This window comes from Paenibacillus sp. R-74696 (genome assembly GCF_055814915.1).
In genome coordinates, this window is the sequence record NZ_JBPULM010000047.1 from 57,672 (window position 1) to 115,342 (window position 57,671).

The 57,671-nt window shown below is 44.7% G+C and carries 42 protein-coding genes and 3 pseudogenes (2 of these 45 cut by a window edge); 15 read left to right on the plus strand and 30 right to left on the minus strand.

The genetic code is table 11. The annotated features are described in order from the left end of the window. The 4 genes from ACSR9A_RS27805 to ACSR9A_RS27820 form a co-directional block, all read right to left on the minus strand. Window positions 1-1,555, minus strand: partial view of a cache domain-containing sensor histidine kinase gene (locus ACSR9A_RS27805; protein WP_473761356.1) — the 5' portion only. It extends 215 nt beyond the left edge of the window; 1,555 of the gene's 1,770 nt are visible here — the first part of the coding sequence; the start codon lies at window positions 1,553-1,555; its stop codon lies off the left edge, out of view. Between the two features lie 29 nt (window positions 1,556-1,584). Next, window positions 1,585-2,454 (minus strand): carbohydrate ABC transporter permease, encoded by an 870-nt coding sequence (locus tag ACSR9A_RS27810; RefSeq protein ID WP_473761358.1) that lies wholly within the window; start codon window positions 2,452-2,454, stop codon window positions 1,585-1,587. 20 nt (window positions 2,455-2,474) lie between these two features. Beyond that, window positions 2,475-3,386, minus strand: a complete 912-nt coding sequence (locus tag ACSR9A_RS27815; protein WP_473761360.1) for an ABC transporter permease — start codon at window positions 3,384-3,386, stop codon at window positions 2,475-2,477. Between the two features lie 85 nt (window positions 3,387-3,471). Continuing rightward, complete coding sequence (locus tag ACSR9A_RS27820) at window positions 3,472-5,118, minus strand: extracellular solute-binding protein (RefSeq protein WP_473761362.1); 1,647 nt, start codon at window positions 5,116-5,118, stop codon at window positions 3,472-3,474. 198 nt (window positions 5,119-5,316) lie between these two features. Here ACSR9A_RS27820 and ACSR9A_RS27825 point away from each other — a divergent pair, with 198 nt between their 5' ends. After that, the gene (locus ACSR9A_RS27825; protein ID WP_473761364.1) at window positions 5,317-7,380 is read left to right on the plus strand and encodes a beta-galactosidase; all 2,064 of its coding nucleotides are present in this window, start codon (window positions 5,317-5,319) and stop codon (window positions 7,378-7,380) included. Then, entirely contained in the window at window positions 7,373-8,797 is a 1,425-nt protein-coding gene (locus ACSR9A_RS27830; protein ID WP_473761366.1) for an alpha-L-fucosidase, read from the plus strand. The genes ACSR9A_RS27825 and ACSR9A_RS27830 overlap by 8 nt, the downstream gene beginning before the upstream one ends. 132 nt (window positions 8,798-8,929) lie before the next feature. Here the strand turns inward: ACSR9A_RS27830 and ACSR9A_RS27835 are convergent, their stop codons facing one another. The 5 genes from ACSR9A_RS27835 to ACSR9A_RS27855 form a co-directional block, all read right to left on the minus strand. Next, on the minus strand, window positions 8,930-9,502 hold the full coding sequence (locus ACSR9A_RS27835) for a hypothetical protein (protein WP_473761368.1): 573 nt from the start codon (window positions 9,500-9,502) through the stop codon (window positions 8,930-8,932). After that, window positions 9,483-9,980, minus strand: coding sequence for an RNA polymerase sigma factor (locus ACSR9A_RS27840; RefSeq protein WP_473761370.1), 498 nt, complete (start codon window positions 9,978-9,980; stop codon window positions 9,483-9,485). Before ACSR9A_RS27840 ends, ACSR9A_RS27835 begins: the two co-directional genes overlap by 20 nt. 255 nt (window positions 9,981-10,235) lie before the next feature. Beyond that, a complete protein-coding gene (locus tag ACSR9A_RS27845; RefSeq protein ID WP_473761372.1) occupies window positions 10,236-10,676 on the minus strand; it encodes a hypothetical protein in 441 nt (146 codons plus the stop codon). Window positions 10,677-10,944: 268 nt separating this feature from the next. After that, window positions 10,945-11,664 (minus strand): SDR family NAD(P)-dependent oxidoreductase, encoded by a 720-nt coding sequence (locus tag ACSR9A_RS27850; RefSeq protein ID WP_341280771.1) that lies wholly within the window; start codon window positions 11,662-11,664, stop codon window positions 10,945-10,947. Between the two features lie 439 nt (window positions 11,665-12,103). Beyond that, complete coding sequence (locus tag ACSR9A_RS27855; RefSeq protein WP_473761374.1) at window positions 12,104-12,298, minus strand: hypothetical protein; 195 nt, start codon at window positions 12,296-12,298, stop codon at window positions 12,104-12,106. A gap of 423 nt (window positions 12,299-12,721) precedes the next feature. Between ACSR9A_RS27855 and ACSR9A_RS27860 the strand changes: the two genes are divergently transcribed. The 3 genes from ACSR9A_RS27860 to ACSR9A_RS27870 all read left to right on the plus strand — a co-directional run bounded on the left by ACSR9A_RS27860 (window position 12,722) and on the right by ACSR9A_RS27870 (window position 14,984). After that, window positions 12,722-13,000, plus strand: a complete 279-nt coding sequence (locus ACSR9A_RS27860) for a DUF2564 family protein (protein ID WP_473761376.1) — start codon at window positions 12,722-12,724, stop codon at window positions 12,998-13,000. Window positions 13,001-13,211: 211 nt separating this feature from the next. After that, window positions 13,212-13,586, plus strand: coding sequence for a BlaI/MecI/CopY family transcriptional regulator (locus tag ACSR9A_RS27865; protein WP_473761378.1), 375 nt, complete (start codon window positions 13,212-13,214; stop codon window positions 13,584-13,586). Window positions 13,587-13,595: 9 nt separating this feature from the next. Further along, window positions 13,596-14,984: a M56 family metallopeptidase gene (locus ACSR9A_RS27870; RefSeq protein WP_473761380.1), complete on the plus strand. Its 1,389-nt coding sequence runs from the start codon at window positions 13,596-13,598 to the stop codon at window positions 14,982-14,984. A gap of 259 nt (window positions 14,985-15,243) precedes the next feature. On the opposite strand, the gene ACSR9A_RS27875 is transcribed toward ACSR9A_RS27870, so the two are convergent. The 3 genes from ACSR9A_RS27875 to ACSR9A_RS27885 all read right to left on the minus strand — a co-directional run bounded on the left by ACSR9A_RS27875 (window position 15,244) and on the right by ACSR9A_RS27885 (window position 18,168). Beyond that, complete coding sequence (locus tag ACSR9A_RS27875; protein ID WP_473761382.1) at window positions 15,244-16,275, minus strand: ABC transporter substrate-binding protein; 1,032 nt, start codon at window positions 16,273-16,275, stop codon at window positions 15,244-15,246. 138 nt (window positions 16,276-16,413) lie between these two features. Next, a complete protein-coding gene (locus ACSR9A_RS27880) occupies window positions 16,414-17,295 on the minus strand; it encodes a helix-turn-helix transcriptional regulator (RefSeq protein ID WP_473761384.1) in 882 nt (293 codons plus the stop codon). 18 nt (window positions 17,296-17,313) lie between these two features. Beyond that, window positions 17,314-18,168 carry an alpha/beta fold hydrolase gene (locus ACSR9A_RS27885; RefSeq protein ID WP_473761386.1) on the minus strand — a complete coding sequence of 285 codons (855 nt, stop codon included), beginning with the start codon at window positions 18,166-18,168 and terminating at the stop codon, window positions 17,314-17,316. A 302-nt stretch (window positions 18,169-18,470) separates the two neighbouring features. Between ACSR9A_RS27885 and ACSR9A_RS27890 the strand changes: the two genes are divergently transcribed. Beyond that, window positions 18,471-20,579 carry a methyl-accepting chemotaxis protein gene (locus ACSR9A_RS27890; protein ID WP_473761388.1) on the plus strand — a complete coding sequence of 703 codons (2,109 nt, stop codon included), beginning with the start codon at window positions 18,471-18,473 and terminating at the stop codon, window positions 20,577-20,579. 142 nt (window positions 20,580-20,721) lie between these two features. Here the strand turns inward: ACSR9A_RS27890 and ACSR9A_RS27895 are convergent, their stop codons facing one another. Further along, window positions 20,722-22,764, minus strand: a complete 2,043-nt coding sequence (locus ACSR9A_RS27895; protein ID WP_473761390.1) for a helix-turn-helix domain-containing protein — start codon at window positions 22,762-22,764, stop codon at window positions 20,722-20,724. A gap of 222 nt (window positions 22,765-22,986) precedes the next feature. Then, complete coding sequence (locus tag ACSR9A_RS27900; RefSeq protein WP_473761392.1) at window positions 22,987-25,698, minus strand: YDG domain-containing protein; 2,712 nt, start codon at window positions 25,696-25,698, stop codon at window positions 22,987-22,989. A 441-nt stretch (window positions 25,699-26,139) separates the two neighbouring features. Here ACSR9A_RS27900 and ACSR9A_RS27905 point away from each other — a divergent pair, with 441 nt between their 5' ends. Together ACSR9A_RS27905 and ACSR9A_RS27910 are read left to right on the plus strand one after the other, a co-directional pair. Next, window positions 26,140-26,379 carry a hypothetical protein gene (locus tag ACSR9A_RS27905; RefSeq protein ID WP_473761394.1) on the plus strand — a complete coding sequence of 80 codons (240 nt, stop codon included), beginning with the start codon at window positions 26,140-26,142 and terminating at the stop codon, window positions 26,377-26,379. A gap of 82 nt (window positions 26,380-26,461) precedes the next feature. Then, entirely contained in the window at window positions 26,462-27,889 is a 1,428-nt protein-coding gene (locus ACSR9A_RS27910) for an MDR family MFS transporter (RefSeq protein WP_473761395.1), read from the plus strand. Between the two features lie 157 nt (window positions 27,890-28,046). On the opposite strand, the gene trpB is transcribed toward ACSR9A_RS27910, so the two are convergent. Next, window positions 28,047-29,207 (minus strand): tryptophan synthase subunit beta, encoded by a 1,161-nt coding sequence (gene trpB, locus ACSR9A_RS27915; protein WP_473761396.1) that lies wholly within the window; start codon window positions 29,205-29,207, stop codon window positions 28,047-28,049. A gap of 215 nt (window positions 29,208-29,422) precedes the next feature. Then, window positions 29,423-29,863 (minus strand): GNAT family N-acetyltransferase, encoded by a 441-nt coding sequence (locus ACSR9A_RS27920; RefSeq protein WP_473761398.1) that lies wholly within the window; start codon window positions 29,861-29,863, stop codon window positions 29,423-29,425. Window positions 29,864-30,679: 816 nt separating this feature from the next. On the opposite strand from ACSR9A_RS27920, the pseudogene ACSR9A_RS27925 reads away from it, so the two are divergent. Next, window positions 30,680-30,817: pseudogene (locus tag ACSR9A_RS27925) on the plus strand (hypothetical protein); the annotation flags it as partial. On the opposite strand, the gene ACSR9A_RS27930 reads toward ACSR9A_RS27925, so the two are convergent. Both ACSR9A_RS27930 and ACSR9A_RS27935 read right to left on the minus strand, forming a co-directional pair. Next, window positions 30,807-32,804: a methyl-accepting chemotaxis protein gene (locus tag ACSR9A_RS27930; RefSeq protein ID WP_473761399.1), complete on the minus strand. Its 1,998-nt coding sequence runs from the start codon at window positions 32,802-32,804 to the stop codon at window positions 30,807-30,809. The pseudogene ACSR9A_RS27925 and the gene ACSR9A_RS27930 sit on opposite strands and share 11 nt — an antisense overlap. 186 nt (window positions 32,805-32,990) lie before the next feature. Further along, on the minus strand, window positions 32,991-34,532 hold the full coding sequence (locus tag ACSR9A_RS27935; protein WP_473761401.1) for a sigma-70 family RNA polymerase sigma factor: 1,542 nt from the start codon (window positions 34,530-34,532) through the stop codon (window positions 32,991-32,993). A 221-nt stretch (window positions 34,533-34,753) separates the two neighbouring features. Between ACSR9A_RS27935 and ACSR9A_RS27940 the strand changes: the two genes are divergently transcribed. From ACSR9A_RS27940 to ACSR9A_RS27955, 4 genes are all read left to right on the plus strand, one after another. Beyond that, window positions 34,754-35,689 (plus strand): LytTR family transcriptional regulator DNA-binding domain-containing protein, encoded by a 936-nt coding sequence (locus ACSR9A_RS27940; protein WP_473761403.1) that lies wholly within the window; start codon window positions 34,754-34,756, stop codon window positions 35,687-35,689. Window positions 35,690-35,826: 137 nt separating this feature from the next. Beyond that, complete coding sequence (locus ACSR9A_RS27945; RefSeq protein ID WP_473761404.1) at window positions 35,827-36,672, plus strand: ABC transporter ATP-binding protein; 846 nt, start codon at window positions 35,827-35,829, stop codon at window positions 36,670-36,672. Next, entirely contained in the window at window positions 36,669-37,385 is a 717-nt protein-coding gene (locus ACSR9A_RS27950; RefSeq protein WP_473761405.1) for an ABC transporter permease, read from the plus strand. The genes ACSR9A_RS27945 and ACSR9A_RS27950 overlap by 4 nt, the downstream gene beginning before the upstream one ends. Window positions 37,386-37,460: 75 nt before the next feature. Continuing rightward, entirely contained in the window at window positions 37,461-39,743 is a 2,283-nt protein-coding gene (locus ACSR9A_RS27955) for a preprotein translocase subunit SecA (RefSeq protein ID WP_473761407.1), read from the plus strand. Window positions 39,744-40,112: 369 nt separating this feature from the next. Here the strand turns inward: ACSR9A_RS27955 and ACSR9A_RS27960 are convergent, their stop codons facing one another. Next, window positions 40,113-41,930 carry a discoidin domain-containing protein gene (locus ACSR9A_RS27960; protein ID WP_473761409.1) on the minus strand — a complete coding sequence of 606 codons (1,818 nt, stop codon included), beginning with the start codon at window positions 41,928-41,930 and terminating at the stop codon, window positions 40,113-40,115. Between the two features lie 895 nt (window positions 41,931-42,825). On the opposite strand from ACSR9A_RS27960, the gene ACSR9A_RS27965 reads away from it, so the two are divergent. Continuing rightward, a complete protein-coding gene (locus tag ACSR9A_RS27965; RefSeq protein WP_473761411.1) occupies window positions 42,826-44,739 on the plus strand; it encodes a serine hydrolase domain-containing protein in 1,914 nt (637 codons plus the stop codon). Window positions 44,740-45,669: 930 nt separating this feature from the next. Here ACSR9A_RS27965 and ACSR9A_RS27970 read toward each other — a convergent pair. After that, a complete protein-coding gene (locus ACSR9A_RS27970) occupies window positions 45,670-46,872 on the minus strand; it encodes a copper amine oxidase N-terminal domain-containing protein (RefSeq protein WP_473761412.1) in 1,203 nt (400 codons plus the stop codon). Window positions 46,873-47,295: 423 nt separating this feature from the next. Continuing rightward, window positions 47,296-49,035 carry an ABC-F family ATP-binding cassette domain-containing protein gene (locus tag ACSR9A_RS27975; RefSeq protein WP_473761414.1) on the minus strand — a complete coding sequence of 580 codons (1,740 nt, stop codon included), beginning with the start codon at window positions 49,033-49,035 and terminating at the stop codon, window positions 47,296-47,298. Between the two features lie 308 nt (window positions 49,036-49,343). Here ACSR9A_RS27975 and ACSR9A_RS27980 point away from each other — a divergent pair, with 308 nt between their 5' ends. After that, a complete protein-coding gene (locus ACSR9A_RS27980) occupies window positions 49,344-49,646 on the plus strand; it encodes a hypothetical protein (protein ID WP_473761416.1) in 303 nt (100 codons plus the stop codon). 316 nt (window positions 49,647-49,962) lie between these two features. Here the strand turns inward: ACSR9A_RS27980 and ACSR9A_RS27985 are convergent. The 9 genes and pseudogenes from ACSR9A_RS27985 to ACSR9A_RS28025 all read right to left on the minus strand — a co-directional run. Further along, a pseudogene (locus ACSR9A_RS27985) lies at window positions 49,963-50,433 on the minus strand (ATP-binding protein). 5 nt (window positions 50,434-50,438) lie between these two features. Next, entirely contained in the window at window positions 50,439-50,696 is a 258-nt protein-coding gene (locus tag ACSR9A_RS27990; RefSeq protein WP_473761418.1) for a hypothetical protein, read from the minus strand. A gap of 46 nt (window positions 50,697-50,742) precedes the next feature. Further along, on the minus strand, window positions 50,743-51,099 hold the full coding sequence (locus ACSR9A_RS27995) for a hypothetical protein (RefSeq protein ID WP_473761420.1): 357 nt from the start codon (window positions 51,097-51,099) through the stop codon (window positions 50,743-50,745). 6 nt (window positions 51,100-51,105) lie between these two features. Further along, complete coding sequence (istA, locus tag ACSR9A_RS28000) at window positions 51,106-52,185, minus strand: IS21 family transposase (protein ID WP_473761422.1); 1,080 nt, start codon at window positions 52,183-52,185, stop codon at window positions 51,106-51,108. A 364-nt stretch (window positions 52,186-52,549) separates the two neighbouring features. Further along, window positions 52,550-53,206, minus strand: coding sequence for an AAA family ATPase (locus tag ACSR9A_RS28005; RefSeq protein ID WP_473761423.1), 657 nt, complete (start codon window positions 53,204-53,206; stop codon window positions 52,550-52,552). A gap of 189 nt (window positions 53,207-53,395) precedes the next feature. Further along, a complete protein-coding gene (locus ACSR9A_RS28010) occupies window positions 53,396-54,280 on the minus strand; it encodes a hypothetical protein (protein ID WP_473761425.1) in 885 nt (294 codons plus the stop codon). A 13-nt stretch (window positions 54,281-54,293) separates the two neighbouring features. Next, entirely contained in the window at window positions 54,294-55,721 is a 1,428-nt protein-coding gene (locus tag ACSR9A_RS28015) for a DUF3696 domain-containing protein (protein ID WP_473761427.1), read from the minus strand. A gap of 1,308 nt (window positions 55,722-57,029) precedes the next feature. Further along, window positions 57,030-57,205 (minus strand): annotated as a pseudogene (locus tag ACSR9A_RS28020) (ATP-binding cassette domain-containing protein); the annotation flags it as partial. 269 nt (window positions 57,206-57,474) lie between these two features. After that, window positions 57,475-57,671 carry part of the coding region annotated (locus ACSR9A_RS28025; protein WP_473761429.1) for an S-layer homology domain-containing protein on the minus strand (this coding region is incomplete at its 5' end). 1,873 nt of the annotated region lie beyond the right edge of the window, so 197 of the 2,070 annotated nt are shown.

Consider the following 57,671-nt stretch of genomic DNA (forward strand, 5'->3'; position numbering starts at 1 on the left):
GCTCGAAGGTCATGGAACCACCATTGTCGTCTACAAGCAATGAATATTCGTTGCCTGTGCATCTACCCGTAATCGTTACAACCCCAACGTCTTCCAAAGCTTCAACCCCGTGGATCAAAGCGTTCTCGACAATGGGCTGCAAAATCAATCTGGGTACGATGAGGGGCATCATGCCGCTCATCACATCGATTCCATAACGAATGCGGCTCATCCTCATTCGATGAATACTAAGGTAATCGGCCGCGTTCTTTAACTCATCCTCCAGCTTAACCAATTGATACTCCACCCGAGTCGTGTAGCGATAATAATCTGACAGGTGATAAGCCATTTCAAGAACCGCGTCTTTCCTATTTAGCTTGGTCATGCTGATGACATAGGTCAAACTGTTATACAAGAAATGCGGATTGATTTGCGATTGCAGCTGCTTGAGCTCTGCTTCGCGCGTATGAAGCTGCTGCTCCAGCACATTCTCGATGAGCTGCTGAATTTGATCGGCCATATCGTTGAATCTGGAAATAATGAGCCTAAATTCGTTATTCACCTGAAGTGGAATTCTTGTTTTGTATTGTCCCATCTTGATCTGCTGTACTCCTTTTACAAGGGCCCGCAAGGGTACTTGTACATTTCGGTACAACAACCAGGATACTGCAATGCCAACGATGAGCAGCAACCCATAGACAAGATAGGCGAATCGATTGGTCATTCGTAATGGAGTTAAAATCTCGGATAAAGGTACTACGTTGACTACATAACCGTCGATCGCTTGTACATCGGAATAAGTAAGCAGATACGAAATTCCGTTTATATTTAAGGTGATATCCCCCTCATCTGCCAGCTGTGTTTGATTTAAAGCGGACACAGCTTCACTAAGAAGATAGGAAGGGAACGAGCTTGTTGCTAAAAATGTATCACTAGACTTATAAAATAAGGCTTCGCCGCTCCCTTGCGACTTAAACTTGTCCAGCATATGAATCACGTTGCTCATGTCAAAGCTGATTTCAATGATGGAATTGGCTTTGGCGATGCCGCCGCCTGCTTCGTAGGGTTCAACGGTCAGGTGGATAACCTTGCCCTGTTTGTCTGTCTGTTCATCGTTCAAAATAAAATTCCAATTTTCCTTACTTAACCTCTGAAGCCGCTCCGGAACAAACGAAGTTCCGTTTACTGTCGATATCGTTTGTCCGGTTTGCGGCGAATAAACGGTTACATCGTTAATCCATTCGGTCGATGCACTTTGCAAATATAGCTTATCCTGAATAATTTTTTTTCGATTAATTTGTTCATAATAGCTGGAAGTCACCAAAGACAAATCTTGAAATTCAATGACGTTCGGATCACGAATCAGGATATTGGTGAATACCTCCAATTGAAGAATAGTATTGTCCAATTGCGTGGCTAAGGTAGAAAGTCTGCTAATGCTTGACTGTTTAATTTGTTCAGTCATCGCATTCTCATTGACTCGATTTGAATATATGGACAAAATTAATACTGGCAGCAAAAATAATATAAGCGAGCCGACTAGTTTGGAAAAAAGACTGCGTTCCTTGTTAATCATTCGCTTCGACTCCCAAGTTTTTGCCCATTCTATTCCTTAACTGCTCCCATCGTCAACCCTTGAACGAAAAACCTTTGCAGAAATGGATAGACTAACAGGATCGGAAGCGCTCCAATCAATATCTGGGCAGATCGCACCGTTCTTTCCGACAGAATCTGCAGCTGCCCGGGATCTATATTCGTATTCCTCATGTCACCGCTTTGTATAATCGTCTGCAGAAATGTCGCAAGCGGATATTGCCGGTAATCGGTCATATAAATCAATCCGTCAAACCATGAATTCCAGTGCCATACCATCGAAAACAACGATAAGGTAGCTAAGGAAGGAAGCGATAAAGGTAGATAGATCGCGGTCAACGATCTCATATAGCCAGCTCCGTCTATTAAAGCCGCTTCTTCAAGCTCTTTCGGAATGGCTCGAAAAAATTGCATCATAAGAATCGTATTAAACACGTTAACGGCTGCCGGAAGGATAAGGGCCCCTAGCGTATTAGTCAAATGCAGTTGCGTAACTACCAAATAGCTCGGAATCAAGCCGCCGTTAAACAGCATCGTAAATACGAAAAACCACGAATAAAATCCTCTGCCGTAAAATGAACGCGATAGCGTATAGGCCGCTGTAACGGTCAATGCCATGGACAACAAGGTGCCGCTGACTGTTCTTTCCGCCGATATGATTAGGGAACGCAAAAATAAAGGATTTGATAGCGTCCTCAAGTAAGCTTCACCCGTAAATCCAACCGGCCAGAAATACACCTGGTTGGCCGTTGCAGCCGAGCTCGAGCTTAAAGATACGGCTGCAACATGAACCAGCGGCAAAATACATAAAACGGATATCACTGTCAGAAGCAATGTATTGAATATAGTAAACCATCGATAAGCGATTGTGTCTCGATACATAGAATCAGCCTGCCTTTACTTTAAAAAATGCGATAATTGCCAAACCGGTAGGCAAGTCGGTACGCAGCAACGATCAGGATGAAGCTCACTACCGATTTGAACAAGCCGACGGCTGTCGCAAAACTGAACGATCCATTCATAAGCCCTACCCTGTAAACAAAGGTATCAATAATATCTCCTTCGCGGTAAACGAGCGGATTGTACAGATTGAAGATTTGGTCGAAGCCCGCGTTAAGGATATTGCCTAGCGCCAACGTTCCTACAACCAGTATAACGGGCACAAGCGCCGGCAAGGTGACATAGAAGGTTTGCTTGAAGCGGCTTGCTCCATCCATTTCAGCCGCTTCGTACAATGACATATTAATGCCGCTCATGGCCGCAAGATAGATAATCGTGGAAAAGCCGAATTCCTTCCACACATCGCTGACCACGACCGTTATCCGAAACCAAGTGCCGTCGCCGAGAAAGAACACAGAACCTGCTCCCAGCAGGGATAATAGCTGATTCACAATCCCTTTATTGCCTAAGATATCCGTCAAGATACCGCCCAATATAACCCAAGACAAGAAATGAGGAAGATAAACGAACGTCTGTACAAACCTTTTGAACATCATGACGCGAACCTCATTCAGAAGCAAGGCGAACACGATAGGCACCACAGTATTAGCTCCAATTTTAAGCGAAGCGATTAATAGCGTGTTATAAATCACTTGTATGCTGTCGGGATACGTAAACATATACTGAAAATGCTCTAAGCCAACCCATGGCGAATTCAGAAGGCCAAGGCGAGGCTTGTAGTCCTGAAAAGCCATCAGTAGCCCAGCCATAGGCGCGTAATTAAATACAAGCAAGCAGATTACAGATGGCAGTATGAGCAAATGAAGAGGAAGCTGGCGAAAAACCTTCATCCTCCTCTTCTTCCATTCCATCATCCAGACAACTCCTTTTTTGCTAATTTAGAAAATAAAACAGGCCTTTCGTCGATATGCCCCGCAAGGCCTGCCGAAGAAAAATCTTCTATTTGTTAACCGCTTGATACCACTCGTTTACTTCTTTGGTAATATCGTCGCCGCCAGAAGACTTCCACTTACTAACAAAAGCATCGAAAGAGTCTGGAGATTCATTTCCATAAATAATCTTCAGGAAGGCTTCATTTTCCATTTTGCGAAGCAATTCGCCTTTTTGAGCCATCGTTGCTGTTGGTGGTCCAGTATACCGATCAAAAATAGCGGCGTCGTCGAGATACGTTTGCAATACTGCAGCAGCTTCCGCCCATTTCTTCGGTCTGGCTGAGAAATACTTCTCATAAGGCGTTTCTGGCGCAATCCCTTGACCTAGCTTGGCCATGACCTCAAGCTCTTTTTTGGGCGTTTGGATATCGTTTCCGTAAATCGAATACTTCTTCACATCGATCCAGCCACCTGGAATTTGATCCTGATCATAAACGGGCTCTCCGTCTTTCAGGACATAATCGTAGCCCTCCGCCCAACCGTTAGCGAATTCCGAATCAGGATCGTAGAAGCCTGGTCCCATAATAGCGTCCAAATAATTGAAAAATGCTTCCATATACTTAAAGTCCTTGTTGAAATAGAATCGGACTGAGGATTGCGGTTCGCTGCCGAACCCCATCTTCCCGTCAATACCTGCTGGTATCGGTACTGGCTTATAATCAAACTTCATATCGGCGTTGAATGGATAAGTCGCCATCCATGTTGGTCCGAACACCATGCCGGATTTGCCCTGTACAAAGCTTTCCGCTGCCTTGGCTTCATCCATAACCCCTGCATCTTTATCTAGATAACCTTTGCTCATCCACTCGCTAAGCTTGGTCAGCCCCTCCTTCACTGTCGGCTGCACGGACCCGTACTGCAGCGTCCCGTCTGCCGCCTCCGTCCAGTAGGTTGGGATAGCTGCTTGTCCAAATAAGAAATCACTGGATACCATATACGTATCCTTCACGGCTGTAACGCCTTTTTTAAGGGAAAGAGACAACCCGATGGTGTCCTTTTGCCCGTTGCCATCAGGATCTTGATTAACGAATGCATCCATGACAGTTTCCATCTCTTCAATGGTTTTTGGCACCTGCAGTCCCAATTTATCCAGCCAATCCTGACGAATCCACATGACGCTGAAGGAACTGACAGCATTGAAGGTAGGAAGACCATAATGTTTGCCATCGTAGCTTACCGTATTCCAGATTTCAGGATATTGAGCGTAAAGCTCCTTGATTCGCGGCGAAGCATATTTATCGAAGGCTTCATCAATGTCCATAACTTTGCCGGAATCGACCACCTGATTCTCAAGCGTCGGATCACTCAATGTGAAGACATCCGGCAGTTTGTCGTTGGAGTTAAGCAGCAGACGGAGTCTTGTGGAATAGGCCTCGCCAGTTCCGACGGTCCAATCCACCTTAAAGTTAATGCCGAACTTCTCTTTAGCCCACTTGGTGTGAACATTGTTTTCTATGCTCTCTCCATTTTTAAATTTGTTATCGGAGCCTACAACACGACCTAATGAAATCGTAGCCTCTTGTTGACCTGCATTCTCTGTTTCCCCTTGTGCATTTTTCTCTGAATTGGATGTTTGGCTGCAGCCAACAGCAGTTAAAAGCGTTAATCCGGCTACAAGCGCAATAGACGCTTGCTTCACAAATCTTTTTCTCATTCTGTGACCTCCTTGTATATGATTGATGTTTAGTATATCGCTGACTTCATGAATGCATAAATAACAATAAAACGATATTTATATAAATATATTGGTCGTTCATTTTGATTTTCATATTCTTATATATTAGCATTCATTTTTTATATTTCTTATTTGGAATACAGCATTTAATATGGTCTGTATATTTAATTATTTTATATGGCGGTGATCAGCTTGTTATTTGCAGGAACGAATTACCATCCTCACGATTGGCCCCGCGAGCGATGGAAGCACGATATTGAAATGATGAAAAAGGCCTCCTTCAATATTGTCCGACTGGGGCACCTATGCTGGGACAGCTATGAGCCGTCTGAGGGGAACTTTACATTTGAGTGGTTCGATGAAGTAATGGATCTTTTTCACGAGGCTGGTATAGAGGTTGTTCTTGATATTGCTACCCGCCCCGCTCCCACATGGCTGCACAAAAAATATCCCGAGATCGACCGCACAGATACAAACGGCAATCGATTAGAAGCGCAAACGCGATATATGGAAGATATCGGCCATCCTGCTTTTCAAGAGTATGCCTACAAATTCGCGGAAAAACTAGTGTGCCGCTACCGAAACCATCCTGCCCTTTACGCCTTTGGTTTGTGCAATGAGCTCGGCTCGGGTGCGCCTTCCTATTCCAGTGCCGCCAGAGACCGCTTTGAAGCTTGGCTTAAGGAGAAATATAAAACCATAGACAACTTGAACCAAGCATGGACGACTCATCGCTGGTCTCGAAAGCTGAATAGCTTTCACGATGTTGTACTGCCGATTTCGGGTCAAATACAAGGTGCTCCGGAACGGGTAATCGACATGTGGCGTTTTTATTCCGATGAAACTTTGGCGTATATGCATGGTTTAAGCCTTCTCGTCAAACGATTGGCCCCACATGCCAGAGAGTCTACCAACCATTGGTCTGAAAATCCCGGATACGGGTTCGATTATTTGAAGCAGTATCAAGATATGATTGACTTGCCAGGAATCGGTTTTTATCCGGGCACTAATCCAGAAGACAGAAAAGCTTTGACAGCCGCTTGCTTCTTTATGGATCATCGTATCGGAGAGCTTGATAAACCCATTTGGTGCCTCGAATTCCAAACCGGTGACTTTGGAGGTTACGGTTCGCCGCGCAATGCAATGAGAATGTACGCCTATCTCTCTTTAGTATATAGAGGTCAAGCGGTCTGTGCGTGGACCTGGCGTACAATGTTAGGGGGAGAGGAGCAGTATGTATTCGGTCTAGTGGACCATGACGGAACTCCAGGCTGGAAGTACGACGAGTTCAAACAAATCGCTGAGGAATTCAACCTTTTGAAGGAACTAGGCCTTCCCAGAAGGACGAAGCCGGAGATCGCCATTGCTTATTCCTACGAAAGCTTGAAGGTGATGGCAGGCAACCGCAGCTATTACAAAATGGAGTATACCGAGCAAGTGCTGCAAGCCTATGAGACACTTATGCTGGCTAATCTTGACTGTAATATTGTAAATTTGCGCCAGCTGCAAAACGATTATAAAATTCTGATCGTGCCGGGACATGCCGTGATGGATAAAGCATCGGCGGCAGCCATTCGCTCCTTCGTAGAAGGCGGTGGAACCGTTGTAATGACGGCATATTCAGCGAAGGTCAATGAGCACAACCGCGTATTCGACACACCGCTTCCGGGAGAGCTTAGTGATGTATTTGGCATTCGCAGCGGAGCATTCTCGAGAACCAGAAGTCATACGCCTATCGAAAATGCTGGCGGACTGGAGAAGACGGAGCTTCGCTTAGAGCGTGAGAAACCGATTATTTCACTCGGAGGGCGTGAGCTGCAGCCTGATATCGACTATTATGAAATCCTTGAGGCTCATACGGCTGAGACAGTAGCAACTTTTACCAATACATGGGATAAGTCGCCCGCAGTGACACGGAACAAATACGGCAAGGGAGAAGCCATTTATGTCGCCATTCCCGCCAATACGAGCTTCCTTACAGCGCTTCTGGACCCCTTGTATTCAGCGCTTGGCATACAGAAAGGGCCGTCTACTCCATCAGGAATTATTGCACGCGAACTGGAAAACGGCTCCGTTATCTATGTGAACACCACCGGCACTGAGCAAACGATAGAGCTCGATAGGCCAGCATCTGGCTTCCTTACTGGCAGTCGCTTCGAGCGCTCACTGACTTTAAGCAGCTATGACGTAGAACTACTGATGTATGAATCGACAATCAAAGGGGAGCGTACCAATGAGTGAACGAATCAGAAATGCTGCACAAATCATACCGTCAGCACGACAGGTGGCCTGGCAGGAGCTGGAGTTCTATTCCTTTATCCACTTCGGCGTTAACACATTTACGGATATGGAATGGGGACTGGGTGACGAGGATCCAGCAATCTTCAACCCGCTAGAATTTAGCGCGAAGCAATGGGTAGAAGTCTGTAAATCGGCTGGAATGAAGGGCTTGATCCTGACTTGCAAGCATCATGACGGATTCTGCCTTTGGCCGAGCGCCTATACGGAGTATTCGGTTAAGAACAGTCCATGGCGCGGCGGGAATGGCGACCTTGTGCAGGAGGTAGCGGATGCTTGCCGTGAAGGAGGGATTGCATTCGGCGTATATTTATCCCCCTGGGATCGTCACGATCAACGGTACGGCTCCTCTTTCTACAACGACTATTTGAAAAATCAGCTGCGCGAGCTGCTGACCAATTATGGCGACATCTTCTGTGTATGGTTTGACGGAGCTTGCGGCGAGGGGCCCAATGGATTAAAACAAGTTTACGATTGGGATGGCTATTACGAGGTGATTCGTGAATTGCAGCCAGGCGCAGTCATATCCGTATGCGGTCCTGATGTTCGTTGGTGCGGCAATGAGGCGGGCCATACTCGCGATTCCGAGTGGAGTGTCGTTCCAGCAGAGCTTCAGGATTGCGAGAAAATTCAAGAAGAGTCGCAGCATGTTGACGATGGCAAGTTTTCCAAGCGAACGAACTCAAGAGACGAGAATTTAGGCAGCAGAGAAGCCATTCAAGGGAAAGATAAGCTCACATGGTATCCGGCTGAAGTAAATACCTCGATTCGGCCAGGTTGGTTCTACCACGCCGGTGAGGATGACAAGGTTAGAAATCTGGAAGAGCTCTTGGATATCTACTATAAATCGGTTGGTGGAAATTCGACCTTTCTTCTGAACCTTCCTCCCGACGGGCGCGGACTCATACATGAAAATGATGCGAGGCAAATGGCTGAGCTCGGACAAATGATCAGGTCCACGTTCCAGCATAATCTTGCCGCGAATGCAAATGCTGCGGCGACGGAAGCATTGGACGAGAACCACGATGCCAATCGGATTTTAGATGGTGACAAAAATACGTATTGGTGTCCCAAAGAAGGCACTGAGCATGCCGTGATCGAAATCGATTTGAATGTCGAACAAGCATTTGACAGAATCGTGCTCAAAGAACATATCCAATCCGGTCAACGGATCGAAAAATTCCGTATGGAGTACCTGCATGACGGTTCTTGGGAGCAATTCTGTGAATGCACGATTGTCGGCTACAAGCGCATACTTAAATTTCCAGCAGTAACGGCAAGACACATCCGCCTAACTATTGAAGAATCGCGCTGGTGTCCTACCATTTCTGCACTGGAGGTTTATCTCAGCCCGCTCTGAGTTTCACCATAATTTCGACAACACATCGACAAACACAAATAGGCCGCAGTCACTCGTAAGAGGGTGACTGTTGGCCTTCTTTGTGCAACGGTAAACTTCAAAACCATCTGCGTTACGCTCCAGGTATCTATCTTATTTCTGCGGAGCCATGTTATTGTAGATGCGTGCTGCATTCACTTTTCCTGTGCTTACATCCTCTGTCGTAAATCCAGATACGATATTGCCGACTTTAAACTCCTTTTGCAGCAGCTCTTCAGACGGCTCGGCTGCCGTTGGCCCTTCGATGCCCATTCCAGTTTCTGAGGTTACGGTTACCCATAAGTCACCAACCTTAAAGCTTTTTCCATCTGTGCTCACTTCCGTAATCTCACCCTCGATATTGACAACCGCTTTGCCACTCGTAGGAGGCTTCGTTGCAACAGCAGCCGACTCCGGTGTTGTATTTGGCACATTTGTTGTATTTGGTGTATCCTGATTCATCGCGAAGATGCCTACCGATAATACTGCACATGCTGCAATACCAACTGTCCAACCTGTTAACGTTCTTTTTTTAGCTTTTTCCATTTTAAACGACTCCTTTTGATTGCTGCTATTTGGTTGTGCTGTCTTTTCCATTTCCGACATCAGCTTCTGATAGGTTGCCTCTTTAAAATTCTCACTTGTTTTCACACGGGACATCGCGGATTTATAAACAGAGTTCTTCATCCTCCAGGCCTCCAATCTTGTCTTTTAAGATAAGACGTCCTCTCGCGAGCCATGTTCCTACCGTTGCCGACTTAGTCTGCATGATATCTGCAATTTCCTTGATGGAATATCCCTCATAGTAGTGCAGATGAATTGGAATTCGATACTTCTTGTCCAAGGCCAGTACAGCCTGCAAAATCCCATTTTCTTCTGGTGGGAGATAGCTAAGATCTTCGGGAACAGGATTTCTGCTTTTGAACCATCCGGTTTTCAGCATATTTTTACTTTTATTAATGGTTAATCGAATCAACCACGCTTTTTCGTGTTCACTGTTTTCAAACACAGGGCGCTTCTGCAAATAGGTGAGAAATACCTCTTGGGTCACTTCTTCTGCATCAGCTATATTTTTCAGGTACGTAAAGGCTATTTTAATCAAGCTGTGTGAATATAGATCCAAGGCCCGCCGTACAGATTCATTGAGCTCATATGAATTGTACACCTCAGCACCCCCTTTCACTTTTAATACAACTGAGAGTTCTAATATTTTTCATTGCGTCTAATTTTTTTTAGCATGTAATGATTTCCACTAAAATATCCGTTTCATTCAAAGGGTGAGAACAAAGCCATGGGCCTCTCATAACTGCCCCCTACATTGCAATATTAAACATGTGCCGATTACAGTAGCTATAAGACGAAATTAAAAAAGGCACCTGCTCGGGCGCCTTTTTGGTTCTATTCCCACTTACATCACCTTCTAGTGCCACCGCTCCCCGCGCTTCTTCACGTAGTTCGTCAACACATACCGCCAAGGAATAATGAAAGGAAAAATCACGACCAACAAACAGGCTGAGGCCGTCTCCCATGTTGACTCATCCATTTGGCCAGCTGTCCATAATGGCAGTGCAACAACGATCAGCCAAATGGACTTCCACCCCAATTCCCACAGCAGCAAGGGCAGCATCTGCAGCGGATAGCGCAGTCCCAGTATGGATAAAACCGAAAAGGAAGTCAGCATGCAGGCAACCACTCCATCCATTAGCTCCCACGACTTCTCCTGATGAATGATCTGATCGATCACTGCTGGCCATTGCACAATACCGAGCCCCACAACAACGAGAAGGTACAGCGCCCTCAACAAGTAAAGACGAAACAAGGATACCTCGTTTATTTCTGTGATTTTTTTGATCGAATTCATTCTTATTCCCCCTCTATTCAATATAAATTGGCTATTCAGTCAGTCAGAATTTTAAATCTATTTCTGATAAAGAAGGTATGAGCTTGCTGATTCTTTTGCCCACAGTTTTTTTGTAATAATTAAAAATGATCTACAACAACTGTTCTATTTAAATAGTACACTAGGACAATAGGACTCGTCAATAAATATAAAAAAAGCAGCCTGCATGTGTCCAGACTGCGCTAAGAGGCTAATTCCCTCTTCATATGTATTTTGTATCGAATCATAATTAGGTGTTCATATCCGTTAAAGCTGGGATATTGATTTCTTTCACACACGATGCCTTGGACAGACTGACTACGCATTTCACTAGAGCAACGATATCCTGAAGTGGAATTCGTGTCCCATTATAGGCGGATAGTGCCCGCTCACTTCCTTCTTCATAAGGAATTTCAGCTGCCAGCTCACCCGGGTTGATACAAGTAACGGCAATACCGTCACTTCTTGTATGCTCTCTGAGAGCTTCTGTAATGCCACGAATGGCAAATTTGGACGCGACAAAAGAGACCTGCGTGCTGTTTGAATTGTTCAGACCGGCGGTTGAACCGATGAGAATAATTTTACCAGCTGTCGATTGCCGGATATGGGGTAATACTGCCTGAATGCATACAATGGCCGAAGTGATATTTACATGAATCAACTGACTTATATCCGCTGGCTCATCTTTATCAAACGTATAATGATCTTCAAAACCTTCCTTTTCCCAAAGCCCCACATTGTAAATGAGAACGTCCACTGTTTCGTTTTGCAGCTTATCCGTGACGAGTGCAGCGGCGTGCAGCTCAGACAAATCAGCCTGTATCCATATCCGCTCTACACCATCATTCAAGTCCAAACTTTCAGGCTTGCTTCGCGAAACGACCCATACTTTATCTCCTTGCTCAGGAACTCCTCTGACGAATGCATCTCCTAATCCTTTGCTGGCACCGAATACAAGATAGGTTTTCATGTTGAATACCCCCTCTTTCCCTATAAAATAAAGAATATCTATTTAAATCATGCTAGTATTCTATGATCCTGTCAATTCTTAAGCAATGATGAAGCTGAATAAATGGGCAAAGGGAGAAAATCTGCTTACCGAATCGACATTCCTACTCAGAGTTCCACAAGATAACCAATATTTGCTTCGTGGCTGACTTTCAGACATCATCTACGTGGTGGCTCTCTACCCAGAAATCTTTGTTTGAACTCACACAAACAGCGCTTAATCCTCCAGTTAAGGACGATCAAGCGCATATATTGGCACCTCTTCAAATTCAAAAAACTAGATCTTAAAGTAAAAGTCTGTTGTTTTTATCTTTTCAATTAGGAGTACACCAAACTGGACCTACCCATGGTTGGTGCACATAGTACCCGTTGTTATTCCAATTACAAATTTCAATTTCCATTTATTCCTCAACAAAATCACACCTGTTTTTTATTTTTATCTCGTAAAGAAAATACCCTATTAACAAAGAGATAACAGCAATTAATATTGCAAATATTTTCTTCACAAATATCATTTCGCCAAAAACATTTCCGAAAGAATCTAACAATAAAAATATAGCTACGATGAAAAGTGTTATTTTAATTGTTTTATTCAAAATTGCTCCCCCTACTACTTTTTTTTGTACTATTGTACAAAGTACCGTAATCCGACTTCCTCCACATGTTTTCTCTTACAAATCACCCTTCTTTTCAACGGGGATAAGTATACAAAAGTAATTTAATTTAAATTTTACCTTTTTTAGAACTCGAAAGAAATAGCTCTATCGAATCAATTCAATTATCAAAATTGTATGCTTTCAATACTTACAGTCAGTTCTACGGTTTTTTCTTAGAGTAAAGAGCGTGCGCTTTTAAACTTGCGTAAATTGTACCTTGAGTCAGCTATTTAGCTACCGGCTTTATTATATTTTCAGCTCATATGTCTGTTCGTTAGCTGCAATCCATGCATATTTTCTTGGATATTTTACAAAACTATAGTGTGGACAACATGACCTAATCGAGAGGGGGAAAAAGTACACTTGGCTAAGCACACAGACACAAGCTGGAAAAATGATCATCCAAGCACTTTGCTCAGTAACTCTGTCCAAAAGGCAAATCATGCGGTGAAGCAAGCGATGTCTTATCCGGGAGAGCAAACAGCTCAGCAAGCATACGATTCAATAGCACATGCAGAAAATGCGCTAGATAATGCAGAGCAACATCACGAACACATGGACACCGTCCAGCAAAATAAAGAGCAGCTAGAGCTTTTGGAGCATCAATTGGACGAACTACAAGAAAATAGGAAAGATCGGTAATCATAAGAATAAAAATAACCTCCTTACGTTGTACATAACGAAGGGAGGTTATTTTTATTGCACACTCTGACCAATAAGCAAGTTAACTTGAGGGCGTCAAACCCATCCGCTAACTTGACAACCTACTACAAATTGTAGTAGGTTTTAGTTACTACATCATGTAGTAACTAAGCTCGTTATGGACGCATAACGAAGTAAAGAGGTGTTCACAGTGAACCAGATCCAAAAGTTGTCGGATACGGAATTAGAGCTAATGGAGGTGATTTGGGAGTGCACCCCGCCAGTCACATCTACTGAGCTTCTAAGCTTGTTTGCTCTAAAAGGAAAGGAATGGAAGGCACAGACCATTTCTACTTTCCTCTCGCGCCTAGTCGAGAAAGGGGCGCTGACTACTACAAGACATGGACGGATCAATAAATACGAGCCGCTTATTTCGGCCGAGAATTACAGGCTAATAGGGACGCAGCACGTCTTGGATGGCTTATATCAAGGCTCCGTAAAGAATATGGTTTCGGCTTTGTACGATGGTGATAAGCTATCCGACGAGGATATCGCGGAACTTAAAAAATGGCTGTCGGAAAAGTAGGTGCTGCATATGAATAACCTTTTTGCATTGATGTCCAGCCTAACCGTAGCTGGAACTGTCGTTGTCACATTTATTTGGTTAACACAGCACCTATCCACCGCGATTTGGCCTACGAAGTGGCGGTACGTCATTAACAAAATGGCGGTAGGCTTGTATTTATTACCCATCGTTCTTATCATTCAGTGGATTTCGCGAATAGTTCCATTCCGTACGCCAAACGATCCCAGCATGAATGAATCTGCTTCGAGCGTACAGCATGCCCAGCCCGGAGCATTATTGAGCTTCAAGCCTGAGCCGCTCTTTCCAGAATGGACAATTTCAACAAATGCGGCTTTTTTTGTAATAGCCATATGGGCAATCGGAGTTTTAGCTTTTGCAGCCTGGCAAACTTATTGTTACCGTAGATTTTTAAAGCAGCTGGCAAATACGAGCACAGCCGTCCCATTAAACAGCGAGGCGGTTAACCAGCTTTACCTGATGAAGCAGGCGCTTGGAATTAAAAGCAACGTCCGGCTTGCTTATAGCTCCTCTATTCAGAGTCCCATTCTTGTTGGCCTTTGGAAGCCTGTCATTTATCTCCCTATGGAGAGTACCGCAAGCGTAGACATGAGCATGATCATCCGTCATGAGCTGATTCATCTGAAACGCAAAGATTTATGGGTTAAAGTGTGTATTCTAGGAGCCAGCGCCCTGCATTGGTTTAACCCTTTTGTTCATTTTCTTCGTAAGGACATTCATACATGGAGCGAGCTATCCTGCGATGAAGAAGTGGTCAAAGGCATGTCCCAGGCCGAGCGAATACGTTACGGGCAAACGATTTTAAACGTAATTTCAGAATCAAGAAATATCCCCGTGCAGCTTGGCGCCTCTTTATCCGGTGATGGAAAACAATTAAAAAGGAGATTATCCCTGATGCTAAATGTTAAGAACCTGAGCAAGAAAACCATTTTTCTATCTGTTTCAACCGTATTTGCGGTAGCTTTAATCAGTACATCCGCTGCGGTATGGGCATCAGGCAATACGCCCCAGGTAGCTGAGGCTAAAGCGGCCAGCGCTCAAAATCAAACGGCCAACTCATCAGCGGAACCCGTTCCCGTGCCTTCCACCGCTCCATCTGAGGCAGCTAGTAATAATCAACCGGGCGTAACGGAAGCCGTTCCCGTGCCTTCCACAGATCTATCTGAGGCAGCTAGTGATATTCAACCGAGCGTAACGGAAGCCGTTCCCGTGCCTTCCACCGATCCGTCTGAGTCGGATAGTGATATTCAACCGAGCGTAACGGAAGCCGTTCCCGTGCCTTCCACCGATCCGTCTGAGTCGGATAGTGATATTCAACCGAGCGTAACGGAAGCCGTTCCCGTGCCTTCCACAGATCCAGCTGAGGCAGAAGTTAAATAGTCATTATTTAGTCGTATGCTTATTGTGAAGGGATCGTCCCAATAGTGATTAATTCTGTGGTGTACATCCCCAATGAGCTAGACAGGAATCGTTTCATGAAGAAAGCGCAGGTCCTTGGGCAGAATTAACCCAAGACCTGCGCTTTTGGCCTCTTAGAAGCTCTCTTAAGTTAATCGTGAACAAGATACAGCCCCTCCTCCCCCTCTAGACTAAGAAAAAGCTTCCCCCAAAGGAGGAAGCCTATTCAATGATTCAGGATTTACTTGTCGAGCGCCTCGACTACCGTGTCAATGCCATAGCTCTGGCCAATCGGGCCGTAGCCCATGCCTAGCGCACCATTGAACCCATACACTTGACCGCTTTCGACAGCTTTCAGCTTCTTCCATACCTCGCTCTTCTCCCACTCGTCTGAGACAGCAGCCATTGAAGGATTATTATAGTTAAAATAACCGAGGAACAGATGGTCCGGATTCAGCTCGGCCAGTCCTTCCAGCGACATCTCTACGCCTTGCTCCATAACGGAGTCATCCGGTGCCTTAAGGTCGAGTCCCTTCTCGTAATATGGCGTCAACGTTTTTGTTCCACCCAAGTAGGCTACCTTATCCCGAATTTGCAGAAATGCCACGTTGCCTTCTACATCGGCCAGCTTTTCCTTGGCGTCCTTGATTTTGTTCTCGAATCCAGCGATGAAATCGGTCGCCACATCCTCTTGACCCAAAATTTCGCCAAACTTCGTGACGAGCGCCGGCCAGTTGGTCCACACGTCGGTCTGAGCCTCGTCGACGACAACCGTCGTCGCAATTTTCTCCAGTTGATCGGTTACTTCAGCGTTAATTGCGTTCCCGGCAATAATGAGATCTGGCGCATACTCCAGCAGACTCTCCATGTTAACCGTCGTGTTCTCGCCTACAACTAATAATTCGTCAATCTTGTCTACATAAGGCTTGTAGTTGTCCGATTCCAGCGAGGAGCTCTCCTTCGTAAACGGCAATGCGAGTCCCACGGTCTTCAGATCGAAGAGCAGAATTGATTCTATGTAGCCCCAGTGAACCACCGCGATGCGCTCTGGCTGCTTCTCAATGACAATGCTTCCGTTGGCGGCCTCGATGGTGCGCGGAAATGCCGCTGACTTTTCCTGCTCGCTGACGGCACTCGGTGATGGGCTTGGTGAAGGGCTTGGCGCCCCTCCATTATTCGATCCCGCATGGCCAGAGCAAGCACTCAAGAACAAAATCAGGCTCAGCAATCCAACGATTACGGGATAACTTGTTTTTCTCGAATTCCAATACATGACTAACATCCTCTTTTCTGTTACCTTTACCGATAACAATTCTCATTCACTATTAAAACAGTACCATCATAAGCACTGGATGAGAATGGAGAGATTCCCGCTCAAGGGATGGACGATTTCCACGGCAGGCATTTCGCGTCAGCGTTCAAGCTCCCTGCTGCTCAGTACAACCTGGCTGGGGGCGATTCCTTTATATTTTTTAAACAATCTGCTGAAATAATACGGGTCTACGTATCCAACGCTGCGAGCAACGGCGGATACTGAGAATTGCTTTGTCTGCAGCCACTCCTGCGCTTTGTTCATCCGGTAGTGAATCAGGTAGTCGATGGGTCCCATCCCCGTATACTTAGTGAATAGATGCGAGAAATACTTGGACTTCAGCTTGTATCGCTCGGCTAGCGCCGCAAGCGTAATGGGCTCCATGAAATGCGCTTGGATATACAGGATAGCATCCTCAATTACCGGATAGCTTTCCTTATTCTGGCCATGCCGCTCCGATTGCAATAGGTTGGCAACGACCTGATAGAAGATCGACTTCTTCTCCAGCAAGTTCATGAAATCGGGGAAGGAATCTGCCTCAATCAGTGCGTCAACGAGCCGAAGAAGATCGGGCGAAAGCGCAGCCTCCAGCACGACAATATCCTGTGGCTGTCTCGCTGGTGCTGCTCCAGCCGGACTCCCATTCAATTCGATAAATTCGTTAGCTTTGACATGGATAGAATCAATGGGTAAATAATGAGCCAAACAATACCGAAATCCTTGTTCACCGGAGAGAATCTCAAGCTGCCTACCCGCGCCGCCGATCAGTACCTTGCCCGGTACTAGCAGATAACGCTCCTTGTCATCGAATATAAACTCCGCTTCCCCATCCAGCGCAATAATGACAGCACACTTTGTCGTCGGCTTGTCCACATGGCCACCGTAGATCCGGTTCGCTTCAAGCCGCGTTCGGTATACACCGTACAGCCTAAGCGGCGTATCAGCAAAATATTGAGCCAACTCCTCGTAAGCGTAACCCACTGTTGGCAACCTCCCAGCTTATTCAATCATCCGTTTTATCTCGTCTACAATTAGACGAGGCTCTGTGTACATAATCATGTGCCCGGAATGCGGAGCCTCAATCAAACGGCCTCTCGCTAATGCAGCGACCGTCTGTCGATGGGCTTCATGAAGCGCAGGCCGAAACTTTTGCTCCATACGAGACATTTGAGTGCCAGAGATGACGGACACCTCTATGGCCTCCAATTTAAGCGGATGCTCCCTAAGCGCTCTTAAGTCCTCAAGGAACGGCGCTCCTTCAGCTAACATCGTTCTAGCTGCCTGCAGAGTGAAGTCCTCCTTGTAGTGTTCCTTATATACATCCTTAGGTAGGAGCCTGCCAGGCCTGCTCCCCATTAGCCGATACAGACCCGTTCTTGCAAGAAGCGGAATCACCTTATTCATTCTTGCGTAATGCTTCACTGTCGATTGTTCAAAATATAGCCCACAATGCTCGTCCGATGGATCGACCAGAACAAGCCCATGTATGTGTGCTGGATTCATCGCAGCTGCCGTGCGAATAATCGGTCCGCCCCAGCTATGCCCGACGAGGATAAATGGGCCTGTTCCCAAATGGTTCAACAAGCAAGCCAGATCTTCCGTTATTCTAGCCAGCGTCCTTGGCGCCCCGTCCGGCTGGCTCCTTCCGGTGCCCGCGCGGTCGTAGACGACGGCTCGCGCATATTTTGCAACTAGCGGCTGTACAAGCCCCCAAGTGGAGCGGGACAAGCCCATGCCTGATTCGAATACGACGGTAAATTCGCCTGCTCCGTTCTCCATATAATGCAGCTGGCGCCCGTCCGTGGTCTGAATATAATGGCTGTCTCCAAACGTGTGAGTTCTCGTGTCCAGCATTGTCTTTTTCCGCCCATCAATTAAGAATGATTATCAATCATATTTTACGCGAAGGGAGAAGAATGAACAAGCACCGTTGCTGATGCTGCCGGCACCCAGACCGCTTTTGCAGGACTTGCATACGTAAGAAACATCAGCTAAATAATTTGGGCCACACTTTTTATCTTTACCTAACACTTCCCCTCTATGATCAAATCAAACCCCATTTTTCGACATAGAATCAACGAAAGGCTTCAGCATTCCCTAATCAATAATGATAAATTGTTAATTTATGTAAAATAAATCATCTTAGGAGTGACGTCATGAGAAGATTACGGAATTTATCCTTGCTGATTAAGCTAGTATCGGTGATAGGGCTCGTGCTGCTCCTTGTGTTCAGCGCGCTAATCACAGTCAATCTAACTCAACTGAAAAAAGTCAGTTCAGCCAAAGGAGAGCTGGAAGCCCAGAATGCCGGCAAAGCGTTCGCTGTTATGCTGGAGAATCAGCTGACATCCGTCCATTCAACACTTGGCGCTTTGTCGGACACCTTGCTTGAGGCAAGAGAAAATAGGAGCATGTCGCGCGCAGATATCGTTTCTCTGTTGACCCGTATGCTGGAGCAGCGTCCGGAGCTTCTTAGCTTCTATACCTTATGGGAACCGAATGCCTTCGACAACAAAGACGCGGAATCTGTTTCATTGACGGACTACGATGACAAGACGGGGCGCTTCTTGCCTTGGATTGTTCGCAGTGGAGGCGCAGTTGTCGCAAAACCGAACGTAGACTACGAAAGTCCGGGGCTAGGCGATTATTATTACATACCTAAACAGACGAAAAAAATGGTCTATATGGAGCCTTACGCCTGGGAAATAGACGGACAGACTGTACAATTAATGTCGATCATCATGCCGATTGTGGATGAGAAGGGCGAATTTCTGGCCATTATCGGAGCCGATATTTCCTTAGATCATTTGCAGACGGAAGCCGCTAGCTATAAACCACTCGGTGGCCATGTTGCGCTCGTAACCGGAAACGGCAACTATGTTGCCAATCCTGATAACCCCGATTCGCTCGGCCAGCCATTCGGCGATAGCAAGCAAAATGAAAGGCTTTGGCAGCAGGTACAGGAAGAAGAAGCATTGAAGGGCTATACTCCGAATTCCCAAGGACTGAATATATTACGTTCATTTGAGCCGATCCAGCTGCCGGGAGGCAATGCTTCATGGTACGCCGTAACATCGGTTAAGGAAGATATTATTTTCTCAACCTATGCCCACAACCGTATGATTTCGATTTTGATGGCCAGCTTTGCGATGCTTATGATCGGTTTGCTTGTGACGCTCCTTCTCCGCTATATTGTGCTGCGCCACATTCGTGCGCTAGTCGGGAAGCTGCAAATAATGGCAGAAGGCGACTTAACGCAAAAGCTGGAAGTGAAATCTGGCGACGAGTTTGGACAATTAGCGCAGCATTTCAATGTAATGACGGACAAGCTGAGAGACATGTTCCAGATGGTTGCCGATTTGACAATGTCTATCGGCGCGACGTCAGAGCAATTGACGGCGAGTGCGGAGCAAACGAGCCAAGCATCGGAAGCCATCGCCGCATCGATGCAAGATACCGCTGAAGGAGCGCAGACCCAAAATACTCATGCTGAACACACCACGACAGTAATGTCGGAAATGGCTCTTGGCGTGCTGAGGATCTCCAAATCATCCGCGCAAGTGTCTGAATCGGCAAGCGGAGTAGCGGAGCAAACGGCCGACGGCAGCAACCGTATCCTCCAAGCTGTCAACCAGATGGGGCAAGCGCAGCTTGCCGTGACTGATACGGAGCGCGCGATTGGGCGGCTTAGCCAGCGGTCAGAAGAGATTGGCAACATAATCGGCATCATCACAAGCATCAGTTCGCAAACGAACCTGCTCGCACTGAATGCCTCCATCGAGGCTGCCCGTGTCGGTGAACAAGGAAAGGGGTTCGCTGTCGTTGCCTCAGAGGTGCGCAAGCTTGCCGAACAGACGCAGTATGCGGCTGAACAGGTCAGAGGACTGATTGAAGGAGTTAGACATGATACTGCAGAGGCCGCCGCAGCAATGGCCAAAGGCAGCTTGGAAGTCGAAGCGGGGGTGAAATCTGTAGCAGAAAGCGGCAAGTTATTCGAAGCAATCACATCAGAAATGACCGACGTCAACAGTCAAATTCAAGAGGTATCCGCTTCGGTCCAGCAAATATCGGCAAGCGCCGAACAGATCACTACGACGACTGCGCAGCTGGCTCACATCGCACAGGAGACATCAGGCAATGCCCATAGCGTCGCCGCTGCCTCTGAAGAACAGCTTGCCTCTATGGAGGAGATCGCCTCTTCCGCCGATGCGCTAAGCCATATGGTTCAAGAATTACTCGACAAAATGGCCCAATTTAAAATATAACCTGAGCGGTCGTTTCAGCAGGCAGAACCATTCACCCGAAGTGAAAGCATTTTTTTCCAGCAGAAAAACCCACCTTTAGGCTGAAGCAGCCCAGGTGGGTTTTATGGCTCCCATGCACCATCGCTTCTTTATCGAATGAGGGCTACTTCTGTGCAATCGGCAGCTCTAACAAGGCATCGACAAAAGTATCTAACGAGACTATTCGGCTTGCATAGTCATAATCATTTAGAGTGTCACCAATTGGATAAAACATAATATTCTTTTCTCGTACTGCCGGAATCGTATTCCATATGCTAACGGAAGAAAGCTTAGCTTCCAGGCCTTCTATAGTTGGATCAAAATTCGAATAGGCGATAATCCCAGCATCGGTCAAGTATTGATCAATAACCTCTAATGAAATGGGCGAATAATAGCCCTCCGATTTCGGATTCCCTCTGTTAAAAAACTCTTTTTCAATGCTTTCAGGCGCATGCATCCCTAGATCCTCGTAGATAATTCCCCTCGTTTTATCACCTTGCAAGCCTGGGGTACCGTCCTCCACTCCTTGCAAAAACGCAATTTTCTTATCATAAAGGCCCGCATCAATAAGACGCTGCTTTGCGGCTTCGACTTTAGCCCTATATTGTGCGATCAGTTCACTGGCCCGCTCGGGCATGCCAAACACTTCACCAAAGAAATTCATCCGCTCTTCCAAAGCAGCCATTTCATTATAGAAAATGGTCGGGGCTATTTTACTTAGTTGCTCGATCGAGGAGGATGACCAGGTTGGAGAACCAATAATAAGATCGGGTTCAAGCGCCATAATGGCTTCCAGATCATCTCCCGGAACCACTTTAACAGCTGAGACAAACTGTCCCCATTGCTGTATCCATTCTTCAGGCCGCTCCGATGGATCGCCGTATTTATCAACGCCAACCACGGTCTTGCCGAAAGGTAAAATATCGCCAACATTATTGCCTACCAAATATACAATCCGCTGGGGATCGGCAGGAACCTCAACGTCTCCATGCTCTGTTTTGACAACTCGTGTTTGTGCCGCTGTCTCTGTCTCCTTCGCTTCTGCACTTGACGTTGCTTGAGCTTGCGACTGTGCCGGTGCCGAGCTTGGAGAACTTGTATTCGTTGGTGCAGCCGATGTACATGCTGATAAGAGCAGCATGAGGCTTATGGCCGCCGCTAAAAAAAGTTCCTTGCTTCTCGTCTGTCCAAACATGGATAACTCCCCGTCTCCTGTAATTTTCGCTAGTCTGTCTAGTTCTCTCTCATTGTAGAGATAGTGAGAATTGTTATCAATATCATTTTTGGTAAAGTTATCAATCATTTTTCTTCTATAATCGCTTGGCGTCATTTGAATATATTTTTTAAACATACGGTTCAAATTCAATTCATCTGTAAAACCGCATCCGTTGGCAACCTCTTGAATCGTTACATTCGGTTTTTGCAAATAACGTTTGGCTGCCTCGAGTCTTTTCTCATTCAAATAGGCCTGTAAGCTTTTCTGTTCGCGTTTCCTAAACAATTTACTTAGAAGGCTCCTGCTAATAGGAAGCATTTCCGCCAGTCGTTCAATAGACACCGGTTCGGTATGATTTTGATCCAAGTATTGCTTAACCAGCTCCACATAATCAGGCTCAAAGTAGTGAATATGCCCTTGTTCCAGCTCCTTGTATATTTCATAGATAAGCTGATAGAGCGTAATCTTCGCATAAAAATGATTTTGTGCAGACTCCCGATTCCAGTGTTCATACATGCTCCGGCACTTCTCCATGAAAAAAACGGGATTTTCCGGCGAGAACCCATACACTTGTATAAACGGATTGATTTGCTCTAGCAAGCGATGAAGCTCTCTTTTATAAAATGGGGCCGTTTCGGATTTATACATGACCATGTACATCTCCAAGCTTGTATCGGTAGGATGAATGGATAGTTCCGTCCCTTTCCCCCCATGGAAAATACCAAATCTCCCCGCTTGATAGAAGATACGATCCAATTTTATGCTAGCCGTTCCCCCCTGGGTATAGACGAGCGTACTAGTCGGCAGCTTATAGTTTAACATCGGCTTGTCTGGATGAATCAGCTTGTAGCGAACATCTATTAATGAAATGGAAGAGCGTGACCATAGACGAACAGCCATATCAATCATCTCTTTTGTAAAATGGTTGGTCGATCCCCTATCCCCTTGCATCTGCCTTCACTCCTTGAGTAAGCGTCCTATTTGTATGGTAGTCCAAATGATTATGGTTATCAATACCAAATTAATGACTGGCAGCTAGAGCGACTTTCTCTCCATGACGATCAAATCATTTAAAAAAGCCTCCACCGTCCCATTCGACGGTGAAGGCCTTAGTTGCTTATGCCCTTCCTTTAGGAAGGCTTTTATAGAGTAAATAGTCTTTGCACAGGAATATTATCGTGCAGCAGTAATTTCACCAGTACTTACTGTTTGGGTTGCTGGGGCCATATAATTGAATGCATCAGCTCCTGTAAGTGTATATTCAATCGTTATTACTTTATTCGTTCCTACAGCTGCGTCATTGTAAGTGGCTACAGCATGTAATTGTACGTCATCCCCCATAATCACATTAGTTAGTGCACCTGGTGTTACGTCTGCAACTGCAGTTCCATCATACACTTTAGAAGCTGTTATTGTTGGTGCCGTAATCGTTAATTGTTTTGCAGTAATTGCACCTGTCACTGTAATGCTGGCTGGAGGCGTATAGTTTCCTACCTCTATCGGTGGCCCCAATAGCATATATGACACGGTTATCGACTTATTTGTTCCTACATTTTCATCATCATAAGCTCCAGAAGCTGCTACCGTTACGTCATCCTCCGGACAAATCCCTTCGCCTACACAGGATCCATCTCTAGAACCTGCTGCTACAGCTGCTGCTGACGTTCCATCATACACTTTGGTAGTGGTTATCAGGTCTATGATAATACCTGTATCTACACTGGATTGTACGTATACCGTGTAGTTAGTATTGCTTACAGGGGCCATATAATTCCCATGATCAGCACCAGCTATTGCATAATCCACAGTTAATGGTCTGGCATGATCTGGAGAAGATGTATCATAAACGGCTTCTGCATTCACGGTCACATTTTCGCCCGCAACAACCCCAACTAAAGAACCTGCTGCAACTACTAATGATGTATCTCCATCTTGCGTTTCTACAAGTGTGAATACCGGATCCCCGATCGTCAACTGCGCGTTTGTAATGACTCCTGTATTTACTGTATAGCTTGCAGGCGCCATATAATTGGCTGCATTTGCTCCGCCCAACGTATAAACCACGGTGATTGTTTTGCCTATACCGATTGCTGCGTCATTGTAAGTGGCTACTGCATTCACGGTTACAGTGTCGTCAGCAGCAACTCCGATTAATGAGCCCGCTGTCACAGCTGCTGATGTCGATCCATCATACATTTTTTCTGTTGTCAGCGCTGAATTCGAGACGGTTAACTGTTTGGTACCAATGACTATATCTGATGAAGCAATAGATATGTTGTTCGCATGATCAACGGCATAAACGACATAAGTACCAAATGATAAACCTACTGTGCTAATCATTGAATCTGCGTTGGCTGTTATCGATTGCTTTTTGCCTAACGAGTCCGCAACAGATTGCTCCAGATCTGTAATGGTTTTCGCTGTTGTTGAAGGAACCAGATACAAATAGCCACCTTCATTGCTTCTACCCGATACGTTATCTCCAGCTGAAATTTGACCACTGGTTACATGGGATAGAGTTGGAGCAGTTGTATCCGCTCCTCCAGTCGAAGGTGAAGTCGACGCAGCTGCACTTCCCACTTTATCCAACAGTCTAATTGTGCTTTCAAAAGTCGTACCGTCCTTAGCAACGGAGCTAAACGTCACTTTTTCAATAGTGCCCGTTCCGAGAATCTTAGCTACAGTATCTAAGATAAGGCTAACTATATTGGCATCAGTGCCAAGGTTAAGCGTCGTATCTGTTGCTGTTAACGCTGTGATAAATTCCTTGATAGTGCCCTCAGGGATATCAACCTGAATTTTACTGCCTTTGACCGTTAAGGAATCAAATGTTCCTTTTAAAGTCACCTTCGAACCTGCGGATAATAACTCAGATAAAATAACCTTGCTGAAGCCAGTCCCCGTGGTACCCGATTCTTGAAGCGTGGCGGGGGAAAGAATCGCAGCTTCTCCCACTGTTGTGGAACCCTCCACGACAATACGAACAGGTCCTTTTTTCTTATCAACGATAAGAGAAGTTACGAATGTATGGTTTAGATAGATGGAATTCACGCCGCCACCCTCTACCCGGGTCACACCCCTTATCGTTACATTATTAAGGCGTGCATCGCCTTCTTCAACGCCTTCACTAAATAATAGATTCCCGGTAATGATAATGTTCTGCAAAGTAACGCCCGTCACGCTAATGACTACATCACCTTCAATTGTCTCCGTTCCAGTTGCAGGGCCATAGGTTCCTGCTGAGCTGTAAACGGTTGCTTTGGCATTCACTGCACGGTCTAGGGTAACGACTGCCTCAGCACGAGTAATAGGTTTACTAGGCTTGAAGCTATTGTCCTTCGCATAGCCCTGCAGGATACCTTTAGCTACTGTGGCATCAACCGCTGCTTTCGCCCATGAAGCTATGGAGCCTGAATCGGTAAAGCTTGCTTCCGTACTTGATATATTCGATAGAGCTAGAAGATGATTTACAACAACTGCAACTTCTTGCCTGCTAATAGGTTTATTTACACCGATTGTTCCGTCCACATATCCCTTTATGTAGCCAGCTTTCACAGCTTTGGAAACCTCAGCATATGCCCAACTAGATGATGTTACATCACTAAAGGAAATCGGTGCTGTTTCGGTAAATCCAAATGAACGGTTAATCAAAGCGAAAAACTCTGCTCTTGATATGGTATTGTTCGGTTTAAAGCTGCCATCTTCATAACCCTTAATAAAGCCTTTGTCGATCCAAGCCGTAATTTGTCCTTCTGCCCAGGTTCCCTTGATGTCAGATTCCAAAGACTCTGTTGCACCATAAACGACATTAAACGATGAAAACAACATAACTGTAATCAATAGAGTGCTCAATAGAGTGGTCACAGGCCTTTTAGCATAGTTCATTGATAGTATTCCTCCTATTTGATTACAAAGTATTACTTGTAACAACGTACCATAAAAATCGCAGTTAATATATATTATTTAGAAAGTACCGTAACGAGCGTGCAATCGAATTCTTCCTAATAAATCTTACAGGAATAAAGAAGGCTGACAATTCGGTGCCAAAGCACATCGAAAAGTCAGCCTTTTTATTGTTTTACCTCGCTCAGTTAACTGGCACGTTATCATAATCGCCAAACCTCATCCTGTCAAGAGATCATTGGCAAATGAGCGACATAACTAGGAATCCCCCCTTACTGTGTTGAAATTGGAATGAATTTCAGAGCATGAAGGGCGAAATGGCTTTTTTCATTTTATCCGGTTTCACGTAAAATTTTCTTTAGGTTGATGGGGATATAGAGGATGTAGGGATATGCACACAACGGACAGGAAAGGAAGAATGGCATGAACCGAGTAGACAAAATCAGATTTATCCTTCTTTACAATAAAGCTCCTGAAGCGAACGGTTTCGGGTACATGGAGTTGAATCAGGATGGTCATATGATCGCGCTCTACAATAGCTATGGCGAGGAAATCGATATGAATGGCGGACATGAATTTGTAAGAATACGGATACTTGGAAAATTCGATGACGAGGATCGCGATAACTTCTATTCCTTGTTAGAAAGTGATGGCGTAGGATAATCTGCGTTCCAAGCTGGCGAATCCGTGTCAAGTCAAGACACTATGCAAGGACAGAACACAATGAATATTCGGGAGGTAGAAGATGAACAAACGGCTACAAGAGGCAGGCGGAATAAAAAGAGGGCCCATGTTAACCGCGCTGCTCATCGGTGCATTTGTTGCGTTTCTTAACGAAAATTTGCTGGCCAACGCGCTTCCCGGATTGATGCGGGAATTCAACGTTGCCGCCTCCACTATACAGTGGCTGTCAACAGGCTACTTGCTTGTTATTGGCGTACTGGTGCCAGTGACCGCATTACTGCAGCAATGGTTCACCACTCGCCAGATGTTTATGACTGCGATGGCGTTATTTTTGGCCGGCACCTGCTTGTGTGCAGTATCCCCAGGATTCGAAATTTTGCTGATGGGCAGGATTATTCAGGCTTGCGGGACAGGATTGCTGGTTCCACTCATGATGAATACGATTCTTGCCCTTTATCCTCCAGAACGGCGGGGCTCCGCCATGGGTCTCATGGGGCTCGTCATTATGGTTGCCCCTGTCATTGGGCCGGCTTTGTCGGGACTGATCATCGATACCTTTCACTGGCGATGGCTGTTCTACATGGTCATTCCAGTCGCCCTGTTTTCAATTATTTATGCAAGCTTTTACTTGAAAAATGTTACCGAGCTGACTAGGCCAAGGGTCGATTTTTTATCCATTGTGATGTCAACCGTCGGTTTCGGCTGCGTCACCTACGGCTTCAGCCAAACCAATGTCTGGTCTGAGTCTGAGGGTTACGGCTTGCTTACCCTAGGAAGCCTCTTTTTGCTCTTGCTTGTATGGCGGCAGCTCCGGATTAAAGAGCCGTTGCTCGATCTTTCCGTATTCCGGCATCCCACTTTTTCTTTGGTTGCGGTATTGGTTGTCATCCTGATGATGGTTCTATTTGCAACAACGACATTGTTGCCGATCTATTTGCAGGATGTGATGCAGTTGACAGCCTTCGCAACAGGCTTGCTTCTGATGCCGGGTTGTATTTTGAACGGCCTGATGATGCCAGTGTCCGGGAAATTATTCGATAAATTCGGACCGCGATTTGTTATCTTGCCCGGACTATTTTTGATCGCCATATCATTGTGGCTGTTTGCCGGCATTGACAGTGATGCAACGCGAGGCACCGTGATGTTCAATCATATCCTCTTATTCTTAGGCATATCCTTTGTCGTCATGCCGGCTCAGACGGCAGGATTAAATCAGCTTCCGCGTCACATGGTCCCCCATGGCACAACCATATACAATACGCTCCAGCAAATTGCAGGCGGTATTGGCATCGCATTATTTATCGGCATCATGTCGTCTGGGGCCAATCGTTATCTCCACCATTCTCTCGATCCCACTGCGATGCAGGAAAAGACACAAAGCATGGTTGCCGGTGTGCAGACGGTTTTTTGGATCGAATTTATTCTCGTCGTACTTGTTTTGGCACTGAGCTGGTTTATAAAAAAGCTGCCTGATCATAAAACAGCTTAAATATAGAAGCCCTATTTTTCAAACAACCGTAACTGTAAGCTGTATACCCTATCTCTATAGAGCTCTATAGATCAAACTGAAAGGGCGCCCAATAGGACGCCCTTCCTTCTTGCACATCTGTTTCTACTGTATGGTAATAAATGATGTATCCCTTGTTTTATTTGAGCATTTGATATACTTGCTCGACGTCCTTATCCCCGCGCCCGGACAGATTGATGATCATAATTTGATCCTGATCCATCGTAGGCGCCAGCTTCTTCGCGTAAGCAAGCGCGTGCGAACTCTCTAGGGCAGGAATGATTCCCTCCGTGCGGGACAGCTCTTGAAAGGCTTCCAGCACTTCCTCATTGGTGACCGTTGCATATTCAGCTCGGCCCGTCACCTTCAGGTGGCTATGCTCCGGACCAATGCCCGGATAGTCAAGCCCCGCAGCGATCGAATAAGTTTTTTTTGGCTGGCCGTCCTCGTCCAGCAGCACTAAGCACTTAAAGCCATGAATGATGCTTGGGACACCCTGAGTCAAGGATGGCGCTTGATCGGGCTCAACGCCGATTAAACGCACGGTCGGCTCGTCGATGTAGTGGGCGAATGCGCCAATCGCATTGCTGCCCCCACCTGTGCAGGCCACCACCACATCCGGCAAACGGCCTTCCTTCTCCACAATTTGCCGTTTTGATTCTTCGCTAATAATGGCCTGAAAGTGCTTGACCATCGTCGGAAACGGATGCGGACCAACTGCGGAACCGAGCAAATAAAACGTATTTTTATAATTGCGAACTAAATCGTCCAGCGCTTCATCTACCGCATCCTTCAATCGCCCTTGGCCTTTATGAACCGGAATAACAGTCGCGCCGAGAAGCTCCATTCGGAACACGTTAAGCGCCTGCCGACGCGTATCTTCAGCTCCCATATAGATGATGCATTCCATATTAAACATGGCACAGGCCGTTGCCGTAGCAACACCATGCTGTCCGGCACCCGTCTCAGCAATAATCCGCTTGGCACCCATCCGCTTTGCGAGCAGAATCTGACCGATAGCATTGTTGATCTTATGCGCTCCGGTATGATTCAGGTCCTCGCGCTTCAAGTAAATTTTCGCTCCTCCCCATGCTTTGGTCAGCCGCTCCGCATACGTCAGCGGATTCTCGCGGCCAACATATTCGCGCAGGTAATAACGAAGCTCTTCCTTATATTCCGGATCATCTCTAAACTTGTAAAATTGCTCACTCAAATAACGCAATACTTCCTGCAATTCCGGCGGGACGAAGCTGCCTCCAAACTCCCCAAAGTATCCCTCTTGCTGCACTTGTTGGTCCATAAAGTAAGCGCCTCCATTATTTAATATAGAAATTAAAATTGAAATAGAAAAGGTCATCCATACCTGATATATTACCATAAATGACCTCAAGCCTGAATGGCCTTTGCTCTCACTTAAATAAAATAACGGGCTTCATTCGCACGTCAAACAGCAAGCGCCTATGCTAAAGGTGAAGAGGCAATCCGGCTACACGAGTGATGTACTTCAAACACAAACTATAATTTTTTCTTTAGGAAAAATTGTTTGATATCTTCCGGGTATTCATCATTAACGGCAAAAATTTCATAGCCCATGCGCTTATAAAATTCCGGCGATTGATACGAAAATGTGCAAGTATGAGCAAATATACACCCACTTTCTTTTCCAAGCCTCTCCGCTTCTGTCATCATGATTTTTCCATATCCTTTGTTTCTGTATTCATCGGCTATCCAAAAGACATCAATATACAAACCGTAAGACCAAGTTTCACAAAACAAACCGCCCACGACTTTGCCCAATTCATCTTTAAGATATAGATTAATATCCTTGCCTGGCTTTTTTAGTAACCCATTTGTCGCACGAACATTGTACTCATATAGATGATTACATACCTCGTTGTAATCCGTTTCGTTAGAGTCTACAGTAATCTTGATATTGTCTAAAATTATATCTGCCATAGGTCTTCCCCCTCCGATAATAACTTAGTCAGCCATAAGATGTATCCTGAATAATCCAGCCATATCCGTACGAAAAATCCACAGCGCCTATATAAAAAATCCACATTTCCTCTTTCATATCTGCCGAGAGAATGACATACATCATTTCCAATAAGACATCTATCGCTGTTTGATTGCCATCACTCTTAAGCGCTTATAATCCGCGTACCATGAACCGTCATGAAATAATTCGTTGCGGGCTTTAGCAGCTATTTTCGAACAAACGGCAGTCCGCTCCGCTTCGGACAGCGCTGTAATCTCCCACTGTCTTAATCGCTTGATTGATGTCTATAGCATGCTCCGCAGCTGTTGGGATCCATTCTTTGCGAAAACGAATTTGAAACGGCTCCTCCTTACTTATCAGAGATATTTGGTAGTCATCCTTATGCCAAGTCAAAACCTACCATATTTAATTAATTTCTTTTTCACTAAAAATCCCCTTTATACCCTTGTATATTTTAAAGCTTCTCAACCATCTTTATAAAACCAATTGTATAATATTTCAAATACTTCTGATTGAATATAACATGCTATATGGACTGTGCATAGAAAATACATCGCCCCGGGCACGCAGCCCACATGGCGATGTATTCTCATTTTAACGGAAGCACCTAAACGTTCTATTTCACATGAATTGCTCTTTGATTTTACTAATAAATATTTTACCAGCCTGGCCCAGAAATTTGTCAGACCGATATACGATAACGATATCGATGTTGCCTTCCAATACTTCTTCAACAATGCGATTAGAATCTTGAATCTGGAGCTGGAAGCGAGGATGGCTCTGGTCTGCCAAGCGGAGCGATTCAAATGAAAAATGATGGCTTGTTTACAGGTTTCATTCGTGCTGCCCCGCCTGTTGGAGATGAACCGCACCGCTACTATTTTATTGTATTTCATCAGCTCAAATTTTAAAGCGAACAACCAATGTTTGCAGATTTTGCGCCAAATGCGCTAGCTCTTCCGCCGACGAAGCGATTTCTTCAATGGAAGCGACCTGCTCCTCTGTTGAGGCTGAAATACTTTCTGTTCCTGCAGCGTTCCGCTCAGATACCTCGCTAACGAACTGAATGGACTGCACAACCTCGGCCGTACTGGCGGACATTTGTTCCGAAGCGGAAGCAATCGCTTCTACCTGGGAAGTCAGATCATCAATAGCCGCATTGATGCTCAAAAAAGCTTCATCTGCTGTTTGTACGGAGCGAATGCCGTCGTCCATCTTGGCAACACCACTGTTCACGCTGACGATAACCTCATCAATTTCCTGCCGGATCGCCTGTACCAGGTCCGCAATGTGCTTCGCGGAATCCCCGGACTGCTCGGCAAGCTTGCGAACCTCGCTCGCGACGATCGCAAAGCCGCGTCCGTGCTCGCCGGCACGGGCCGCTTCAATCGCAGCGTTCAGTGCAAGCAGATTCGTTTGCGTCGCGAGCCCCGTAATGGTCGATACAAATTGGCCAATAGCGACGGAATGATCGCCTAGTCGCTGTGCCGTTCCGGCGAAATTTTGAACATAATGGCTTACATCTATCATATTGGTTACAGCGCTTTGAATTTTAGCCGTACCCGTACGTACAAGCCCGGTTGCTTGCTGGGCAGACGAGGATACTTGCTGGGTGCTCGCGGTTATCAAATGAACGCCATCGGACAGCTCCTTAATTTGCTGAGCTGTATGCTGCAGACTGGCTGCCTGCTTTTCAATTCCGGTTGCCGACTCCTCCGTGATCAGAGCGACTTGCTCGGACGCCTTGGACGTTTCGCTGGCGTTTGTTGACAACTGCTCAGACGACTCCGCAAGCTGCATCGCTGTGCTGTTTACATCTCCTATGACGGCATGCAGCGCCTGGGTCATCCGGTTAAAGCTGCTGCTCAGCTGGCCGAGCTCGTCATTGCTGATATCGGTAAGCACCAGCGTCAGATTGCCGTGGCTGATTTCCTCGGAAGCCGCCACCAACTGCTTCAGCGGCCGTGTAATGGAGCGGATCATATAAGTGATGATCAGTGCGCTAACTGCAAAAGCAATCGCGATGACAAGCAGAGTCTTATACCAAATCGGCTGGGCAGCCGCGCTCACTTCACTATCGTCGATAACCCCCACCAGCACCCAGCCTGTTTTTTCATTTGTCGTAATAAAAGCATGCTGCTTGCTGCCATCCGTAGACGAATAGGCGAGACTGCCTTGCTTTTGCTCGAAAATGTCCGGATATGGCGAAGCTGTCGCTTCACTGCCTGCTTTTTCATTGGGATGCACAATAAATTTATTTGATTTATCCAGCACATATACATAGCCCTTCGTCCCGATCTTGGTGGAATTCACCAAATCGCTCAACGCCTTCAGCGACAGGCTGACCGAAACAACACCGTGCCCATCCTTGGTAGTCTGGGCGACCGAAACAACAACATTGCCCGTATTGCTGGAAATGTAGGGCGAAATAATCGTAGGCTTTCCTTTATTTTCTGAAGCGCTTATGTACCAGGGCCGCTTGCGCGGATCATAATCTGCAGGATTTACCGCACTTTTCGGAGCATTGACGTATACCCCTTGATCGGTGCCCACCGAAGCTAGTTCCACGTCGTCGTGTTTTTGTTTGAAAGCGTCCAGCACCGCCCGCACGAACGGGTCCTCATTTCCCTGGACAGGACCGATATTGCCGGCTGGCAGCTGATCAGCCAAAAAATCCACATTTTTTTCAGTAGCGCCAATCATCTGATTGATCGTTTCATTCAGCACCGCCAGCTTGCCAGATGCACTTGCAAACATTTCCTCCTGCACCTTGGCGCGGGCAGTATCATAGGAAATGGCCCCTATACTCAGGCTGGGCAGCAATAAGATCATCACAAAAGCCCAAACCAGCTTGCTGCGTAATGTAAGGGATTTTTTCCAAAGCCGCTTTTTGTTCATATTAACATTTCCCGCCTTCTCCAAGGTAATGTGGATACCTTCATAGTAGGGGACTTTTGGATCAGTTACAACAATATTCGACACATTTACGTGAACTTAATGAATGGTGGAAAGGAAAGCTGAAGGTCGAACCGTTATGTTATCATTAAGCGCCACACCCCTGCATTTCGGGGGCAGGTTTTTGCTTTATTCCATATAAATCAATTGCTTTCTTTGAGAGTCCCAGCGCCATACTAAATTAACATTTAGCCCTAAACCGCCATACCACTCATCTATTCCCTTCACCTTTATCCAGTCCTTTAATCCCGAGACTACCTCCTCTCCAATCTCAGTTAATGCAAGATTGCCATTTTCAAAGGATGGAGTCGTTTTCTTTCCCGTTATTTTTATTAGTGCATGCGGTTGTTCTGACATATTCCTTAGCCGATACCATAATTCCAAATCACCCATCCCTAGTACACTCAAGCGGTTCCCGATCTCTTTCAATAGCTTGCGTGGGGTATCCACACCATGCCGAATAAGCTCCAAAATGGTCTGCTCCACGATTCCCAGCCCATTTATGGGAGAAGGCAGGCGTGATAAGTGCAGTTCAAGCGCCGCGTGAGCGAAGGGTAGCGCCGATGTGTCTTTTTTCAAAATTTCAACATGCGATTCAATATTTGGTGATGTGTATGCTTCCCAGATTATGCTACCCGTATCAAGCTCCTTCTGTCCGACCCTTTGCCACGTACCTGACAATGTTTCCAACTGCTTTGACGTAAGTTGACCCAATCCCCGAAACAAATCAATACCTGGGTAGTCGCCAATGCACAGCAAATTCAGCTTTGTATGACCTAGCGCCTGATTTGAAAACCAATGCAACAAATAGCTCAGCATGAGTTGGTCAAACAAATCATGCTCGAACCATAATACGATTTCATCGTATTTGTGAAAGTTCCGCAGAATCTGTTCTTGCGACTTACAATTTTCCACATAGTCATCTGCTGGAATACCTAGAGCTCTCTGCAAATATTCCACTCTGGGCGACCTCTGATGGAGCTCCCCCGTTTCCAAGAATACCGGACCTACCGGATACACTTCTCTCCAAACCAAGATATCTCCGCGAACGTTTCCCTTTCTTAACTTATCGCCGACAATATCTCCATTTACGATATGAAGCATCGATACTCCTCCTTCGTAAAGATCATTGAACATGGATACAAAGTCGGTAACAAGCAGTGACGTTCTTAGCTTATTACGGGCGTCGAACAACCGTTTTTTTAGTGCAGAGGGGGATACTTTAAGGTAACTTGATATTTCTTTTATTGAATATCCATGAAAATAAAATAATTGGACTACCAGTTTTAAATTGTCCGACAAACCCTCGATGGAATGATGAATCCTCTCCTGCCATTCCTTCCTTTCTATGATGAACTCCACATTCAATTCCTCTGCATCCATTACGGTCTTTTCATCCATTGGCATTATAGCATGTATTTTTCGGCGGAGAATCCGCTGGCATTGCCGTTCGACTATGGTCTTGAACCATCCCGGGAAAGCATCCGCCTCTTGCAACTTAGTGAGATTGGCGAAGGCCTCCGCGAACGCTTCTTGTACCGCATCCTCCGCATGACCCCAGTCACCTAGTTTTCCATATGCCACAGAAAATGCCATGCCACTAAAATGCTGCACAATCCGCTCCCATGCGATTTGGTCGCCGAGCCGGGCTTCTTCAATCCACTGCCGCATCTATTCCACCTCCCCTGTATTCAGATTCTATATACAAAGTGCCAGTATCTTTGCAAAAGGTTACTTGTTTCTATTGATAAAATAGCAGAAACTTGCTGCTACCTGTGATACGGCTCAGCGAGACTAATCTTCGATTCAAAATGAATAGAAACTGACAAAAAAGTATTCCAACCTTATAATTGTTCAATATATCCTATAGCGGAACTGATCAGGAGGACGGCATGCAATTTCAACCAGTGTATGATAATGGGGAATTATTTCTACCGAAGATTGAATTAAATATGACATCGAACCAGTCGATTAGCATTATAACGGACTTGAAGCGAAAGCAGCTTCTAATGAATCAATTATTGAATCATTCCCTATATCATTTATTTCGGGCTCAGCAAAACGAATATATGCGTTTAACGGTGGAAGAGCTAATCCAATTTCTAATCAAAGTAACGGAGAGGAATGACCATATCGCTTCGCTGCTGGATTATTTTGCTTTAAAAGAAGAACGGAAGATAAAAATCAAGGATCTAAGCTCATCGAAAAGGATGTATGTGACACTGCTGCGTGTCTTTTTTGCCCATCAGCCTACACTTGTGCTGGAGGAACCCTATTTTTACTTGGAAGAACAAGATCGTCGTCATTTAAAACGAATTTTGGATGACCTTTCGAAAGAAAAGCAGATATTAATTTTAACATCGAATTTAGAGGATGCCCTTATTTCCTGCGATGAAATTTATCGATTGAACGAGCTTGGATTTCATCCCTTGGATATTCGAGACTCAGAAGAGGATAAACAGGAAGTTCAGGAACAAGATAGAGACAATATAACCTTGCAGAAGATTTATACGAAAAAAAATGACAAGGTGATTTTATTTAATCCGCCTGAAATCGATTTTATAGAAAGTATGGATGGAGCAATCCTTGTTCATGTGAGTGGAGAAAATTATCACTGTGCTTTGACGCTAACCGAGCTTGAGCAGAGATTGTTACATTTCGGATTTTTCAGGTGTCATCGATCCTACATCGTTAATCTGCAAAAAATAAGAGAGATTATTACTTGGACGAAAAATAGCTACAGTCTGCGATTAAATACAGGTAAAGATGCCGTGGTTCCATTATCTCGTTCAAAATTGCAGGAATTAAAAGCACTTCTTAATCTTTAATTCCGGGGCAAAGTCGAACCAATCAAGTATGGGGTGGTACCATTCAGGCGATAACAGCTACATTTCAGCGGGTTTTGATGGCTGGAAGCATGCATTCTTTATATATTTAAGCCATCAACTCTAAGGAAGTGGTGTTAATGGCTGTTATACAAGTCGAACATATTCGAAAGAGCTTTGGAAGTAAGGATGCATTAGCAGATGTGTCTTTTTCAATTCCGTCAGGAGAAATTTTTGGGTTCCTCGGTCCGAGTGGTTCAGGAAAAACGACTTTAATAAAAATTTTAACTGCGCAATTAAATTCGACAAGTGGACAGGCACGTGTATTTAACAAGCCAGCAGAGATGATGAATCAGTCTGCACAGAAGATGCGCTTTGGCATTTTGACTGATAATAGCGGTCTATATGAGAGATTATCTATTGAGGAAAATCTGGAGCTGTTTCGTAAGTTATATGATATTCCTAAATCGTCGATTGATAAGGTGCTGCAATTTGTAAACTTAAGCGGAGAGCGCAAAAAGAAAGTCAATCTTTTATCAAAAGGGATGCGCCAGCGCGTCCTGTTGGCAATCGCGATTATCCATGAGCCGGAATTATTATTTTTGGATGAACCTACTTCGGCTTTAGATCCGGTAAACTCCGCGCATATTTATAAAGGGCTGCGCCGCTTAAATGAGAATGGGACAACGATTTTTTTAACGACGCATAATATGGCCGAGGCAGAATTGCTATGCAACCGTGTAGCGATTTTGTATCAAGGACAAATCCAAACCATCGGCTCGCCCAAGGAGCTTAAAAAACAGCATCGGGAAAACGTCGTTTGTGTGGAGCTTATCAATGGTCAAGCCTATGAGCTCGCAATTGATAATGGCACGGCTGATCAAATAGCTGATTGGATGAAACAAGGGTTAATTGATCGATTGGAAACGAAAGAGCCTAGTCTAGGCGATATCTTTATTAAAATGACAGGAAGTGAGCTGCTATGAGTATCTCATTGAAACGTGCGCAAGCGATATTTGTGAAGGATTACAAAGAGTTTTCACGCAATTATGCCCTCTCCATTATGTTGATTTTCCCAATTATCCTCGCACTTCTTCTTCGAGCTGCTGGCGCCGCCTCGTCTTTGCCTGGATCTTTCGCTACAGTTCTTAATCTTTCGTTTGTGTTCCTAACATGTTTCGTACAAGCATGCTTGATTGCGGAAGAAAAGGAGCGTAACACTTTACGATCATTAATGATGACTCCGGCCACGACCATGGATGTTTTAATCGGTAAAAGTACTTTAGTTTTTGTCATGTCTGTTGTTGTTCTGGCTATTGCTACGTATCTATTTGGCTATGAGCCAGCTAGTATATGGCCGTTTGTGGCAGCAACCATTCTTTCGATTATTTTATACACAGCAGTCGGGACGATATGTGGTCTATTCTCCAAGACGTTGCTTGATGCATCATTATCTATAATTCCTGTGACGATCGTATTCTCTGGGGCACCATGGGGAGCGTTTATTGTGGATGAGTATCCAGTCTTCAAAGTGCTGGATTACATGCCCAGTAGCCAGCTTGTTCATTTGCTAGGTTTACCCTCTACAGACTTTACGACGGGAGAGTTATTAAAACCCCTCCTTATTATTTTGGCATGGACGGTTGTATTAACGATTGTATCTGTTGCTTTGTACCAACGACGGTTAAAGGATGAGTAGGAAAAAATGACAAAAGAGCGGCCGCGCCAGCCACTATAGAATCACGTATTTCTATCGAGGAGGGATCAAATTTCGATGAATTTAGCCGTCAAGCTGCTGCAACAATTTAAACACCGCGATACCCGGAATCAGCTGAAAGGCTATCGGGACAAGGCTGCGCTCATCAGGGGACGTGAATTGGAAGCTTGGGACGATCAGCAGCTGCAAGCGGAATCCCTCCGTCTGAAAAAGGCAGCAAAATCGGGTACGCCTTTGGACGGGCTGCTAGTTGATGCCTATGCGCTAGTCTGCGAGGCAGCGAAGAGAACACTGGGATTGCAGCCCTACGATGTCCAGATCATGGCTGCCATCGCTCTGCACGAGGGATTTTTGATCGAGCAGCTTACTGGAGAAGGAAAAACGCTCTCTGCTGTTATGCCTGCTTATCTGCATGCGCTAACCAGCGAAGGCGTTCATGTGCTTACCTTTAATGATTATTTGGCAAATCGGGATGCGAATTGGATGGGCCCAATCTATCGTTTCCTCGGGTTAACGGTAAGCGCGGTTCAAGCGGGCATGAGCTTGCCCGCGAAACGGGAAGCGTACGCTGCCGATATTACCTATGTTACGGCTAAAGAGGCGGGGTTCGATTATTTGCGCGACACGATCGCTTTAGACGAAGCCGATGCTGTGCATCGTCCCTTCCATTACGTCATCATCGACGAAGCGGATTCACTGCTTCTCGACGAAGCGCGGGTGCCGCTAGTCATCGCCGGAGAGCCGGGCTCCTCCGGCAACGACGGCATTCGTTTCGCAGAGGTGGCTCGGCAGCTCGAGCAGGATGGGCATTTCGAATTCGACGATTTCCAGCGGAACGTTTACTTGAATGAAGCAGGCTCTGCGAGAGCGGAGTCGCTGCTGGGATGCGACAATTTGTACGATAGCCATAATAGTCATTTGTTAATGTCGTTAAATTGCGCGCTGCATGCGGAATTGTTGTTGAAGCGAGACGTCGATTACATCGTCCGGGACGGTAAAATCGAGCTGATCGATGAATATACTGGCCGCGTTGCGGAGAACAGGCATTTGCCGGACGGGCTGCAAGCCGCGCTTTCGGCCAAGGAAGGGCTGCAGTCGAAAGCCGGCGGAATCATTCTTGGTACAATCACCCTTCAACACTTCCTTAGCCTTTATCCAAAAATTTGCGGAATGACGGCTACCGCGCAAGCTTCCGCCATAGAATTTGAGCATATTTATGAGCTGCAGGTTGTACAAATTCCGCCGAATCGGCCAAACATACGGATTGACCATCCGCACCGGATTTATACCCATAAAGAAGCCAAACGTAAGGCGCTTGTACAAGAAATCTCGTCTGTCCATAGGACGGGTCGTCCGATTCTCATTGGTACATCAAGCGTTGAGGAGTCAGACATGCTGGCGGAGGCGCTAGCGGTTGCCGGCGTAGCTTGCCATGTTCTGAATGCGAAAAACGACGCAAAAGAAGCCGAGCTCATCGCCAAAGCGGGAGAGATCGGCGCCGTGACGGTGTCTACGAATATGGCGGGACGTGGCGTCGACATACGGCTCGGAGGCGGCAACCCCACGCAAGCAGAAGCTGTCGCCAAGCTGGGCGGGTTGTACGTGATTGGTACGCATATGCACCAAAGCGTGCGGATCGACAACCAGCTGCGCGGGCGATCCGGCCGCCAAGGCGACCCGGGAGCTTCCATATTTTTCATAAGCTTGGAAGACGAGTTGCTGCTTAGGTTCGGCATCAATAAAGCGATACGGGGTCTTAGGCAGGACGAGACTATCGAAGAGTCGGTGCTCTACAGCAAAATTGGCCATATTCAGCGTGTTATTATGGGCCAAAACTTCCATATCCGTCAGGAGCTGAACGGTTATTCGGACATGGTGGAGGATCAGAGGCGTATGCTATACGAGGAGCGGCTCGGAATTTTGAAAGGCGAGACGCCGATGAGCCCTTCGGAGCAGCGGGTACGGCTTTATTATATCGACAAGTTCTGGGCCGACCATCTGGCATATGTTTCTTACATTCGCGAAGGCATCCATTTGACGAGCCTTGTTAACCGCAATCCGATCGACGAATTTCATGCGCAAATCATCCAAGCCTACGAGCAAATTTCGGCTAAAATAAATAGAGAGTCGGCGAATATGCTTGCAAAGCTCGGGGGTTCGAATGATCCGGCGATGTGGGAAAAGCTCGGGCTGAAAACCCCTGCTTCCACTTGGACCTATATCATCACCGATCAATACAAGCAATACTTGCAGAATCCCGGTACATGGACCCCAGGGACGATAATCGCTTATTGGTTGCGCAAAATTTTGAGTCCGGTATTCGGGTCGTCAAAATTTTGATGCAGCTCAGCTTTTTGAGAATTATTGCGTTGTTAAGAGCAATAGGGCCTGGCATGCAACACCGTTATGGTGGGGCGTCCCCGCCCTTTTGCTTGTTTTCGAGAATTTTACACCACGTTGGACCGAGGGTTTGCCTCCGGCTTCCTTCAGATTCGACCTCGCGACCGACACCCTTGCCTTTGATCAACAGTTCCTACTGCCAAGCCTGTAGTAGACTTTCACCACCTAGTTATCGCCCATGCAGGGCGCACAACTAGTATCTACTATGTCTCTCAGCTCTTATTCTTCTCCCGTCGCAACCGAAATCCCACTATCCGAGCTCCAATCGCTCCAGCTAAAGATTCTTACTCGGGCTCCATGCTACCTTCACTATATTGAAGATATGGCTTCGTATACCTCAAAATCATAAATTCTTGCCGCAGCGTTTTGGGTTTGGGTAGGCGTCGTAACGACCAACTTAATATATCGAGCTGGTACTACAGTAATTTTGTCTACGGTAATGCCGCTCGTATTATTAGTTACTTTCACTACTGTAGTCCAATTTGTTCCATCCGTACTGACCAGGATTTGATAAGCCTTCGTGTTGTAGGAGTGAGTTTCCCCTCCTTCAGCTGCGTGCTTGATGACAAATTGGTTCACTTGCTTTATAGAGCCAAGATCGATCTGCAGCCAACGGTTACTTGACTTAGAGCACCATTTGCTGTCATTAGCGACGTTGCCGTCCACGGCTTTAATCGCATTTTGCGAGGCGATGCACGCACTATCAGCCGTCACAGCTTTATTAAATGCCAGATTTGGGGTTCCAAATACCTGAAACTCGTAGATTCTTGCAGCAGGGTTTGTGGTTTGCGTAGGCGTCGTAACGTTCAGCTTGATATATCTTGCTGATACTGTAGCGATATCGTCTACTGTCAAGCTTTTCGTATTATTGGTTACATTAACTACAGCGCTCCAAATCTTACCATCCATACTTACCTGGATATGATAAGCCTTGGTGTTATAAGAGGCCGTCTCTCCACCTTCTGCTACGTGCTTGATAATAAATTGGTCCACTTGCTTCACGGAGCCAAGATCAATCTGCAACCAACGACTATTGGACTTGGAACACCATTTGCTGTCGTTGTTTTCGCTGCCGTCTACAGCTTTGGCTGCATTTTGTGAGGCGATGCACGTACTATCAACCGTTGCGGGTTTATTCAATGCCAAATTTTGATGCTCATATGCTCCGAACTCATATATTCTTGCCGCAGAATCTGAGGTTTGCGTAGGCGTCGTGACGTTCAACCTAATATATTGAGCCTGCGTAGCCGGTATATTATCTACCGTAATACCGCTCGTATTATTGTTTACATTAACCACCGTGCTCCAGCTTTTACCGTCTATACTCACCCTGATATTGTAAGCTTTTGTATTAAAAGAAGCGGATTCGCCACCTTCCGACGCGTGTTTGATAACAAATTGGCTCACTTGCTTTACGGAGCCGAGATCAATCTGCAACCAACGATTGCTGGACTTAGAGCACCATTTGCTATCATTGGTTACATTACCGTCTACAGCTTTGGAAGCATTCTGCGAGGTCGTGCACATACTGTCAACCGTTGTGGGTCTATTTAATGCTAAATTCGCAGAACTCACCGTTATCGTGTACGTAACCTTACTCGTTCCAGCTTGCGAGGTTACAATGATCTTCATGCCACTGTCTAGTGTCGTCGCTTTTGTTATTCCATCTGCATTATAGATCTCGAACGTTGCATTCGGCGCAGGTGTAATCGCGGCTTTCAATGCAGCTAACTTGGTACCACTCCCGACAGTGATCGTCTCATTGACCGTCCCGCCGCCACTAACCGTACCGATCGTGGAAGTCAATGTAGCAGCGCCACACAGCACATTTGTATTCGAGGCAGCCCATTTCGCATACAACGTTAAGTCTCTAGTAATTATATCTGACCAATTGTAGATTTGTGTCAGCGCACTGTCGTAGTACCAGCCTTCGAAGCTGTAACATTCCTTCTTGGGAATAGACTGAAACAACAATCTACCTCCAGAGGAAGGCACTAATTGAGGTGCAATCGTTGAGCCGCCGTTCGTTTCATAAGTAACAACCACTTGGGAGGAACCGCTCCCTTGATCTAGTCCTGCATATACAGGAGCTCCAGCTGTCATGAACGACACGATGAGAGCTAGCACTAAGTAGCCCCTAATCTGAGCTGTAATCCTTTTCTTTCCCACACGAAGTCCTGACCCTTCCATCATTCTTGCCCCTTTCACCTACCCTAAATATTAGCACTCTTGATACTACGAGCTCACCAACAAAAGTAGCCCTTAGCGTTCCATTCGTATAACAGCTTATAATCGCATCAACTAGCGTGGTATGCAGGGGCCATAGCGTATAAAAAGAATACGGACCGCTGCATCATTCATAATGTTATTCACAAAGCACGGAATGATGCAAAATGATTACGAAGAGTGAACCGGAGAATTGTCGGGGAAGCTTGAGCATACGTCGTTGTGGGAGTAGATTGCAGAGAAACGACACAGCCAATGACTGACTATAGTCTGTCTGCTATAAGACAATCTATCGCCGATCTTACTTCTGATTAGGCTCATGCGATAGATGCTTAAACCTGTTCACCTCCCAGTAAAGACAAATACATTTTTAATAAACATTTTGTCTGATCATTAATGAAGAAGAGTATTCAATATCACAGCATCTCATTTTACCTTTTTAAAGCGATGTTATTTAATAGGTATATTACATTAATTTCCATGTCGATCTTTAGCTTTTTATGTAGATAGTCAGGACAATTCAGTAACTTCATACTCTCATCTGTCATAATCTGTTGATTTACATTTCTAAGCGCCTTGGCAAAATGCTCCTCAAGCTGCCCCACGCTCTTGTAGCTGCCGTAGGCATTCTGCGTGTTCTTCCAGAAGTAGTAGAGCGCACAGGAAATATAGCCCGCTTTCTTAAGCATGCTCTGGGCCGTGGAGCTTACTTCCACAAGATTATACGGTTATGTGTGAAAGTTTTTGTTAAAATAGGGAAACTGGATGAATTCACCTAACTAAAGGAGAGGTTTCATTGTTAAGAAAAGGATTTGCACTTGTGTTCTCTATACTATTGTTTCTATCCAGTAGTATCACAGCAATAGCAGCAGAGAAAGTTAGCGGCGGAGTAGAGGGAGCAACCCCTTCCGGAATTCCGTTGGCCGGTTTGGAAGCTTTTGTCGACAACTATGTAAGAGAGTACATAGGACAACAAACGGTCGGTGCGTCTGTTGTTATGGTGAAAGATGGCCGGGTGGTGCTGTCCAAGGGTTACGGCTACGCCGACGTGGAGCAGCAAATCCCTGTCTCGACGAATACGGTAATGGAGTGGGGCTCAATCAGCAAGCTTGCAGTATGGACGTCCGTGATGCAGCTGGCTGAACAAAAGAAAATCGATTTAAATGAAGATATCCGCGTTTATTTACCGGCAAATTTCCTAACCAAGCTGAAATATGATGATCCAATAACGATGCTCAATCTGATGAACCACAATGCCGGATTCGAAGAGTATATGTTCGATATGGCCTATCAATCCCCTAAGGAAGTGCGGTCGCTGGAGGAGGGACTACAGCTTGCCCAGCCTGTACAGATTTACAGGCCTGGTAAAGCTGTGGCCTATTCAAACTATAGCAACACACTGGCTGCCTATATTGTGGAGAGGATCAGCGATCAGCCTTTTCATGAATACGTTCAGCAGCATATCTTTGATCCCCTAGGCATGGAGGATTCCATTGCTTATTCTGTCATAGAGGATCGCCCGGAGTTAATGGAGCTTAAAGCTAAAGGTTATTTCTTCAAAGGAGAAGGGTCCTTTACACAGGGATCTTGGAATTATATGTCCATGTACCCTAATGGCGGCAATAACGGCACTGCGGAAGATCTCGCTAAGTTTGCAATGGCATTCCTGCCTGCAGCCGGGGAGCAATCACCGCTGTTCGAGAATCCGGAGACGCTAGGCACAATGCTAACCCAGAGTTATGCCTCAGCTGAAGAAATGCCGGGCATTGCTCATGGATTTTGGGAATATCCCGGACTGCACCGGACATTGGGACATGGCGGGAATACGATTGCTTTTGCTACCAACCTGCTGATCGTGCCTGAAGACCGGTTTGCAATTATCATTATGACGAACCAGGCCAGCGAATTTAATATTGTTCATGGTCTGGCTAAAACAATAGTGGGCACACGTGAGCAGGTGGATGCTGTCAATCTGCCGGATGCTTCTGAGATGCAAGGTGAGTTCGTGGCCGCGCGCCGCCCTGAACATGGTTTCATGAATCTATTCCCCTATCTTACGCTGATGAAGCTAAAGCCGCAGGGAGCAAATCAGCTCCATGTTTCACTTGCAGGTATGAGTGGAAGCTATAAGCAGGTTCAGCCTTATCTCTATGTAAAAGTGAGCGGCGACTCGGCGCTCGATGCCTGGCCAATGCTGCATGCCACTGTCAGTAATGACAAGGTAGAGATAGTCTCGGTATATACGTCTGATTATTTGCCGCTGCCTGACAGTAAATCAATGCCGGTTCTGCTCTTGAGTGCTGCGTTGGCAGTACTGGCCATCGTCTATTTCATAATTGCCCCGTTTATATGGCTGGTGCAGGCGATCTTAAACAAGCTGAGATCCAGAACACGCCCTGCACCTTATGCCTTCAGCCGCAAACTAGTAATTGGCCTCACCTTTACAGGTACCAGTATTGTGACGAACAATCTGGTTCTCGCCTTGCGGATGCTCAGCAACTATGAGCGTGCCTATGCCGAGGTGTATCCGCAGATTTTAGTTAACTATGGTCTGACTGGACTGGCCGTATTGTTCATGGCGGCACTGCTGCTATCCTGGAAGAAGAAATGGCCTGCTTCAACTACCCATGACAAGTGGGCAGCCATTCTGCTTATGACGATGATCGTTGTTCTGTTAGGACTGCTTGTATTCTGGCAATTCTACAGTTAAGCAGGCATGGTGTACTTGGTGCTGCTCTGTGCTTAAGTGACAAGTAGGGCGTGCCCCTTCCAATGGAGACGATACGAATAGCAAGAAAAGAAGCCATTCACCCCTCATGTTGGAGATGAATGACTTCTTTTTTTGTTCTCTTCTCCTTGAATGAACAACGCTTGCAGTTTTCCAATTACGCAATCTATGAAATAAGTTCAAACATCATTTAATTTCATACAACGATGGACCAAGTAAACAAGCGAAATGGAAGTAGTGATGGTTTAGATGTATCTGTACAGTGAACTATAGCAGAGAACATAAGAGCATAAGAGCATAAGAGCATAAGCTCAGTTTCGGCCTCTATGAAAATATTTTCAACGGTTACATGCTGATTCCATGTTAACTCAAAACATAAAGAATATATCGCCTAAGGCACGAAGTCCACATGGTGATGTAATATACTTTTACATACTATTTTATGCTTCTCAGTTCTTATTGTTCCCCCGGAGCCACCAGATTCCCGCTATCCGAGCTCCAAACACTCCAGCTATGGGATTCATTTCTTTGCCGGATCTCTGCCAACTTTTTTGTGAGTGCATTCTCCATATTCAGATACTCATTGCGCGCTTCAAATTCCTTGATTTGAAGCTTTAAGCGGTCCTGTTCATTGAGCTCCTCTAGCGGCTTCTTTCGGCCCCGGGGGTCCTGTACGGCCTCTGCGCCACTTGCTTAAGATTTACGAATCCATGCATATACCTGGTAATATACACAGTATTTATATATTTATTTCTTTTAATTATAAAAATTCCCGTAATGATAGAAGTAGAGTTTTGTTTTTCTTCTGTCTACTATGATGAGAGCATATCACAAAGAAAACGGCCCAGATTTATTTCTAGTAATATGCATTTCTATTTTGAGAGGTATGCCCTCTCCTCATACAGCCTCGTCTTAGGACAACCGATGAATCGACCATACCGCATCCATATTGAGATTAATGGTAAGACCGTTAGCTTCATAATATAATCCAACTTGATCGCCTGCTTGCAACTGAACATCACCAGATAGTGTCACCGTTGCGCTCTCAAGTAGGGCTCTCATAGTTAAGACTAAAGGCATATTAACATTTAAAATAGGCAAGTTACCTTTTATTAAATCAGAGTTGGCATTTTTCTTTACGGTGAAAATTGGGTTGACACCGCTACCTAGGCTTACGCTGAGTGCAGCAGTTGTATTATAGTTAACAGTTGCATTTATGGCATACTTGCCGGTCTCCGGCGCCGTAAATATCCCAGTAGCAGCATTAAACGTAGGACTCGAATAATGTGGGGAAGCCACACTCCAACTTGTAAATTGCATACTACTATTTGCAGTGGTTGCACCAGCAGCCGAAAACCCTTCAGATGTATAAGAAGTCCCTGCTGGTCCAGTTGCACCAGCAGAACCCGTCTCGCCTATCGGACCCGCTGGGCCTACTGGACCTGCTGCACCTGGATCGCCTTTATCTCCCTTATCTCCCTTATCACCTTTGGCACCTGCCGTTCCTGTTGCACCCGTTGCTCCTGGATCGCCGTTGTCTCCCTTATCACCCTTGGCGCCTGCTGCCCCAGTTGCTCCCGTTGACCCCGTTGACCCCGTTTCACCTTTGTCACCTTTATCGCCTTGGTCGCCTTGGTCGCCTTTAGCTCCAGGCAGAGCAGGCTCCATTGCTTCATCCATTGTAATATGTAATGTTTGAAGCGTCTGATCCCACACCACCTTGCCTCCGTATAACTCCACTAGGAAACGAGCTGGAACCATCAAGCTGCCATTCACTAATTGTGCCGACTGCTCTAATGCTACCTCCGTAGTCTCCGTACCGATAGTAACGATTGCCGATGCGCGTTCAAGAACGAATAACACGGTAAACTTGTCATCAGACAGCGTCAATGTCTTGGTTTGATTGTCCCAGCGATACTTAGATTCAAACATATCCGCAGCATTTTTAACGGAAATAAGAACCTTCCCATCCTTTACGACAGGAGGAACCTTCTGTTCTATTGAACTTCCATTCACGATCAACGATATTCCAGCTGCCTGCACATAATGCACAGAGATCATCATTAAAGCTAATAATGCGATTCCTACAGTACTTACCCATTTCTTTTTCAGCAAGTTAATTTCCCCTCTCTAATATACAAGCTATAATTAATCTTAATAAATTGTACCATATTCTTATCTTTTTCCCCGTTATTTCCGTAAACCGATAGCATTATCAAGTTACATTGAAATTCATGAAACTTTATTGCATATTATCATTTGCTAGAATTGCTCCGTAATTGGGTTGATCGCAAAAAGAGAGTGAACATTGCCATCAGGAGTTGCATAACCGTTCCACAGTGCAACTTTTTCTTTCGAGTTTAATTTCCTTTGTACATTCCCACCTACTTGTCAAATTCTTTTTCTCATTTTTCACACAAAAAAAGAACGGGCTATCTTTTCGATAACCTGCTCTTGTTCTTGATAGTGAACGACCTAGATGTCTAATATGTTCTTCTAATTCTTGTGGAGTATTCAATGTAATCAGAAGGTTATAATTTAAAGCGACTTAATCAGCTCTTCCAACTCATCAACCAATACTTTTGCAAGTTCAAAATCAGTATCTTTTAAAGCCAACTCTATTTTCATTTCAACTAATCTTTTATTTTGTTCCGTTACAAGATAGTCCCTATCGAAATGACTAGCATAAATCATCTGTCTAAATTTTTTAATAGTCATTTTCCTAATCGTCTTATTCTCAATAATTAAAACATAATCCATACCATTTACAACTGAATAAAAATCATGAGAAATCATCAGAATCGCACCTTTATAGCCTTCAATAGCTTTCTCCAGTGCTATTTGGGAATAGATGTCTAAGTGGCTTGTCGGTTCATCAAGAAGCAATACGTTTGCTTTACTGGCAGCAGCTTTAGCCAATTGCAGCATATTTTTTTCTCCACCAGATAGAGATTCTATCTTTTGATTAACGATTTCTCCTTCAAAACCATAGTTTGCAATATACGTTCTAACTTCATCATAAGTTTTAAACCCAGCGTCGATGAATTCTTCTAGTATTGTATTAGATACCTTTAGCACTTCGCCTTGATTTTGAGATAAATAAGCCACTTTAACACCAGCATTTATTTCAATTGATTCATGATTATTTTTAAAAATATCTCGGAGTAAAGTCGTTTTCCCGGTACCGTTCGAACCAATAATGGCTACTTTGTCCGTAGATTTTATCTCAAAGTCAACATTGTCTAAAAGCAATTCATCAAAGGCAACACTATAATTATTCACATTTACAACAATGGCGTCTTCCATTTCATTATCCATACCAAAACTAATATTCGGTTGCTTAATATCAACAAATGGTGCTTTAATTCTACGTGCTTCCAATCTTTCTTGAAACTTGACTCTAGCTTTTAATGCTTTGCCTCTAGATGCTTCTGAATTATAAGTTGCAATAGCTCTAAGATTATTAATGATATTCTCGTTTCTCTCTATTTCTTCATCCTCAGCCACTTTGAGCTCTTGTAACTCAACTTTAGTCTGAAGTAATGAGAAGGTATAATCCATATAACGCCCATCAAACTCTTGGATCTCTGTGTTTTCGAGGTGTATAACTTTGTTGAAGCAATGATTCAAAAGATATCGGTTGTGCGTAACAACTAGCAGCATTCCCTTGTGAGAATTAATAAGATTCTTAAGCGCATTTAGGTTTTCAAAGTCTAGAAATACATCTGGTTCGTCCATAATCATTAAGTCTGGACTACTAAGCATTTCCTTCATCACTTGAATGAGCTTGAATTCCCCACCGCTCAGGTCAGATACGTTAAGATCTTTAAGCTTCATAAGGTTTGCTAGATTAAGTTTTTTATTAAGGTTGCTTTCAAAATCCTCCCCGCCAATTAATTCCAATGCGTCTAAAGCTAATTGATATTTTTCTAATAAGGAATCAATATCCGATGATGTTTCCATCTCCGTACAAATAGCTGTTATTTCATTTTGTATCTTAATAAATTCTTCCCCTAAATATTCATAAACGGTTGTTTCTTTCGTTGTGTCGATTTGTGGAAATTGACTTACGTGTCCAATCTTGCAAGTCGGGTCTATTACTAACTTGCCTTCGAACAAATATCTTTCTGGATCCATTAACATATCTATTAATGTACTTTTACCATTGCCACTTGTTCCTATAAAAGCGCAATGTTGTGCCTCCTCAAGCGTAAATGATATGTTTTTATATAGTTCTTTTTGCGGAAATGAGAAGGATAAGTTATCAACTTTTATCATAAGTATTTCCTTTCTCTAAAACTAAAATAGTGACTATTACTAGGTGTATGGCAAGCTATATATCTTGAGTTTACCGTTGTTAGAGTAACACTGTTCACAGCCAACTTCAACCGGTTTGTATCCTATCCCTTGGTGGTCAAAGTACCATATTACTTTGAAAGTATACTAACACGCTTAGAAGAATAAAAAGAATTGATAAAAATCACGCTATACGGGCAGCCCGATTTATCCGATAAAGTAAGAAGAGCGGCATGGGGCATCCAATCCACTCATTCTGCATCAATACCACCTAAAGGAGATGTCTGCGAATGCAATACCAGTTTTGCCAACAGGTCACGATTGTGGATATGAACGATGAAATTATTTCGGAAGTGTTATTCGATCATGGGGAGTTCGAAACGGCTGCCTTGTCGATCGGGTCCTCCGTTCTGATTCAACAAGTAGGATTGAAGGAATTCAATGTCGTTTACGATAAAAGGGATGGCAAAATCGCTCGTTATCAAATCACGGATATCGAAATCGATCTCATCGCGCGACCGACGCTCACGCGAGTTTACCTCGAGCCAGTGAAGCTTATCGTCGGTCAGCATGATATCGGGATGATGGTTTAAACAAATTAGCAAATTTGGGCCGCTGCAGCTCTTCAACCCACGTCCGGCGCGGTCTCCCATCTCTTATTCTTAGAGCAAGTCCAATCAACGTGCTTCCATGAGAAGGACCGCGTGCTGTCTAGGCTGCACGCGGTCTCCTTGTTGATTTCAAGCATAAAAAATACATCGCCCCAGGCACTCAGCCCACATAGCGCTGTATTCAAAATCCGCTTACTATAGTCGCCAGTGGCGACAGGGTTCCGCGGGTTGTTTTTTGCAAGTGAAAAATGCAGAGTTTTGCTGCGAAAAGTGCCAAGTGCACTTGCCAGCTAAAACCTTACTGTGGAATACGTTCCATCGCTTGCTTGAGCCGAAGACTCTCGCCGGTGAAGGAGAGAATATGGGCATGGTGTACCAGACGATCGACGAGGGCCGACGTAAGCTTGGTGTCCCAAAAAATCGAGGTCCATTGGCCGAATTCCAGATTGGAAGTTACGATCACGCTTTGCTGTTCATAGCAATCGGCAATCACGTTAAACAACAGCTCCGAGCCCGTTTGGCTAAACGGTACATAGCCGACCTCGTCTAGGATGAGCAGATCTACCTTCTTCAGCTTCTCCCGAAAGCGACTGAGCGCGCCAACCGCGAATTTTTCTTGCAGGACCGCTACCAGATCCGAGGCCCGGTAAAATTACACAGCCTGTCCTCGCCTGCATGCTTCCACTCCGAGTGCGGTAGCCATGTGGGTGTTACCCGTCCCCACCGCGCCCATCAGCAGCAAATTCTCCCTGCGCGACAGCCAGGTCATCTCCCTTAGCCCTTCCAGCGTTTGCCCACCAGGAAACGTAATATGGTAATATGGCCATCCACATACCCATCAAACGTCTTCAAGTGGGGAAATCCCGCCTGCTGCACGAGCTTACCCAGTTTGGCCCTGCGCCGTCCTTCCTTCTCGGCCACAAGCAGCCGTTCGACGAGTTCGTTCATTTGTTCGTCCTGCTGCTGTACGACGTACTCCACCACATGGGCCAGTCTGAGCTGTCGGCACAATTCCGTCAGATCGGGTCTCATTTCAGTTCACCCCCATCAAGCGGTCATAACGCTGAAGCGTTTCGGTTTACTGAGTCCCGGGTGGAGAAAGCGTCTCCGCCCAAGTCGCCGGAATGTCCCGGCTTGCTTGCTCTAAGCCCAGTGCTGCCGTCAACTGAGTAACGGTTGCTTCATCGCCCGCCTCCTCAAGCACACGCTGGATTTGTTCCATCGGGTATACGCCGCACCAGTGGGTCAGCGCTTGTAGGCGCTCCTTTCGCAGGGTCAGATCGGCCACCCCCACGTACTGCCGAATCGCCTCGGGCAGCATGCGAACAAACTGCGAATGTGTGACGCTGCGAGGCTTGCGCAATAGATTCGTAAACACCTGCGTCCACGGGATTTCAGCCGTTCTTCCCGTATACGGACGCGGCACTTCCCGCACGAGTTGCTACTCCTGAGTTCGAATCACGAGCCGATCCCAAAACGTCTGGATGAGCACCTCCCTTCCGGGTGAAACCAGTCCCACCAGCGGAATCGCGGCTCCCTCGACCCGGATTTTTCCGTATTTGTTGACCACCGCTGCGCTCATACGGAAGGGCTCATAACCGGTTTCCGGCAACTGGAGCAGATGGCGTCGGTCCGCTTCCCACAGGTCGCTTATTCGCTCTCCTTTGGCATAATGAGGGCGTTCCTGGTCTTGTCTCGCCTGCTCGGCAAAGAAGTCGGCCAGTTGCTCGTGGCTTTCATAAACGGGAAGGGGCACCGCCCAGTTACGCTTGAAATAGCCGCATTTGCTTTCTACATGCCCTTTCTCATGGCCACTGTAGGGATTGCAAAATACGGCCTCCATCCGGTAGTGGGCGCAAAAGCGCTGGAAGCCATCCGTCAGTTGTCGCTCGCCGTGCTTCTCGATGTGAACCACGGCGACTGACAGATTGTCGAACCAGATGCGCCGAGGAACGCCGCCCATCTGTTCAAAGCATCGCTTCATCCCTTCCAAAAAACATTCTTGGTTCTCCGCCGGAGTCGGGAACACAAAGGCCGCATTGCTGTGAGGAAAAGAGACCACCAGCAGTTTGTAGGTAAGCAACTTCTGGTCTCGGCTGACCTGAATGGTGGTGAAGTCAACCTGGCCTTCTCCGGGAGGATGCTCTAACCGTTCATAGGTTTTGGCACGTTCCAGTTGCATGTCGCTTTTTCGCTTCTTGACGTAGGCCAGGACGGTGCGTTGTCCGCCAGGAAATGCGTACTCCTCTTTCAGTCGCTGAAAGATTCGGACGCCGGTGTGACGTTGCTTGCGTGGAAGCAACTGGTCTTCCTCTAGCCACGTATCGACTACCTCCATAAACGGCCCCATCACGGGGCTGCTGCTTTTCCGTTTACCCCACTCGGCATTCCAATTGTCCTGATCGGCATAGCGTTTGGCCTTTCGCCAGTGGACGCCCACCTGTCTTGCAATCTCATTTACCGAGCAGCCTTCTGCTTCACGTAAAAATTTGATATACTCTTGTTGAGGCATTTTCAGCATCCTTCCAGTCTCCTTCGTCGCGTTCTCGCAAACCTAACGATAGGAGAAATAATGAGGTGCTGGCAAGTGCCTTTTTTTGCACGTTACTTGAGCATTTTTACGCTGCAATCTTCAGCATTTTTAGTATGCAATAAACACCTTGGGGCATGTATGTTCGGGTGGAGTGGCACTGAGCGGCATATATGTCTGTTATGTGGCTCTGCGTGTGCCCAAAGGCTTCTATCGCTTGTAGATCCCTGAGCTTGGCGGCTCCAAGAGCATGTATTCTCTTGCCTCGACCTATGCTGGGCATGCCTAATATACATCTCTTACCACCCCGCATTAATACTATAGTCCTTATATCACACAAAAAAAGAAAATTCCCCTATGAATAGAACTTTTGATTTATCTTATGAAATATTTCAAATAAATCATCCGGATATGTATGTAAGAATTGGCCATCTACGTTCATGAATAGTTCTCTGAATTCTATACGGCTATCTTTTTCTTGAAAATAATATATCCCCAAATCCCCTAATGAAACTTGTCTTGCATATATCATGAGCTGAAAAGACTTAACAAGAAAAGGACTATTGGTAACAACAAATACAACTAAATTACTATTTTTCGAAAAATAATTAATTAATTCCGATAATTTTTCATGCTTATTGGGATGAAAATGTAATTCAGGTTCATCTAGGAATACTAGAGGTATTTTATGTGTGCCATAGAATTGCTCTAATATATTTAGTAATTGTTTTTGGCTAGAACTTTGAGGATTTTGTTTTATTAAATCACTTGCATTATAACCAAAGTAATCGGCCCAAAATTGGACTGAATTTTTTGAATCATTCTCGATTTCATTTTTTTGATTATTTATTGTAAATAATTCATTAATCCCCAAAAGTTCTAATATTTTTTCTTCGTTATTAAACAGAACTTTCAATTCATGGATCAATGAACTTCTTCCTGAGCCATTCTCACCTACGAATAAGTTTAATCTTTTGAATTCACCTTTCGTGATATAACTCTTTCCTATCATTTTAATCCCTCCATCCATATAAGGCTTTCTATAGCATATACCAAAGAGGCACACACTATTCTTATTACCCTTCTTTTTTAATTGTTCCCTTCCTTTAACTGATTAATTCTTTCTCACCCATGTCATCTTTATAGTAAATTCAAAAAGCATCATTACGCCCCACTTAGGGAGACACAATGATGCTTTCAATTAACATTTTGTAATAGTAATAAAATCGGAACTATTCTTTCCCTTTGAACCAAATAAGTATAGCCGATATGGAATAGTAATTCTAAATTTCGAAGTCTTTATAAAACCTTCATGTAACTTATCCTTATTCTGAGGTATACATTTAACGTTTACTTTATACCTATCCTCCAACTGCTTCTTTTTATTCCTCCCAGTCTCAGTAGAAATAATCAAAGTAACATTACAAGATAACATATCAATATAAGGTACAATATATTGTTCGAAATTAGTTTCATTCTGCTGCGTATCAGCAAGATACACATCTTGAATAATAAGCATCTTAGTGTCATAAAACTCAGATAAATATTTCGCAAGATTATCTGAAGAGGAATCTTTACTAACTTCTAATGAAATAGGTGTTTCGAACATATCAAATATATATCTTTTTAGCGGTATGGATTGATTGTAGTGTTCTTTAATATATTCCATTGTTATTTGTTGTCTCTTGGTGGTAGACAGGATTTTCTTACTTACAAACTGAATATTTGTATTCACTCTCATGCTAGTACTAGAAACATCACCTACAACTATTTTTGTATCAGACTCTCTTGCTGTTCTAATGAGAATATCTTCAACTTCATTATAAACAGATTCAGTCTTTTCAACTTCGGATAAAACTACTTTCTTAAATTGTTCCCTTGAAGACATTATATCAAATAACCAGCTTTGATATAGCTCTAACAATCCACATTTTTGCATATCTTTTTCCCATAGTTCTAATAGCTCTTTACTTGCAACAAGTGTATGGTTTATTAATCTTCCAGCAGTAATCAGCTTTTTTGCTTCTCCATTAGGCCGAAACAAATCTTCTAATAATTCCCCATGTACAGTGAGTTGTAGTTTCATTAGCCATCCCCAACTATATTGATTCCATGAATGTTTTTGTTAACTGAAAAGGAACGTCAAAAAATCCTTTAGGAAACTCTTCTTCAAATTGACCATTACTAGATAAAACCATATTTTTTATATGACTCCCATTTTCAGTTTGATCAAAATAGTAAATACCGATATCTTCTGAATTTATTACCTTTTTTGCAATCATTATTTGAAACTGCCTTATCAAGTACATACTATGGGTCTCAATAAAAAAACTTTTTTCGTAACTTTTTACACAATCAACAAATAATTCCCCTAACTTCGCCTGTGCATTAGGATGAATATGTGTTTCTGGTTCTTCAATTAATAGAACACTTCCTTTGGGAGAAATCACAGATTCAATAATGATTGGTAGTAATTGCGATGTTCCAACTCCAACATCAACAATATTACTTAAATGTCCTGTAAACTTATTTTTAATGATTAATGAATATGTACTATTTTTCAATTCATCAACATCTACTGCTTGTGCTAAATCAAACTCCTCTAGCCAATGATTTACCCTTTCCTTTAATAATCTCTTAGAATTACTACTGCCTCTATCCTCATTCAGACCAATCACTGTACTTAGTGTATTCTCACCTTTTGGTCCCACAGAATTAAACTTGAAATTAGTAACTAATTCCGATCTTGTTGGTTCATATCTAAATGGTTCAATATGAATAAAGTTTTTCATATAATAATTCATCTTATACTCAAATTCTTTAAGTGCAAACTCTACTTGCATGAGTAATAATAAAGTTTCATCTTCTAGTCCGACTGTTTTTTTACTGTTTAATTTAAAATAAAATTTATACGGTTCTACTATGTTAGGAATATCTATTTCCACACCATTATATACAACATAATACGAATTAATTCTCATGAAAATACTAAATTCGTCCCCGTTACTCATTTCAACTTTGAAACTATGGATAACATTTGGTTTTTTGGGAGTCTCTTTTAAGGTCACAACAATCTCAGTTATCGGGCCTTCTCTATACTTCTTGTAATAATTTATAATATAGTCTTTATACTTAGTTGCACTAAGAGAACTCTCTTCAAATTTCTCAAACCTAATCACTGCCGCTAAGAAGAGAGAACCACTTTCAGAAATACTTTCTTTTAATATTGTTGAGGCTAGCCACTCGGATGCATCATCATCTATTTCATTACTCATCTTAAAAGAAAACTTTATATGTCCGTTCAATTTCCCAAACACTATGCTGCGAAACCCACCAATCTGATCATTCAAGTGAACAGCAGGTTCCGATTCTTTATTGTTAAGCGAATTAAATATAGTCATAAGACCTTTTAAATAACTTGATTTACCTGAACTATTCGGACCCAACAAAACATTAATTTTCTTAAACTCCATACCGTTATATTCTTTAAATGCCTTAAAATTCTCAACTCCAAATCCTCTAAGCATTAGGTACCTCCCATCCTTATTCTAGAATTATATTTAATTATAACCCATACGTTGAAAAGCTCAAAATAATTATTATACCCATTGTTGAAATGGTTTAATGGGAATATCTATATTGTATGATTCCTTTGGTTCACATAACTTTTTCGTTCCATGATATCAAACCTATTTAAGCCTTAATGATAGATTTCGACAAAAATTGTGAGAACTTTCATCCATAAGTTTTATATTTAAAACTTCAAAATCTATTAAATGTACTTGTTGACTTTCTGTTGATTTGTTTGCAATGTTGAAAGATTGTTAGCTCCTTCCCTTCACGACGTAAGATAGCGCTTAGGGAATATTTTTATACAAATAGGTCTTTACTGCCACTCTAAATTGGAAGACTAGCGGCCTTTTTTTTGTAAGCAGAAGGTCGTACAGCGGTGCATTAAAGTACATATAAATTGATGCGGTGCATGAAGTTTCGCGAAAAAAGATTCAGAGGGCGAGCGTTGACTCCGTGTTGACTTCGAGTATAAAAATACATCGCCCAAGGCACTCGGCCCACATGGCGATGTATCCAACAATAAACCACTATTATACATCCTTTTGTCCTTCCTCTTCCCCAGTGACTACAGAGTTACTAGCGTCAGAGCTCCAATCACTCCAGCTGTCGGTTATGCACTGGAAGTGGTGGCAGGAGCAAAGTCACGGCATGTGCAGAGCCACTTTGAATCGTTGACTTCATTGCGACGTTGACGCTGACGATAATGAGACGTTATTTCCGCTGCGCAGCCGAAAAGCTCTGCTTTTGGCACCCAGCGCCATTGGTTCGGAGAGCGAGAGGCGTTAGCGGCGCATGACGGTCCAGCCCCAAACATGAGTGGAGCTTGCAAAGCTTCAAGCAGCCGACCAGCGTAAGAGAACGTAAGACAACAGAAAATACGGCCCCACGACAACCAAGTGGACTGGCAAACAGTAAGCAGCAGAACAGGAGGCAGAACCCAACATAAACCGACAGCCAACCAAAATGACTTGAAATACAATGCCCTTACCCCAAGCACCAAGAGTAAAACATACAGATACCCTAGAGACCACACCAGAAAGAAGCGCGTAAAGGAGTAAAAAGAGTAAATATAAATATGTATATCTAAAAAAAATATATCCAAGCATACATAGCTTCAAAAAGGCATGTATTCAGAGTTAACGCTTTTTACGCCATTTGCTCCCCCGCCTTGCCCACGAGGACCTGCGGCTTACGCCGTAGCCTACGCCGTGGCGTACGCTGCTACGCCTCTTCTACGCCTCGACCACGCCTGAATGCCACCCCAGCTTGCCCTCGAACAGGTATCTTTTCGGATCCATCAGTATGTCTATCAATGAACTTTTTCCATTGCCGCTTGTTCCGATAAAAGCGCAATGTTGCGCCTCTTCAAGCGTAAAGGAAATGTTTTTATATAGTTCCTTTGCGGAAATGAGAAGGATAAGTTTTCAACTTTTATCATAATGTTTCCTCTCTTTATAACTGAAATAGAGACTTTTATTAGATGTATTGCAAACCGTAGATTTTGTGTTTACCGTTGTTAGAGTAACACTGTTTACAACCAGCTTCAATCGATTTGTATCCATCCTATCCCTTGAGGAAAAAGTTGCATGCTAGGCTGGCGCGCAAGATAAGATTATAATATCATTATCCATTTAGAGTTAACGAGCTCCCTTGAACCCGACTTTCGGCGAAATAGAAAAGCACCCAATCGGGTGCCATTCTATGATCTTATTTATGAAGAGCTATCGCTTTAAGCATGACGACAGCAGCCTCTGCACGAGTGGTATTGATTTTCGCCCTAAAAGTACCATCCTCATAACCGTTAATTAACCCGTTTTCGGCTGCAGCAGCTATAGCTTCCGTTGCCCAACTGGAAACATCCGAATTGTCCAAAAAGCTGACGGACTTACTTGAAACATCCAGCT

Coding starts and splice junctions, on each gene's coding strand:
- ACSR9A_RS27900 (WP_473761392.1), bottom strand. CDS start 25,698: ATGAACTATGCTAAAAGGCCTGTGACCACTCTATTGAGCACTCTATTG.
- trpB (WP_473761396.1), bottom strand. CDS start 29,207: ATGGACCAACAAGTGCAGCAAGAGGGATACTTTGGGGAGTTTGGAGGC.
- ACSR9A_RS27885 (WP_473761386.1), bottom strand. CDS start 18,168: ATGCTGGACACGAGAACTCACACGTTTGGAGACAGCCATTATATTCAG.
- ACSR9A_RS27935 (WP_473761401.1), bottom strand. CDS start 34,532: ATGCGGCAGTGGATTGAAGAAGCCCGGCTCGGCGACCAAATCGCATGG.
- ACSR9A_RS27975 (WP_473761414.1), bottom strand. CDS start 49,035: ATGATAAAAGTTGATAACTTATCCTTCTCATTTCCGCAAAAAGAACTA.
- ACSR9A_RS28010 (WP_473761425.1), bottom strand. CDS start 54,280: ATGAAACTACAACTCACTGTACATGGGGAATTATTAGAAGATTTGTTT.
- ACSR9A_RS27950 (WP_473761405.1), top strand. CDS start 36,669: ATGAGTATCTCATTGAAACGTGCGCAAGCGATATTTGTGAAGGATTAC.
- ACSR9A_RS27920 (WP_473761398.1), bottom strand. CDS start 29,863: ATGGCAGATATAATTTTAGACAATATCAAGATTACTGTAGACTCTAAC.
- ACSR9A_RS27890 (WP_473761388.1), top strand. CDS start 18,471: ATGAGAAGATTACGGAATTTATCCTTGCTGATTAAGCTAGTATCGGTG.
- istA (WP_473761422.1), bottom strand. CDS start 52,185: ATGCTGAAAATGCCTCAACAAGAGTATATCAAATTTTTACGTGAAGCA.
- ACSR9A_RS27905 (WP_473761394.1), top strand. CDS start 26,140: ATGAACCGAGTAGACAAAATCAGATTTATCCTTCTTTACAATAAAGCT.
- ACSR9A_RS27955 (WP_473761407.1), top strand. CDS start 37,461: ATGAATTTAGCCGTCAAGCTGCTGCAACAATTTAAACACCGCGATACC.
- ACSR9A_RS27830 (WP_473761366.1), top strand. CDS start 7,373: ATGAGTGAACGAATCAGAAATGCTGCACAAATCATACCGTCAGCACGA.
- ACSR9A_RS27940 (WP_473761403.1), top strand. CDS start 34,754: ATGCAATTTCAACCAGTGTATGATAATGGGGAATTATTTCTACCGAAG.
- ACSR9A_RS27870 (WP_473761380.1), top strand. CDS start 13,596: ATGAATAACCTTTTTGCATTGATGTCCAGCCTAACCGTAGCTGGAACT.
- ACSR9A_RS27810 (WP_473761358.1), bottom strand. CDS start 2,454: ATGTATCGAGACACAATCGCTTATCGATGGTTTACTATATTCAATACA.
- ACSR9A_RS27815 (WP_473761360.1), bottom strand. CDS start 3,386: ATGATGGAATGGAAGAAGAGGAGGATGAAGGTTTTTCGCCAGCTTCCT.
- ACSR9A_RS27980 (WP_473761416.1), top strand. CDS start 49,344: ATGCAATACCAGTTTTGCCAACAGGTCACGATTGTGGATATGAACGAT.
- ACSR9A_RS27820 (WP_473761362.1), bottom strand. CDS start 5,118: ATGAGAAAAAGATTTGTGAAGCAAGCGTCTATTGCGCTTGTAGCCGGA.
- ACSR9A_RS27945 (WP_473761404.1), top strand. CDS start 35,827: ATGGCTGTTATACAAGTCGAACATATTCGAAAGAGCTTTGGAAGTAAG.
- ACSR9A_RS27990 (WP_473761418.1), bottom strand. CDS start 50,696: ATGAGACCCGATCTGACGGAATTGTGCCGACAGCTCAGACTGGCCCAT.
- ACSR9A_RS27875 (WP_473761382.1), bottom strand. CDS start 16,275: ATGTATTGGAATTCGAGAAAAACAAGTTATCCCGTAATCGTTGGATTG.
- ACSR9A_RS27895 (WP_473761390.1), bottom strand. CDS start 22,764: ATGCAAGGGGATAGGGGATCGACCAACCATTTTACAAAAGAGATGATT.
- ACSR9A_RS27850 (WP_341280771.1), bottom strand. CDS start 11,664: ATGAAAACCTATCTTGTATTCGGTGCCAGCAAAGGATTAGGAGATGCA.
- ACSR9A_RS27910 (WP_473761395.1), top strand. CDS start 26,462: ATGAACAAACGGCTACAAGAGGCAGGCGGAATAAAAAGAGGGCCCATG.
- ACSR9A_RS27835 (WP_473761368.1), bottom strand. CDS start 9,502: ATGAAGAACTCTGTTTATAAATCCGCGATGTCCCGTGTGAAAACAAGT.
- ACSR9A_RS28005 (WP_473761423.1), bottom strand. CDS start 53,206: ATGATAGGAAAGAGTTATATCACGAAAGGTGAATTCAAAAGATTAAAC.
- ACSR9A_RS27845 (WP_473761372.1), bottom strand. CDS start 10,676: ATGAATTCGATCAAAAAAATCACAGAAATAAACGAGGTATCCTTGTTT.
- ACSR9A_RS27825 (WP_473761364.1), top strand. CDS start 5,317: ATGGCGGTGATCAGCTTGTTATTTGCAGGAACGAATTACCATCCTCAC.
- ACSR9A_RS27930 (WP_473761399.1), bottom strand. CDS start 32,804: ATGAACAAAAAGCGGCTTTGGAAAAAATCCCTTACATTACGCAGCAAG.
- ACSR9A_RS28015 (WP_473761427.1), bottom strand. CDS start 55,721: ATGCTTAGAGGATTTGGAGTTGAGAATTTTAAGGCATTTAAAGAATAT.